Genomic DNA, 57,484 nt, shown 5'->3' with positions numbered 1-57,484 from the left:
GCCGATAGCTTGTGCCCATGACATCCGCAAACTCCTGTAAATTCGATGTGCGCATTTCCTCATGAAACATTGAACCTTTACCATCATCAGAAATTGATAATAAGTAACTTGCTAGACGTACGTCTGCCGGGTATAACATGTTCAACGTGGAAGCATGCGATTCTGTATAAAATTTATTGCTGATAACTTCGAGCAAAAACTCCAAGAACTTCGTATTTTGTCTTTCATAAGTTCTCAACTTTTGAAACGATACCCCAACCAAAAAGCCTTCTGTTACCGCTTCAACCGTATGAAATACTTCTGTTCCTTGAATATATTCTACATCACCGATGATGGCCATGGGAGTTTTGAACCTGAGGATGAGTCCCTTTCCCTCGGGAGAAATTGTATGGATTTTAATCTTTCCTGATAACAGAAAATACATGTGGTCGAGTTTATCCCCTTTGACACATATAATATCTCCCTGATTGATTTTGAAATAGCTCAATCGCCGGATTGTTTCTTTTGTAAATACTTTGTCTAAGTCGTAATCTTCTATGCCAACCGGGCAGTCTGTCACTTCTCTCATTGTTCTCCCTCTTTCTTTTTGAACATCATTAGTTTGTCTTTCACAGGAGTGGAACTTCAATGTCGATGACCATCACCATTTAAAAATAAGGACGCCGACAATCATCAGAACAATCCCCATTACTTGATGACGTTCAACCGGCAATTTGTCTTGACCGAACCACCCTCTTGATTCTACAACAAACGCTCCAAGTAATTGAGCTACCAGCAAAATTGAAATCGCTGCTGCCGGTCCTAATAATTGGATGGCGGTCAGTTCAGAGAACACAACCGGCACACCAAACGTTCCACCTATGAAGTAGACCGGATGAACAGCCCCCAACCCTTTCCTGTTTCCATCTCTAACAAAAGAGTAAATCAGAAGCGATAAGCTAAAAGCGACGGTATGCACCACGACGGTCGTGTGCCATCCACTTAACACTGTGCTCATATTTGAATTGAAGATCCCTTGTAGCGTAATACAAAGACCTGCAATGATTGAAAATAAAATCCCCTTCATAACGATGTCCCCTTCTTGATTTCTGTACTCATTGAAAACCATTTTCACATTCTAGAAAAGGACAAATGTCCGAAACTTTCCTATTATCTCCTAAAGGGTTTGAGCAAAATTCGTCGAATGAAATGATGAAGAGAGGGAATAGGAGTTTAGAGAGCTATTTTGTTAAAATAGAAAAGACGCTGATCTCGTAACGTATGGAAGACGTTTCAGCGCCTTAGCCTCAGTCAATGTTAGGAGTTTTGGAACTATGAAATTATCCACATTACTCAAATGGATTACAGGAGTATGCGAAGCTTTATTGGCCATTCCGCTTGCTGGAGGTCTTTTTGTATTAAGTGGAGGATGGGGAGCCCTTCTATTTATGTTCGTTGCCCATTTGATTACTTTAATCGTGGCCATCAATGATAACCGCACGTATGGCGGTAATATCCTAGGAATGATTACGAGCGCGGTCGCTGTGATTCCGATTGTAGGATGGATTATGCACACCGTTACGGCGATTGTATTACTTATCGACGCTGGTCGTTCGACGAGGAAGGATAAAACTGCGTAAACAGAAACTTCACCACAGGGGGAAACGATTATGTACACCGTCATTTGCTTTTTCAGGGTAAAAAGAAACAAGTTAGATGCTTTCATGAAGATGTCAAGACAGTCTGGAGAGATGTTGGAGTCTCATGGCACGTTAGAACACGACATGTATTTTTCTCACGAGCTTACAGGAAGGCAAGGCTCTATGGGCATATTGAATTTAATTGAAATGGATGAGGACGAAGAATTGATACTCGGGCAGTCCAAATTTAAAGATGAACAACACTATCATGAAGTGATGGCGTCAATAGGGTTTAATGACATCATCCATTACTTAGACGGCCACATCAAAGATATTGTAGAAATGAACCGTGTGGTGACGTCAAGTTTCAGCACGAAAGATCCAAGGGAATCACAGTCAAGTGGAGAAATGGTCTGACCATCTTCTCCCACTTCAGCTTTCACCCTAGAAAGCATATAAGTAGATAGGAGGAATCGATCAATGAAAATCGTCGTATTAGGAGCCGGTGCATTAGGAGCTTATTTTGGAGCTCGCTGGCAGGAAGCTGGACATGAAGTCATTAACCTCGTAAGAGACGGACGAGCTGAACAATTGGAAGAACAAGGGCTTCAATTACATAGTGCCATGGGGGATTATACCGTTCCTGAGCCTATCATCGCCACTAGTCCAGAACAAATCGAAGAACCGAATCTAGTCTTTTTAGCCGTCAAAGGATATCACCTTCACGGAACACTAGAGTGGCTCCACCAACTTGCACAGAAAGGCGCGAAAGTATTCCCTGTACTGAACGGTATGGAACATATCTCTATTTTACAAAAAGAGTTAGGAGAAGAAGCTGTATTAGGTGGACTCTCTTATATCATTGCCACTTTAGATGACCAGGGACATGTCGTTCATACGAGTGAATTCCATGACCTTGTCTTCGGTCCTCTTCACCCTTCACAACAACAAATTTGTGAAGAGCTTGCTTTAGCGTGTAATCAAGCGAATCTAAATGGAACGCTCAGCCCGAACATACTAGAAGATATGTGGAAGAAATATATGTTCATCTCAGCATTCTCTGGTATTACAGCCGCTGTCAATCAGCCAATCGGCGCGATAAAAAGCTATCCACAAACATTCCGTATCGCCGAGCGGGTGCTTGATGAAATGAAACAACTCGCTGTTGCACACAAGATCGAGTTGACGGACGAACATGTCGCGAACGCATTTGAACGTCTAAGAGGATTTGATTATGATATGACGTCTTCCATGCATCAAGACCGGCGCAAAGGGTTACCTCTAGAAGTGGAACATTTGCATGGTGGCGCCTTACGCCTAGGCAATGCCGTAAACCTATCGATGCCTTACACAGAAACCATTTATGGCATGATCAAACCATATGAAGCTTATGAACACTAAAAAAGCGACGATTCTATCGTTCCTTAAACCATCATAAAACCGTGCCCCTCAATATGAGGGACACGGTTTTATTCATCTGCGTATTCTTCCACTTTTGGACGCTCGCCTCGTTTCAACTCTCTAATGGATAAGCCGAAATCCATTTGTAGGTGCGGGTAATCTTTGAAGTTCCGCCAGTCACCGCCCCACTCAAAGCCCATATCTTTCGCAACAGCTACCACTTCCATCCAGTCCGCTTCACCGTTCTCATTATCGTCACGCTCCGTATCCCAAACAACGTCACCATTTGGAGTCCGCAATGCAAAGTCGATCGCCAATCCATAATTATGATAAGACTCACCGGCCTGTGCATTCGTGACGACCTGACCATCAGTCGAGCGCCCACGAGCATAAAGCTCATTTTGTCGCTCTTCCGTTCTGTGGCCTTCTGTGATGACAACATCAATTCCTTTTTTCTTTACAGAAGCAACGAGTTCATCTCGATATTTCTCAACTAAAGGATGAAGCATCGTTGGCAAAGGGACGTCTTCTTTCACTTTTTCTTCTTTATATGAATAAGACTTGAATATCGGAGATGGGTCAGCTTTCGGAAATACGACGAACAGAAGCACAGCCAAGCAACCGACAAACATGGCAAACGCTAATATATTGGAGAGGATTTTCACTGATTCAATCCTTTCTATGCGAATTCTATAATTTGAGAATACCATAGAAATAGATGGATAGAAATTGTTGTGTTTGAATACCCCTTTTTCCTAAATGTTAAATATAGTATATTGAAGAAAATGAAGAATAGTGGAGAAGATTGCCAAATTATCATCCAGTGAGGTAGATGACTATGAAATCCGTTTACATCCTATTATCCAACACAGGGTCTTTGCCAAACCGCGCGATCAAAGCCGTTACAGCCGCTCCTTATAATCATGCTTCTTTGGCTCTAGACCAAGATATGACACGTATATACAGTTTCGGCCGTAGAAAGCCGACGAACCCGTTTTGGGGAGGCTTTGTAGAAGAGGATTTTGTTCAAGGTACATTCAGTTGGTATCCCTACAGTACTTGTGCAGTCTATGAACTTCAATTGTCCAGAAGAAACTACCAAAAGCTTGAACGAATCGTTCATGCATTCAAAAGGAATCACAAAACTTTTTTATATAATTATGTGGGACTCTTAGGTGTGCCCGTCAATCAACCGATTGATGTTCCGGCCAGCTACTTTTGTTCTCAATTTGTCTCTGAAGTCCTGAAACGCTCCGGGACAACTTTGTTTCTTAAACCAAGTCCACTCGTGACACCCGATGATTTCAGACACCATGAAGACTTGACTCTAATCTACTAAGGGCCATTATATGAGTATCCATTCCTGCATTCTCACAAACTCTATCATCCGAAGAAATACCGCTCCTTCCCTTTCAGAAAATATATGAAGCAGCAAGTGAAATCGGAGGTGCTTGGAATCTATGAAGAAAATGGTCGTACTTATCAATTCAGGGACGGATTTATTAAACCGAAGAAAATCCTCGTGTCTCGCAGTTGGCATCACTTGAAACGTTGGTTCTCTTCAGATAAGTAAAGAAAGGATGGATGTAGATTGAGAATATGGCTTATGGTGATCGTTGCCTCGATTCTACTGTTCCCAGTATCTACTATAGCCAGTATGGAACCTTCAGAGATAGAAGAAATCAAACGACAAGCACCTCTACATATTATCGGAACCGTAAAGAACGATTCGCTGACCGAAGACCTGTCTGATCAAAGCACTTCCCCGGAACAGTTGAGACAGATGAAATTACGCATCTCAAAGGTTGTAAAGAAACCGGATGAAGTCGACTTATCAATCAATGATTCTTTTGATGTTATCTATACTTACATCCCTTCATGGGTCGCAATGAACGGCGGGAAAAAGGTCGATATCTATGAAGGGGACCAGATTGAGATTTGGCTGGAACGAGGTGAGCATGGTTGGGAACCAGCTTCCGGCGGCGACACGATCGATCACCTTACTTACGTCGAGAACAGATCAGAACCCATTCCAGAACCTTGGACTCATTGGATCAAGGAAACGTTCCGTGAATACATAGGAGTTGTCGTGATGAGTATGTTCGTTCTTGCGATTATTATGGTTCTATTTCTCACAAGACGTTTTTACTTACCGAAGGGTTAAGAAATCCCAATGGACAGCGTATGGCCTTCTCCCTCTTTCAATTTAGGGAAACAAATCCATATAATGTAGGAACTTATTAGAACAAGCATCATAAGGCCTTGAAGGAGCATAAACTATTTACAGCATTCGACATACAAGAAAAGTGATATACTTAGGATAGATTATTAGAAAAAGGAGCAGACTTCATGAAACGGCTCATACAAAAACCGACAAAATCAATCTATGAGCTTATGATGATTGCCCTTGCCGGTCTTTCTGTTGCAACCATCTGGAAACAAACGGGGTATGATAGCTATATCGTTTGGGGGACATGGTCGATTTTCTTCATCGATTTCTTATTCCGGCTTTACCGGAGTGACAGTAAATGGGGCTTCATAAAAAAACATCCTTTCATTGTCATTGCCGCCATCCCTTTAGATGCCATTTTTCAATTTGCAAGATTTGCACGCATCCTTCATTTGCTACGGCTGAAGTCCATGACTAAATACTACACCATGCCTTTTATTCGATTTTTGAAACGGCAACACCTGCTGCTTGTTGCTGGGATAACGTTCGGCCTCGTCTTTTTGTTGATTATCCCGTTACATCTCTTGGAAGGAGAGCCTTATGCCGATGCATGGCTAAGTGCCTTACTCTCTCTCACCTTCTTCGGGAGAAGCGGATTCGAACCTGCAACAGCGGGGGGCCAAATCATTATTGTCATTTTCACCATTTTAGGAGTCATCCTTCATGGTCTGATCATCAGTACAGCGTTCGATTACTTGATTCAATCCCCCTTAGGGCAAAAAATTAAAGAGCACTTCAGTCGATGACCACTTCTATTTAAGAAGTGGCTTTTTTTGTACCTTACTTGGCTAAGTAAAGACTTACTATAGAGCACTTATAAAGAGTTTTGTATGTGTTTACATACGTTTATCATATGACAAATAAAGGTATATCACCAAGGAGAAATGATTCTTGGAGGTGCAAACATGAGTGAAAATCACAAAAAGAAGAAAAAGGAAGATTTTGAAGAGAAGTTCGAGAAAGAAAAGCTCATTGACGGCATTCCAGACACGGAAGTGAGAAAAGAGAAGAAAGAAGAGAAGGATGGACCCCATTCTAAGAACGATTCCGTGACAGAAGAAGAGTACGATGAGGATTTGCGTCCATAACTACGATTGATGAGGTGTAACCGGTGACAACATTTCAAGCATATCAAATTCATAAAGACGAAGACTCGTACGAGGCTTCTATTCGAACATTACATGTAAAAGATTTGAAGAAGAGCGATGTTCTCATTAAAGTTCACTACTCGAGTGTGAATTACAAAGATGGAATTGTCTCTCAAGAGGGAAATCCGATGGTGGAGCAATATCCGATCATCCCTGGCATAGACCTAGCCGGAGAGGTAGTGAAGTCACAGGATGAACGCTTTAAAAAAGGCGACCGCGTTATTGCTACAAGCTATGAGATTGGTGTCAACCACCATGGCGGATTCAGTGAATATGCAAGCATACCTGCGGATTGGATCGTGCCTCTTCCCGAAGGACTGACACTTGAAGAGTCTATGATTTACGGAACCGCAGGATTCACTGCCGGGCTGTCCATTCATCGTTTGGAACAAAATGGCCTTACCTCTGATCAAGGACCTGTTCTAGTTACAGGAGCCTCTGGCGGAGTGGGAAGTATGGCCGTTGCCATGTTAGCAAAAAGAGGATATAACGTGGAGGCGAGCACAGGCAGTTCTGAGCACGAAGAATATTTAAAGCGGCTTGGCGCAGAAAAAGTAATAACTAGAGAAGAAGTGTACGACGGCACCCTCAAACCCATTCGTAGTGAGCGTTGGGCTGCCGCTGTTGACCCTGTTGGAGGAGAACAACTCGCCTCCCTATTAAGTCAACTACAATATAACGGAGGAGCTGCCGTAAGCGGTTTGACAGGTGGAACCGAAATACCTACACAAGTTTACCCGTTCATTCTAAGGGGTATCAGTCTTATTGGAATAGATTCTGTTCAATGTCCGATGGAGACAAGGAAAAAAGTATGGCACAGGTTAGCGAATGATTTAAAGACGAAAGAAACGTTCGACGATATGAAAGTCGTCATTTCATTGCAAGAGGTCCCGGAGACGCTACAGCAAATCTTAGCTGGCCAAACACGCGGCCGAACAATCATAAAATTTTAAAACACAAATGGTGGTCCGATTCAAAACGAACACTTGACTCGATATAAATTCTGATGTATCATGAATTATTGTGCCTTTCAAAGGTAAATCGGAAAAGGAAAGAGTGATTGTATGAGACTGGCATTCTGCTACGTTTTGATACGACTTAATCACACTGGATCAGCTTCGGAGCTGTAAGGATGCAATAGAGGTAGGGATTGCGTCGTTTAAGTTGAAAAACTACCATGTAGAATTTTATGAACCGCGGCAAAAATGGATCAAAGAATCCTGCACTTGTAAAAAAACAAGTTTTTCCGACATATAAAACCCTACTCTTGTGTCAGGGCTACACAAGAGCTCATGTGGATCATAAGGCACGTTTATAGACCACACAAGGTAATAAGGCCCGTTACAAAAGCGAGTTGGACACAGTCCAGCTCGCTTTTTCCAATTCATGAAGTTTAGCTTTTCTCCATCATGGTAATATAAGTCATAGAAGGAATAGAGGAGGAACTAGATATGTCCCAATACTTAGATCGAGTCGAACCGGAAGAAGTCAGGTTCCTAATGGATTTCTCAGAATTCAAGGAATATGTGACCGAGATGCTAGGTGACGCGAACGATCTCGTCACGATCGATATTCAATATGATAAAATCGAAGACCGCACGGGAGCAACCATCATTCGCCCAATGGTCAAACTCAATGAAATCAGCACGCTTAACGAAGAACAGCGTCACTTGATTTTGGATTCCGGTTTCTCCATTGACCGTGAACCTTTTGATAACGGTGATTACGCAATGGAACAAATTTTCGGACCTCAGTACACAATCGCAAACGCTACAGAGGACGCGGACGGCTCTTTCTTCACGATTGAGATGCCTTATCGCTTTTTCATTTCTCAGAAGAATTGACTCTTTGAATAAAACCAACTTTAGCTTTTCATCACATAAAAAGAACCTGACGAACGCTTTCAGTTAAGCGCTTGTCAGGTTCTTTTATTCGATAATTTGTTTCACACGGCCGACTTGACCGTCTTGTAATCGCACCTTGATACCATGTGGGTGCTGAGGGGATTTCGTTAAAATGTCTTTGACGACACCACGAGTCAACGCACCCGTACGCTGATCTTTCTTCAGCACGATGTCCACTTCTTTACCTGGTTGAATGTTACTTCTTGTTTGTCCGTTCATCGTTCACCACCTCGCAATCTTCTCCCATCATATCATAGGAAGAATGCGTGTGCTTTTATTTCTGGTAAGAGAATTGGTTCTGGATTGATCCGTCTTTCTTATGGATGATCGCTGACGTTCCTTTGTTCTCGGCGATTTCTTTAGCACGATCGATTGCATCTTGTTTATTTTCGAACACCTTCGTCGGCTGATCCGCCCCTTCTGCCTGTACTGCCCACCCATCTTCATGAGAAACAACGTGTTCAGATTGATTTCGAGTCTCCATTAATAATTCCTCCTTTTTGTATCGTTACTTATCCATTACCTTTTGGAAAATAATTCAAACCACTTATTGTTCATAGGATGTCTTTTCTTGAATGGATCCATCCTGCTTATGGATGATGACTTGTGTCCCCTTATTTTTGGCGATCTCTTTGGCACGCTTAACCGCCTCAGGCTTATTCTCGAACACATCGGATGCTTGTTTTGCATCTTCTGCTTGTACCGCCCACCCGTTTTCATGCGCGACAACGTGTTCTCCTTTATCTAGTAATTCCGGGCGGCTATCATACTCCTCTTCATCATGATCTTTCAGTTTCTGATCACTCGCCTGTTTCATTCTTCGAATTTCTTGTTGATCGGCATTGTCATACCACTCTTTCGCTTGTTCAATCGCGATTGGAATCGCCTGATCCTCTTTATAACCTTCTTCCGTCATGGCATTCGCAATATCAATTGCTTTTTTCCTCACTGGCGTATCGAGATTCTTCAGTGAGCTAGGATAATCATTGGTATCCCACGGCATATTTATCCACTCCTTTTCACCTTTGTTGATACCATTACCGCATTAGGCAAGTAAATAAACAAAATCTACCACATTTGAAAGGGGAACGTAAATCGGATAGCATAATGATATAGCGTGTTGAAAGGAGACAAAATTATGGACGTAACCTACTCCCCTTTAGGAGATCAAGCGATAACGATAAAGTTCGGTACAAGCATAGACCTTGACGTTCATCAGAAAGTGAAACAATTTGCCTCTTACATCGATCAGCATTCGATCGAATGGATGGTTGAGTATATCCCCACTTTTACAACCGTCACCATGTACTACGATCCTATGAAAATACTCAGAAAAAGCACTGATCCAGAGACTCTCCCCTATGAATGGGTGCGTCAAAGGATTGAAGAATGGCTGAAAGATCTCACATCCACAACAACTGGAACGCCACGTACGATTACAATACCCGTCTGTTATGGTGGCGAGTTCGGTCCTGATCTACATGCTGTCGCTACATACAATCAGTTAGAAGAGCAAGACGTTATCAACCTCCACTTACAAGGAGACTACCTTGTGTATATGATCGGATTCGCACCAGGGTTCCCCTACATCGGCGGAATGGACGAAACGATTTCTATGCCTAGAAAAGAAGAACCACGCCAAAGTATTCCTGAAGGATCTGTCGGCATTGCCGGCAAGCAGACGGGGGTCTACTCCATCGAGACCCCGGGAGGATGGCAATTGATCGGTCGCACACCATTACGACTATTCAGACCAGAGGAATCTCCCCCTTCCCTGTTACAAGCAGGAGACCGGATTGTATTCACGTCTATCACAGAGGAAGAATTTTATACATTAAAGGAGGATCCATCATGCTGAAGGTGATGAAGTCAGGTCTAATGACTACGATTCAAGATCTGGGTCGACATGGCTACCAGAAAGAAGGGGTTGTCGTCAGTGGCGCGATGGACGAAGTAGCTCATCGTGTGTCTAATCGTCTGGTGGGTAATCCCTCTTCTTTCCCGACTTTAGAAATCACTTTAATGGGGCCTGTCATAGAATTTGAAGAAGATGCGTTGATCGCCCTCTGTGGTGGAGACCTTGCCCCTTTGATTGATGGCCATCCCGTCGATAGTTGGCGTCCGATTTTTGTTAGAAAAGGCTGTGAGCTAAGATTCGGACGTCTACAAACAGGATTCCGCGTTTACATGGCGGTTGCGGGTGGTTACGATATCCCTCCTGTGATGCATAGCACCTCTACCTACCTGCGTGCAAAACTGGGCGGTTATAAAGGCAGGGCCCTAGAAGATGGCGATCGCCTCTCTACGCTTTCTCCTTCTGAAGAAGTCTATCGTGTAATGGAGAGATTGCGTCATGAATGTGGTGATGCTTCCTTTAAGGAAGATCGATTCCGAGTCGCTACAGACTTCACTCACCCCGTCGAATCCGGTCAGACCATTCGGGTAACCAAAGGGACGGAATATGATTCTTTCTCAACAGAGAGTGTACAAGCTTTTGAGACAGAACCCTTTACGATCAACTCCAAATCTGACCGAATGGGATGTAGATTGATTGGACCAGCTCTAACACGTCAAACGGACGAAGATTTGATTTCTGAGGCTGTCGCGTTTGGCACCATTCAAGTACCTACAGACGGAACCCCCATTCTATTGTTGGCTGATCGACAAACAACAGGCGGTTATCCAAGAATCGCCCAAGTCGCTACTGTAGACTTACCTAAAGTAGCCCAGTTAAAACCGGGAGAAGACATTCATTTTGAACTGATTACCCATGAGCAATCGCAATGGCTTTATGTAGAGAGAGAAAAACGATTGCAGCAACTTTTTGTAGGAATTCAATCCAAATTCAATTAGGAGGTCGACCAATGTCTACCATTGACTTGAACTGCGATATGGGCGAAAGTTTCGGCGCTTACCGTATGGGGAGAGACGAAGAATTATTAGACTACATTACATCTGCGAATATCGCTTGTGGGTTCCACGCGGGAGATCCATCTACGATGAGAAGAACCGTTCAAATGGCCATCGAGAAGAATGTAGCGATTGGAGCACACCCAGGTCTACCTGATCTTGAGGGTTTCGGGAGACGCAGGATGGACATTTCCTATGATGAAGCTTACGACATGGTCCTTTATCAAATCGGTTCATTGCAAGCTTTTGTAAAAGCTTCCGGAAGCTCATTGAACCACGTGAAACCGCACGGAGCCCTCTACAATATGGCGGCAAAAGATAACGATTTAGCCGATGCGATTGCACAAGCTGTACACGATGTTGATTCCTCATTGATTTTATTCGGATTATCGGGAAGTGAACTTGTGAAAGCTGGAAAAGAACGTGGATTACATACAGCAAGCGAAGTGTTCGCGGATCGAACGTACCAACAAGATGGGAGTCTCACTTCACGCAACCACTCTGAAGCCTTAATTACGGATGAAAAGGAGTCCATCAAGCAAGTCATCCGAATGGCAAAAGAGAATAAAGTCCGCACTCTACAAGGTGATGATATTCATTTAGAAGCTGATACGGTTTGTATCCACGGAGATGGACCTCACGCTGTCCCTTTTGCCACCTCTTTAATAAAGGCTTTTGAGGAATCAAATATTTTATGCAAGAGCATCGAAACCAGTAAATGATGGATTGATTGTGACCACAGCACGTTCACCTAAACTAGCTCAAGCAGGAATCTACTCTGCTTTTGTCAAAAGTGTTACGGACAGCAATCAACAAATAAGGAGGATTCACTATTGAGTTCAGCACATACGTGGAAAGCGTTTGACGAATACACTCAAGAGAAACTGTTTACGGCAGACCCTGTTTTAGATAGCGTGTTACAATCGAACGCTGAGGCTGGTTTGCCTTCTATCGACGTTTCCCCCAATGAAGGGAAGATGCTTCACTTGTTCGCAAAAATGGTAGGAGCAAAGAGAATGTTGGAGATTGGCACCCTTGGTGGATACAGTAGCATCTGGTTATCACGTGCCCTTCCGGAAGACGGAAAACTCGTCTCCTTGGAGTATTCTTCTAAACATGCCGCAGTTGCCGAAAAAAATATCCATCAGGCAGGATTAAGTGAGCAAGTCGATATCCTTGTTGGCGCAGCGCTAGATTCATTGCCAACCCTCCCTGAGAAGGGATACCATGATTTCGATTTCATCTTTATCGATGCTGATAAACGAAACAACATGCGATATGTTCAAGAAGCCATCAAGCTGTCTCATTCCGGTACCTGTATCGTCGTCGATAATGTGGTACGAAGTGGTCAAGTACTAGATAGTGAGAGTGACAATCAAGATATCAAAGGAATCCGTGATATGTTCGATTACTTAGTGGATCACCCTGACCTTGACTCAACAGCCATTCAAACGGTTGGAAGCAAAGGCTATGACGGATTTTTACTCGCCATCGTTAAATAACGAAGCACCCCTTGTCAACGTCGTCAAGGGGTGTTCATATGAATGCGTATCGCTCTTCGGTCATCAATATGTTCTCCGCACTCCTCCAAGTCCTGCGTCAATTTCTCAACGTAAGTGTGGAGACCATTCGCTTGAATTTGTTCAAAAACTTGGATAAGTTAGAGCTCGTTGTGAAAGAGTCCATCAGAGATCATCAAAATCTCCTGAACATCATGTAGCAGTAGACTACCAGATTGCAAAGCCTTTATGGCCTCTGGCATTCCGTCCGCAACTGTATAACCACCTTCTCTATTCGCCAGGGAACGATTAAATCGCAACGTTTCTAAACGATCTGAAAAGACGGACTCAGCCGGAACATCCATCCCCGCTTCTCGACGTGCTGCTCGTTTATTCTTTGCCCGTTCACTGATTCCTTTGACCGTATCCTTTCTTTTTTTGAGGGACTTTTCCATTGAAATGTTTCAATTCTCTTTATGGTCCTGCCAATCCTTTTCGAGCATCCCATAAACGACATGATCCGAAGGTTCGTCATAGAGCATAGCTGCTTCTCTGATGACGCCTTCCTTCTCAAAACCCAAGCGCTCAGGCACAGCCCAGCTTTTCGTATTCCGTACATCAGCGCGAATCTCAATCCGGTTCAGTCCGAGATCACGGAATGCATAGGTGAATAGAGCCTGACAAGAGCGAGTCAACAGACCTTTCCCTTTGTATTTCGCTCCCATCCAATAACCGATGCTTGTTTTCCTATTTTTCCAGTCGATTGCATGAAGATCGATTGTCCCGGCAATAGCGCCTTTATACAAAATACATACCGTAAGTCCGTCCGCTTCTCCATAACGCTTCATCGCTGATTGGATAAACTGTTTTGTATCCTCAGGTGACTTCGTAAAGTTGATCCAAGGAAGCCATGTCGCCAAGTGTTCTCTTGATTCGTCTGCTAAAGCAAACAATTCTTCTGCGTCTTCGAGTCCGATTAGTTTTATAGATAGTTCTTCATCAATTTTATGTACGAACATCCTCATGCCCCTTTCAAAATGGCTCTGTTATGGTTTGTTATTCATATAATATTTCTTCTAAGAGTCCCGTCACACCTTGAAGACTTATAGAAGATTAACAGAGCTTTCTATTGATTACCGAATAGATTATTTTCTAGACACATGAGATAAAACCCTTCTTATTTGTGTAATTATTCCACAAGGGAGGTAAAAACTCATTCCATACGAAAAGAGACTCCCTTTTTGGAAGTCTCTTTTACAGAGTGTTGAGAAAGCCGCTTTCGGTTCTTCAAAGGTGAGAAGGGGCCGGTGGCGTGGAAACGACTCCCTTTCCGCAGGAGGCGGTGAGCTTCCTCACTCGCTTCCCGAGCTGCGGGATCTCACCCAAGCCTCAGGATCCTGCAGGAGTGTCGCCGTTTCCACGCCACCTCAACAAAGGAAGGCTGAACCTTTAGAGATTCAACGACAATGTGGACTTCTACTGATTACAGCACCATGTTAGGTGAGGTTCTGTCCCCACTATTTATCGCATAGTGGTATGGAAAACGGGGAGACTCCCGCGGGAGAAGGGCCTAGGCGAGACCCCACAGGGAGTGTCAACGACCGAGGAGGCTGGCCGACTCCCCCGCAGGAAAGCGAGTCGTTTTCCATCCCACGGTATTCTCATACGATCTAACATAACAGTTCAACTGACTTCTGCAGGCAGCCCGGAAAATAGACTTCCTTTTTGGAAGTCTATTTTATAATCTTATGGGGTTAAGACGAGTTTGCCTTTTGTCTTTCTAGCTTGCATGATTTCGTGTACGTGTGCCGCTTCGTCGAGTTTGAAGACTCCCCCGACTGTCAGCTTCAAGTCACCGTTTCTGACAAGCATCAGCAACTCTTGTAGACTCTTTTCAAATAATATTGGCTTCTTCATCACTTGTGGTAGAAAGAATCCGATCACGGATAGGTTTCGGTTCATAAGTCCAGCTGGATATAGCTGAGGTGGTTGTCCACTAGCAACCCCGTACGTGACAACACGACCAAAGGAGCGCATACATTTTATCGTCTCATCGAACACTTCTCCGCCAGCCATCTCCAAGGCTACGTCGACTCCTTTGCCACCCGTTGCTTCGAGGACAGCTTCTCGCCAGTTCGGATCCGTGTAGTTGATTCCATAGTCTGCTCCTAGTTCTTTTGCTAATGCCAATTTCTCCTCTGAACTCGCTGTGGCAATCACCGTCCCTGCACCGTAGTATTTCGCTAACTGAACGGCTAAGGAACCGACTCCGCCTGCACCCGCATGTACAAGCACTGTCTCTCCTTTTTCCATACGTCCCATCGTCAACAAGATGTGATACGCTGTTAAACCTTGAAGCGGAAGAGCGACGGCGTCTTCATCGTCTACTCCATCAGGAATCGGAATCAGCGTTTGTTCTTTTGTGGCGACATATTCTGCGTATCCACCCGATCCTATCAGGGTTACGACACGATCCCCTTTTTGGAAACGTGTGGTTTCCTCCCCGACCTCTTCTACAACACCTGCAACTTCCGCCCCCGGAATAAACGGAAGTGGCGTTGGAACGACATACGCACCTTGTCTTCTTGCTGTGTCGGCATAATTGACTCCAATCGCCGTCACTTTAATCAACACATCATCTTTTTCAAAAGACGGTTGTGAAATGTCGACGGACTGCAAAACGTCTGGTCCACCGTACTGTTCAAATTGTATAGCTCTCATTGTACTCCTCCTTATTTCCCAACAAAATGGGGTTTACGCTTATCTTTAAAGGCTTGAACGCCTTCCTTATGATCATCTGTCGTGACCATCATCGTTTGCGTCATTCGTTCTTGCTCAAGAATGGAGGCAAGGTCCGATTTATCGGCTTGATCCACTATTTTCTTCATCATCCCCATAGCCCGTCCCGGCCCTTTGGCTAACGTCAAGGCATAGTTCATCGCCTCTTCTTCTAAATCAGCCAGTGGAATGACGCGATTGATCAGCCCCCACTCTACTGCTGTATCCACAGGAATGGGCTCTGCACGGAACAACAACTCTTTTGTACGGTAAGGACCAAGAAGCCTAGATAGGAAGTAATGACCTCCTCCGTCAGCGACCAGTCCCACTTGTGCAAAACTCAAGACAAACTGACTTTCTTCTCCTGCAAGAATTTGATCGCAGGCAAGAGCTAAGTTGAACCCAGCTCCTGCTGCATACCCATGAACGACGGCAATGACAGGTTTAGGGAGTTCCTTGATACTTAAAATCAACTCATTAAGAATGCCGACATGATCATAAATATCTTGAGACGTCGCTTTGCCCATGTTTTTGACGTCTCCTCCAGCAGAAAAGGCACGCCCAGCTCCTGATAACACGACAACCTTGATCTCCTCATTCTCTCTTGCTTCTTGTAAGGCACCTTGCAATCCAAGAATCATGTCATCAGAAAACGCATTCAAAGAATCCGGTCGGTTCAATACACACGAAAGTACAGGTCCATTCACTTGTACAGCCAGGTGATCATTTCCTAAATTCATTCGAGTCATCCCCTTTTATGATTGGTATCGTTTTTGTTCCGAATAAAAATCGGCAATTTTACGTTTTCGTTCCACAGAATCCGGCCAGTGATATGCAGCCAATAAGAGAGAGACCTGACCTAGTGTCTTCGTCCTTTCTTCTCCCACCAATAGCTCTGACAGCATCGGAATAACCGCATGTTGCACTTCTAGTGCTGTTTGTTCGACATACGTATAAGCAAGCTTTTGTTTGTGATTGCGTTCACTTGCTTTTTCCGTTCTCAAAATGACGGATTCTGTTGAATAAATGGCGATGGCTAAGTCCGCTAATTTCATCAGGGTCTCCTGCTCATTTTTAACGCTCGTCCCATACTTGAAAAAGGCTAAGCCCGCACAGACGAGGTGCAGATCTTTAAATAAAGCAAGAGCTTGTTTCAGTTCACTTAGTTCGCCCGTTTGCTTTTTGAAAACACCGTTGTGAAGAGAATGTTGGGCACGCTCTACTATAGTGCGAGTATCGAGAAAATCTTTGGCCACTTTTTTAAAGAAAGCACCTGGAATGAGAAGCCTATTAATTTCATTCGTTCCTTCGAAGATCCGGTTGATCCGAGAATCCCGATAGGCCATTTCGACCGGATATTCTTTAATGAATCCTGCTCCGCCGTGAAGTTGCAACGCTTCATCGACGACGTAGTCCAACGTCTCTGAACCAACGATTTTACAAATTGCCGATTCCAGTGCATGCTCATTCATAGCTTTTGCAACAGCTTTGAAGTCACTCGAATCTTCATGTTCACCTAAGGCGGATTCCACATGACCAGCCGTCCGATAAAGCAGTGACTCCGTTGCATAGAGACGGGCAGCCATCTGGGCCACCTTTTCCTTCGTAGCCCCGAATTCAGAGATAGACTTCTTGAATTGCTTTCTTTCTGTACTATGTTCTAAAGCAAGTTGGAAACTATATTTCGCCGCTCCCAATGTGGCAAACCCTAAGTTGAACCTGCCAAGATTGAGTACATTCAAGGCAATGAGATGCCCTTTCCCTATTTCTCCGATGACATTCTCGATCGGCACCTCGCAGTCTTCCATACTAACCGAGCACGTTGATGACCCTTTGATGCCCATTTTGGATTCTTCCGGTCCGATCGATAAACCTGGAAAGTCTTTTTCCACAATAAAAGCAGTGAAATGTCGGCTATCAACTTTGGCATAGACAATGAACGTATCGGCAAACGATGCGTTCGTAATATAAATCTTTGTTCCATTCAGAATATAGTGCGTTTCCGATTCATTTAGTACCGCAGTAGTCTGAGCCGCCAACGCATCCGACCCTGCTTCTGGCTCAGTCAAACAGTAAGCGCCAAGGTATTCTCCAGACGCGAGCTTAGGTAAATATTTTTCTTTCTGTTGTTTCGTTCCGAAATACGTAATCGGGAGAGTAGCGATACAGGTGTGGTTGGAGTGAGCCACGCTGTAGCCACTGGCATTTCCAAGTGCTTCTCCGACGATTCCCTTACTCATCTTATCGAGGCCAAGTCCACCATATTTCTCCGGTACACTGTGACCAAGCAAACCTAGCTCGCCTGCCTTCTTCATTTTCTCAGCGACAAATGGAAAATCCCCTTCTTCAAGTCGCTTCATATAGGGATGAATTTCCCGGGAAATAAATTGTCGAGCCGTGCCGGCAATCATCCGGTGTTCATCGGTACAATCCTCTGGCGTAAAAACGGACTCAGCCGTGATTTCTTCTATTAAGAAATCACCGCCCTGGACGAAATGTTTAACTGAGCTCATGCTTCCACTCCTTTATTTTTCCTTCCGCTCGGTCATAGAACGGAATCGTTTTCCATATTCCTTCTTGAGACACAAAAGCGACCTCACTCGGGTCCATTCCTGCCCCGATCAGCAAACGGCCTATCTTCGCTTTTGATAATAAATCGGCGACCGGCTCATTGTTGCCGTTATAAAACAATAAGGCTGTTTGTGCTCCATCGGATAACGTCCAATGCCCACCTTCTACCAAATAATGAATTAAACTTCCTGCCCCGAAGAAGTCTTCCAATGTATAATGTCGGCTGGATCCTGAACAGACAAGTGTCAGTGTTGCACCATCATGAATCTCATTCAAATGATCGGCCATCGCTTTATTATTCAGCAACGAACAGGCATACAGTGCATCCGCCTGGCTGGACCTTTGAAGCGCGACTGTACCATTCGTCGTTGATAAAATGACTTGCTGATCTTGAATGACGGATTTCAAATATGTCCTAAGCGGTGGGTGAAATCCCTCAATCAATTTCCCATGGTCCTCACCTGCCAAAATGTAGGGCTCTTTCAAAGACTTGGCTTTCTCTCTTGCATGGACATGATCCAGAACGGGGTAGACACCCTTCGCTCCTTCCGCGAGAGCTGCGGTAATGGTCGACGTTGCAAACAACACATCGAAAACGACCGCAACCTTTCCCTTCATAGAAGCTGGATCGATATCTTCCTTTTTGAAAATAACGTCGACCTTACCCATCAGTGAGTCCTGCTGTCTTCTCCGCATGCTCCATCAAGGCATTGACAAACACATTCATGTGAGCAAAGCGCTGGTCTTGGGTTTGCCCTTTTTTATACCTGGAATAGATTTGTTGGACGATACCGACTAACTTGAAATACGCAAATGTTACATAGAAATGGATAGCCGATAGATCGCGTCCGCTTTTCTCGGCATAGCGTTCCAAAAATTGTTCCCTCGTATAAAATCCTTCCATGACCGTTACAGGCGGTTTTCCTAATCCTGTTCGTAGCAGCTCAGGGTCATCCGCCTCCATCCAATAGCTCATCGCTGCACCTAGATCAGCCAGCGGGTCCCCTACGGTTGTCATCTCCCAGTCAAAAAGACCGACCATTTCGGTTGGGTGATCCTCATCGAACATGGCATTATTCAGTTTATAATCATAATGAATGATCGACGCCTCATCTGAATCAGGAATATGTTCGACTAACCAACGCTTTAATCGTTCTCCTGAGACGACATCATCTGTCCGCGCCTGTTCGTAACGCTTGATCCAGCCATGAACTTGCCTTTCCATAAACCCTTCTGGCTTCACCATCTCTGCAAGAGCCGTTTTTTTATAATCGATGGCATGCAATTCTACTAAACGGTCCACCATTTCTTCAGAAATCTGTTGACCAAGAGCAGCTGTTGGTGGCACGCTTTCCGGAAACTCCGTATCGTACACTAAGCCCGAACGTCGTTCCATAATAAAGAATGGTGCCCCGAGCACTTCTCCACTATTGAATAGGAGTGGTTTTGGAGCCAGTGGAAAAACCGGATGCAAAGATTGCAATACTTTGTATTCCCGTTCCATATCATGCGCTTTCGGAGCAACAGGTCCAAGCGGTGGTCTTCTGAGAACCGCTTTCCAGTTTCCGATTGATAATTCATAGGTTAAATTTGAATGCCCTGCTCCAAATTGACGGACTGAGAGTTCACCAACAGGAACGTCGAGATGCTCTCGCACATACGATTCTACGGCATTTGTGTCCAATTCCTCCCCTTTCCTTACGGGGCGGGTATCTGTCTTCTGATTCACCTTCTATCCCTCCTTAACGGTGAGCTGATGCGACTCTAATTGCATCCTCATCTTCTCTGATAAAGGGGCACTCTTTTGCTGGTGGAAATCGAACTGTACAATGACTGATTTCCCTTTTGCCACTAATTCACCCGACTGTTTTTCATACATGTCCTGTTCTAGATGAAAACTAGAGTTTCCGATTTTCAGAACGTGACTCTTGATCACCAACATCTGATTGAAATACACCTGCTTAAGAAAGTCACAGGATGTTGAGGCTAATATGAAGTTCCAATCATCGCCGACCAACCCTGTCTCATTGAAAAAACGAATACGGGAATCCTCCATATAAACAAAGTAGTTATTGTTATTGACATGGCCTAATAAATCCGTTTCACAAAAGCGGACATTCACTTCTATTTCATGCATACAGCATTCCTCCTAGTTCTTGACCTTACGTTGATACGTATAGAATCCTTTACCTGTTTTCCGTCCCAGTTCTCCGGATTCAACTTTCTCAACCAATGTCTGTGAAGGGCGGTCTTTCGGGTCCCCGGTTTCTTCATACTGTTGTTGCATGACATAATAACCGACATCAAGACCAGACAAGTCCATCAATTCGAACGGCCCAACCGGGTGATTTAGCGCTTTACGAACAATCGTATCGATATCCTCAAAGTCGGCATATCCTCCTTCATAAAGGCTCATGGCTTCCTTCTGAATGGCAAATAGAATGCGATTGGCGACAAATCCTGAAATTTCTTTCTTCAATAAGGTTGCTGTTCTTCCCATTTGCTCACAAACTTCCATGACGGTGTTTGCTGTCTCGTCTGATGTATGATCCCCTTTGACAACCTCCACACAATCCATGACGAGAGCCGGGAAGAAAAAGTGCATGTTACACACCTTGTCCGGACGGGACGTCGCGTCTGCAATCAATGAGCTGACAATTGTCGATGAATTGGTTGCTAGTATGGCGTGAGAAGGAGCGATGTTATCGAGCTCTGCAAATACCTCGCGTTTCACATCCAACTTTTCAATGACCGCTTCTATGATCAGGTCAGCGTCTCCAGCCGCTTCTTCCAAATGAGTAGTTGGGTGCAAACGTTCGAATGCCGCTTCATACTCTTCGGCTGATAGCTTCCCTTTTTCCACCCATCGATTCATGATCTCTCGAAGTTTGCTCTCTGCCGTATTCAATGAATCTTCACTGATATCCTGCAAGTACGTTTCATAACCAGCCAATGCTCCGAGCATCGCAATTTGATGTCCCATAGACCCTGCTCCAACGACAGCGATTTGTTTAATTGTCATGATTCTCCTCCTCGATTCCTTTAAAAATCATTTCCATAAAGATCGTTGTCAGTTCTTCTTCGCCTACTTCCCCGTCCGGTTCGTACCAGAAATAACTCCAGTTCGCGATTCCCAAAACAGCAAACGACAGCATATCCGCTCGCAGGTCTGAGCGAAATTCGCCTAATTGAATCCCTTGCTCAATGACCGATGCAATATTTCGTTGAAACAAATGACGCTTCGGTAAGATGTCATCTGTTTTAGCTTGACTTAGATGACGCATTTCCCGGAAAAACACCATGGCACTGTTTGCGTTTGTGCGGATATTCCCAATCAGCATCCTGACCATCGAACGTAATTGGTCGTGTGCGGTTCGCCCTTCTGCCATGATCTCGTTCTGCTGCGCGAGTAATGAGTCAATAAACTGCTCATGAATGTGGACAAGCACATCTTCCTTGTTTTTGAAGTAGTAATAGAAGGTCCCCTTCGTCAATTGATTCGATGAAACGATGTCTTGAATCGATGTTTCTTGAAACCCTCGCTTGCCGAACAATTCAGTGCTTGTATTCAATATCTTCTCTTTCATTGTGACTCACCCCTTAACACGACGCATGCATACCTCCGTCGACGACTAATACATCACCCGTTACATAGTTGGAGGCTTTCGAAGCAAGAAATAGGGCTGCTCCCTTCAAGTCTTCTTCTGTACCGAAACGACCAAGTGGCGTGCGATCCAAAATGAACTCTCCCCCTTGTTCGAGGACGACCTTGGACATCTTCGTCGGGAAAAAGCCTGGGGCTAGGGCGTTCACTTGGATATTATGGGCGCCCCATTTCACCGCTAAGTCTTTCGTCAGCGTAATCACTGCCCCTTTACTTGCATTGTATCCGACGGTTTCCATGAATCTAGGGTCCGCTCCCCCTAGTCCAGCTACTGACGATATATTGATGATTTTTCCTGACTGTTGTTTTGTCATAACAGCGCCAACCTTTTGTGACATAAGAAACGCACCTGTCACGTTGACATTCATGACTTTCTGAAAAGCTTCAACAGGCATCTCCAACGTCGGAGCCCCCCAAGTCGCTCCGCTATTATTAATCAGGATGTCTATCGTTCCGAATGCGTTGACGGTTTCTTGAACCACGGCCTCGACGTCAGCGGTGTCTGTCACATCACAGGCAAGCGCTAAAGTCTGGACCCCCAGTTCCTCTTCCAACCTCTTCGCCACTTGGTCACAGGCTTCTTTTTTTCTTGAACAAAGGACAACGTTCGCCCCTGCCTCAGCCAACCCTTCTGCCATCTGTTCACCTAGACCGCGTCCACCTCCGGTAATAATAGCTGTCTTCCCCGTTAAGTCGAACAATTGATTCACATGCATGAGCTCACTCCTTATATTTTGAAAGTTCCAATTTAGCCACTTGTCGTCGATGCACTTCATCTGGTCCATCTGCCAGCCTTAATGTCCGGCTGTTCGCCCATTGTGCTGCAAGCGTGAAATCATCGCTGACCCCTGCAGCTCCATGAGCTTGGATGGCACGATCAATCACCTTTAAGGCCATACTCGGTGCGACGACTTTGATCATCGCAATTTCCGTTTTGGCTTGTTTATTTCCTACGGTGTCCATCATATGAGCAGCTTTAAGAGTCAGTAGTCGTGCCTGTTCGATTTCGATCCGTGAATCCGCAATCCACTCTCGAATCACACCTTGATCCGCTAACGGACGATGGAACGCTTCCCGCTCTTGTACGCGCTTACATAAATCTTCAAGCGCACGCTCAGCAGCTCCGATCAAACGCATACAATGATGGATTCTTCCAGGTCCAAGTCGACCTTGCGCGATGGCGAAGCCTTTACCTTCTCCCCAAATGATGTTGTCAGCGGGTACACGAACATTATCAAAATCGATTTCTGCGTGACCGTGCGGAGCATGATCATACCCGAACACAGGAAGCATACGACGAATATGTACGCCAGGAGTATCTAGAGGTACGAGAATCATCGACTGCTGTTCATGCCTCGGTGCCTCTGGATCTGTCTTCCCCATGAAAATCGCAATTTTACAACGCGGATCTCCAGCTCCTGAAGACCACCATTTTCGTCCATTGATGATATATTCATTGCCCTCTTTTTCAATCCTTGCTTCAATATTCGTAGCGTCAGAGGAGGCAACATCCGGTTCCGTCATAGAAAAGCACGACCGGATATCCCCGTTCAGCAACGGCTCCAACCACTCTTCCTTCTGACCATCTGTTCCGTATCTCGCGAGTACCTCCATGTTCCCTGTATCGGGCGCATTACAATTGAACACTTCCGGACCAATGATCGATCGCCCCATAATTTCGCATAACGGTGCATACTCGATGTTTGTCAGACCGGCTCCATTCGTTTCATCAGGTAAGAATAAATTCCATAGCCCCTCTTCTTTTGCCTTGTTTTTCATTTCATTCATGATCGCAGGGGTATCGGACCATCTTGTTTCTTGTTGATTCAGCTGCTCTTCATAGACCGACTCATTCGGATACACATACTCATCCATAAAGTCCCGCAGCTTCTGCTCGTAGCGTTTCACTTTCTCACTCGTATCAAAATTCACTGTCTTCCCCCTCTATTACCGGCACAACATACCAACCGGTTAGTATGTGTCTCCCATTTTATACCTATATTTCAGAAAATTCAATATAAATGAACGATTATTCATAATTCATAATTATCCAGTTCACTCATAAGGATGGAGAGTAGAAACAATTTAAGGAGGAGATCAATCTTGACGAAAGACAACAGCAACAACGAATCCTCTAAGAAGAACGAGGGACTGGTTAAAGGCGTATCCAAAGAGGCCAATAATGTCGTCCACAACACGGTAGATACCTCGGGGAAAATCTTGAAGTCGATATCGGGTGAAGGAGGTCTGATCGGAAAAACGATTGATTCGTCAGGTAACATCATTAAGAAGGTTTCTGACAAAGGAAGCGAAACCATCGATAAAACGGCCGATCACTCTTCGAAAGCATTCAGGAATATCAAAGATAAAGCGTTTAATAGAAAAAGTAAGCGCTCCGAGAATAAAGATAACGAGAAGTGAAGTATGGTTGTAGCTGAGCAATAGGGTGCGATGCTCAAGTGTCCGGTTTGTTCGCGCACTTGTCCGAATCCTTAGTTCAATTGTCCGAATTACGAGTAAATGTCTGGATTCCTCAATCAAATGTCTCAATTATTGAGGTACCTGTCCCAATTCTCTGTACGCCAGTCCGAATACCGAACTCAATCCCCATAGTTTTGCATAACAAAAATAAAGCTGCCCTCCTACTAAGGGCAGCTTTATTTTCTTTGTCCGGACAGATCCGATAGGGAAAACGCCATGGTGTGGTAAGCCATGAATCTATAACGCTATAGCTATAGGTAATCTATTCTATGTACAACGAGTAGTTGATGTATCGGCGAATGTATAAGGATGACAAACTTGTGTCTATTACCTATTTTCCATAACATAGACAGATATACAGGCATCCTCCTCCTATTTCCATAGAATGATATGGAATGACCAAATAATAAAGGAGATGGAAAAATATGAGTTCCTGTCATTCTAAAGGAAAAGGAAGTAGATGCGTCAAAGATGTTCTGAAAGAGATCATCCGTGCTCAAAACGAGGTGGCTGATCGTGATCACGGCTGCAGCACGAGTTGTGAGCGCTCAATCCGTGACTTGCTATCCCCAGCTGGGGCAAACGGAAATGGTGATACAACGGTACCATTCACTCTTTACTGCAAAGATTGCAAACCGTTCTTCGCTAGTGGATTGAGAAAGAAAACGGGGCCTGGTTACTTCTGTATCGAAACACCAGTCTTCCGTGCCGTGAAGTTTGTTGATGATCACTGTGTGAAATTGGAATTGCTAAAACCAGTTCCACAGTATTCTCACTACTCTTGGAAGAAAAAATGCGATAAGAGCGTATGCGATGTACTAGACCACGTAGAATATTTCGAATCAACAGGGATCTGCACGACGGTTGACGTCAATTGCTTCTGCGGAATCACTTGTCTAGATACGATTACACCACGACCTTTCAGCAACGCTACTGGCGGTCAAGAAGAATCTTCCTCTTCTTCTTCCTCATCAAGCCACTAAAAAACACAAATAAAGCTAGCGGAATGTTCCGCTAGCTTTATTTTATGTGAAAGAAAACAGGAAAAGAAACGAATGTCTGTAAACCTTGTGAACCTCCCCAATTGGCTCGAAACGTATAATAGACTGTATGGCCTCGTTGTCCCAGAATTTTAACGGAGTCATTTTCTATGTTCCCTCCTTCTATTGTAAGAAGGTCCATCCTAGAAAACGTGAAATGTTCAGGTGATTTTGTATCAAATGTGAACCGTATTTCCTCTCCTCGATCCACATCAATCGTCGGGACACCTAATTCTTTTGCTTCCGTTTGATCGATTCTGAAGTGGCCCGATAAATCACAAGATCTTTCTTTAAGGCAAGCAATAGAAGGAATGAGACGAACCTCTTCATCTCCCACCATCATTCTACTATTCAATATTTTTTCACGTGTCATGGCTTCATATCCCTCACCCTCATCATTTCCGATATACAGAGTGAAAAGAACGACAACAATGCATGCGCAGAGAACACTCAAGTATTTCTTCACATTTCTCTCCTTTCTTCTATCCTTTCACAATGGGAGACTTACTCCACGAACCGAACTCTTTCCTGATTTGGACAATTTGGCCAATGTGGTAGCCATTGTGGAGCCATAGGAGGCCTAGTGTGTCAGACCATTTTTCCAACTTCTCATCGCTGCTTATTAGAATCACCTTCCTGAATTGTCGAAACGTGTTGTGTGATTGTTCCTCGATTTTTCTCCAATCTACTTTCCTATCAAATGTGAACGTATTATAATAACTAGGTAACTCTTCTACTTCTTCCCCACAAAAACGGCTTAAGAATCGAGCGTTATAAAAATTGAGATGATGGATGATTTCAGCAATCGTATTCGCTTGACCCACGTCCACTCTGTAGTGCGCTTCGTAATCATCGAGACCATTGATAGCCGTAGTAAAGCAAACAAAGAGTCGATCTTGATCGTAAATGGCAGCTAACTGTTGTAAAAGTAGTTGTTTCACATTTATCACCCCCTTATGATATACCCCCTTTTTCATTAGTCGACACGATTTCCTTAAAAAAGATGTTTAGTACTGAGTAAGACGGGTAAACAAGGAGCTTGAGAGGAGTTTTCCAAATGTTGAAAAATGAAGAGCTGCGAACCTTTTTGTTAAACAAAGCAGAGCAACTAACAGAAGAATGGTACGAAACCTTAGATAAGTCCGGCACGGGTGTCTATGCGTCCAAAGACCCGAATGTCATTAAGAACTTAAAAGCCCAAAACTTTGAATTCCACCAACATTTAAGTAATGTATTTACCTTAGATCAAAAAGAATTTCTAGATTCCTTTAAGGATTGGATCTATAAAATCGGTAGTGATCCTCAACACCTTGAAACACCGACTCATGACATTATGCGTGAATTCCTGAGAGTACGGGACCAGTACTTAGCTTTCATAGAAGAGTACATCCAATCATTACAGGCAAAACCTTCACGAGTAGAAATTGACAAGTGGAAAAAAGAAATCATAGATGCTATCGATTATGTTCTCATGGGTGTTGTTGAGGAGAAATCCAACTCCCTGAGTGATCGAATTGAAAAACAAAAAGATATGATCAACGAACTCAGCTCTCCACTCATTCAATTGTCAGATGGTCGAGCTCTTCTACCGCTTGTTGGAGACATCAACTCAGATCGAGCTGCGGCTATCCTGGATAATACATTGCAAGGCTGCACCGAAAAGTCAATTGACCACTTGTTCATTGATTTATCCGGTGTTTACTTAGTAGATACAATGGTCGCCCAACAAATCTTCCACCTTCTTAAAGGACTCGATTTAATTGGGGTGACGAGTACTTTATCCGGAATCAGACCTGAAATCGCTCAAATGGCCACACAATTAGGCATCGATTTCGGTAAAGTCTCGATTACAAACACATTAGCGACCGCTTTTTCATTAGATCCGATATACAACAAATAACCCCTCTATTGTGAGGGGTTTATTTGTTTGGTCACGCTCTTGAATTGACTGAGGTTGATGGGTAAACCAACAACTTTCCCATTCTCATCATAGAAAATATGATAGAATGAATAGGAAAATTATTCAATTTAGGAGTGTGATGTTTTGCATCGTATGAAGACAGATGAACTTCTGCAATTAGAAGTTTGCATAGAAAGACTCGACCCCGCTTCTCCTTCTTATTCACTCATTAAGCAGGATTTCTTAAGGAGAACTGCTGGATATGTCGGTGAAAGCACAGTAGATCGTTACCTCCAGTACCTCCCTCCCCATGCTCACTCCTTTCAAGACCTCCGGCTATTTGACGGCATCCAACACTTCCAGATGGATTTTCTTCTTTTGATTGACGGGACTTTAACGATTGTAGAAGTCAAAAACTATAAAGGGAAAATCATATTTGACTTTAATCACCAGCAACTTATTCGAGAACTGGATGGTCGTGAAGACATTTTTCCTGATCCTTTTATACAGGTCGAGCACCACACCGTGCAACTTTCGAGGTGGCTGTCCGAACGAGGATTTCCCCTCATACCTATACAATTTTTCGTCGTCATTTCAAATCCTCAAACGTTGATTGAAACCCGAGGCCATGATTCGCTTTCGTACAAAAAGAGAATCATGCGGGCTAGACGTTTTCCCCACTTGTTACAATCACTCAAAAATCCTAACGACAGCCCTGCATGGACGGATGATGACCGGGACACGTTTATAAGAATAGTCGCTAATGAGAACTCACCTTACAATGGATCCGTTATGAAAAAGTATGGAATTATGCTGAATGATCTCCAATGGGGAGTGGAGTGCCCAGCTTGTTCTAAATCGGGTATGAAGCGCCGGAGAGATCACTGGCATTGTGAATGTGGAAGGAAATCAGATGATGCTCATAAGAAACTCTTGATGGATTACGCCCTTTTGTTGGGTCCAGAAATTACGAATGCAACATTCAGACAGATTGCTTTCATTGATAGCGAATATATAGCTAGAAAACTATTAACAGAGAATTGCCGTTTCAACTTTGGCAATACAAAAAACCGAAGATATTATATAAATATGGATATTTAAGTATTCGACAGAGATATTTCAGAATTAGGAAGCGTTATTTAAGAATTCGACAACGCTACTTAAGAATTCGACAACGTTATTTTAGAATAAACATTCTTAAACTAAAAAAGGGAAACTCCGAGGAGTTTCCCTTCATCATCATCATTATTTTCATTTATCGGATTTGACCTGTACCTTTCATCAAGAACTTCACTGTCGTTAGTGCAGGAAGCCCCATTGGGCCACGTGCATGAAGTTTTTGTGTGGAAATACCGATCTCTGCTCCGAAACCTAGCGCCCCACCGTCTGTGAAACGTGTCGATGCATTGTGATATAGAGCCGCTGCATCAACGAGCGCAAGGAATGTTTTCGCTGCTTTTTCGTCTTCGGTAACGATAGCTTCTGAGTGTTTCGTGCCATACGTTTCGATATGGGCAATGGCATCCGTCAGATCGTCGACCGCTTTTACAGCAATATCTGTGCTCAAGTATTCGTTCGCCCAGTCTTCTTCGCCAGCAGGGACGGCATTCGGGATGACTTCTAAGACATGATCATCACCGTGCACTTGAATATCGTTTTCTTTCAGTGCCGTGATAAGTGCCGTGCTATTTTCAGCTAACCATTCTTTGTGGACAATCAGCGTCTCCGCTGCGTTACATACCGCCGGGCGATCTGTTTTCGCGTTCACAAGGATGTTGATCGCTTTTTCTACATCCGCCGCTTTATCAACATAAATGTGGCAGTTTCCCACACCTGTTTCAAGAACAGGAACCGTTGCATTTTCTACAACCGCTTGAATCAGCTTGCCACCACCACGTGGAATCAACACATCCACATGTTCTTTCATCGTGAATAGCTGGTTCGTCGCTTCGCGGTCTGTCGATGCGATGAATTGCACCGCTTCTTTCGGAATCTTCGTCTCTTCTAGACCTTTATGCATCACTTCAACAATGGCTTGGTTAGAGTTGATGGCATTCGATCCGCCTTTCAGTATGATTGCATTTCCTGATTTCAGAGCAAGACCTGTCGCATCAACGGTTACGTTCGGGCGGGCTTCATAAATCATACCGATGACACCGAGTGGCACCGTCACTTTTTCTACTTGAAGACCGTTCTCAAGCGTCCAGTCAGACAATACCTGACCAGTCGGATCTTCTAGCTTCGCTACGTCACGCAATCCTTGAGCGAAATCCGCAATCCGTTCTTTTGATAAGGACAGACGATCCATGAAGGCTTCTGTAAAGTCTTTCTTACGACCGTTCTCCAAATCTTTCTCATTGGCTTCTAAAATGGTTTCATAATCACGTTCAAGAACATCAGCTAGGTGTAGAAGCGCTTCGTTACGTTCTTCTTTGGAAAGGACCATCAACTGTTTGGATGCTTTCTTCGCTTCAATCGCCTGTGCTTCAACGTTCACATTACTTTTTGTTAGTGTCATCAAAGACCTCCTTGATTATTTTAAACACCTACGGGCAGGGCAACTTCTAAGTGACATACAAAGTCTTCACGTTCTATGGCTGCCTTTTCATATGATTCTAATTCTGGTTCAGTTAAGCCGATCATTTCTTTCATTTCATCAGAAGAGTAGTTAACAACTCCAAGGCCGATTTCTTCGCCGTGCAAGTCGTGGATACGGACAACCGCACCTTTTTTAAAACGTCCGTTTACGTGGTGGACGTTCATAGGAAGCAAGCTCTTCTTCATTTCAACAATGGATTCTTTTGCACGGTGATCGATGATGACGTCACCTTCTGGTCCTGAATTAAAGGCGATCCACTGTTTCTTCTGGTCGAGATTTTCTGTATCTTCTGTAGCTTCGAAGTACGTGCCTTTTGCATTGTGGTAAACCGCATCATAGACGATGTTGTCATTACCGGCTTTTCCTAAGAAGGAAGAAATACCGGATGCCATTGTGATTTTGAAGGCGTCGATTTTGGATTTCATTCCGCCTGTACCGACGTCACTTCCTGGTTCACCTGCGACAGCTTCGATTTCTGGGGTGATTTCGTGGACATTCTGAAGAAGCTGGGCATTTTCATTTTTTCTTGGATCATCATCGTACAGTCCATCGATATCGGACAAGATGATTAATTGGTCGGCGTCGACGAGACCTGCTACTTTAGCAGACAAGGTGTCATTGTCACCGAACTTCAGTCGATCGATCGTGATGGTATCATTTTCGTTCACAATTGGAATGATTCCGCGCTCGAGCAATACGTTGATCGTATTTCGTGCATTGTTATAACGATCTTCATCGGAGAAATCACTGCGTGTAATTAAGATTTGCGACCCCATATAGCCATGAGATAGGAATAAATCGGAATAGGATTCCATCAATAACCCTTGGCCGATGGATGCGGCGGCTTGTTTTTCTGGAAGAGAGCTTGGGCGTTCCAGGCAACCGAGCTTACGGTAACCTGCCGCGACAGCTCCTGAGGATACAAGTAGAACTTCGTGGCCGTCGTCTTTCAGTTGGACGACTTCATCAACTAATTTTTCCAATTTACGGCGACTGATTTCCCCGTGTAAGCTTGTTAGGGAACTACTCCCTATTTTAATAACTACCCTTTTTTTATCTGTTGTCAACATATCACTCCTGATTAGGCTTATTTGCTACGTTCGATTTATTTATTTACTTCCGACGAGGAGACCCTCGATTTCTTTACTCAATTCTTTAGAACGGCTGGCTGCACCTTTGATGGCTGCGGAAATCGCTTCTCCTCCACCACTTTGGTCTAATGCGTCAAGACCAGCAGCTGTCGTTCCATTTGGAGATGTTACATTTTCGCGCAATTCTGTCGGACTTTCATCACGTTCGAGCATCATTTTCGCTGCGCCTAGTAAGGTCTGAGCACCGATCTCTCGAAGTGTTTCGCTATCCATCCCTTCAGCGCGGCCTGTTTTTTCGATGTGTTCCATCAAGTAGTAGAAGTATGCTGGTCCGCTTCCGGCGATGCCAGTAAAGACATCCATCTTATCTTCTTCGATGACGAATACTTCACCGATAGAACGCAATAGTTCTTTTGCAACCAATACTTGGTCCATATCCGTATATTGTCCTGGAGACATCGCGGTTGCTGATTCTCTCAACATGCTTGATGTGTTCGGCATCACGCGGATGACCTGTTGATTTATATTCAAGCGATCCTCCATATAACCGGTTGAAATACCAGCTAACACAGATACGACGACTTGATTAGAATGAATTCGATCTTTGATATCGGCAAGTACCGTATCGATATCTTTCGGTTTCATTGCGAGGATGAAATGATCAACCTCGGAAAAATCGAGATCATCTTTCAATACTGTACGTACACCGTATTTTTCATGAATAAGGTTTAAGCGATCTTGATTACTTCTGTTGGTCACGATGATGTTCTCTTTTGCAATGTTGCCGGACTCGGCCATGCCTGAAATCATCGCTTCTGCCATTGAGCCTGCACCTAGAAAAGCAATCTTTTTATTGATCATGTGGGTTAATCTCTCCCATTCGGATTTTTTTGTTCGCTTTTTTTGTTCGCTCTTTGCAAGACGTGTTTCATCATAACACTGGAAAAATCTTATTCAAGGGGTTTTCCGCATGTCATGCCTATATGAGCCAATTAGTGAGTGTAAACGGTTTCATGGAGAGATATTTCTATTTCAGCGCTTCTCATCGCAAATAATCACGTCTCAGGATAGTATTTGAGGATCGAATTTTTAAGAAAAAACGGATTAAAGCCAATTCCTGAAATAAAGGGAATGTTCTGAAAACTTATTGTGGCAAGCTATACAGCAAAAAAAAACTGTTGAGGGATCTCAACAGGTTTTTGGTGTTACTCATTTAAAAAATGATTCAATTTCGCTAATTGTTGGTTCAGTTCCCCCATCGGAACGAATCGGGCCTTCCGGAACATTTCTTTCCCCTCGGCAAAAACCAAGACGGCTGGAACCGTCATGACAGAGAACCTGCCAGCGACCTCAGGAACTTCTTCGGCGTCGACATGCCTAGAAGAAATGCGGGGGTACTCCCTCAGTAACTCTTCTACTTGTGGCAAAAGGGCATGGCAAATCGAGCAGTTCGGCTGGGAAATATACACGAGCGAAAGTGTTTCGTTCTCAATAAAGGTGTTGATATCCTCTATAGAATGTAATGCATTCATGTTTCTCACCTCTACAGATATTGTACCAATAATGTCTATAAAAAATCTCCTCAGGTGCTTATTTCAGTTTCTCATCATACAGTTTAGCTTGATCTTCGTTGGAGATTTCTTTAAAAATATTTCCTTGCTCAGGTGCATTTTTCAGTACGGCTTTCAATGAAAGTAATTCATCCCTCAACTGTTCGATATCTTGTTTCGTCGCCGGTTTCTTCTTCTCTTTCAATTCAATCCCTACTTGACCGTTCGGCTCGAGCGTGGCTGATTCGATATCACTGAAAGACGTCACATTTTGTTGTCGTAATTTCATTTCTAGTTGATCGACGGTGAAACGGACTTTCTTCATTTGTTTTTCTTGTAGAACTCCATTCACAATAATCGCGACAGATCGACCTGTTAAGAACTTTTCCATAAAATCAACTTTCACCTGTAGCCATTCCATAATGAATAGTGTGAAGACGAGCACAGCCCCGACACCGAAAGTCACCCAAATGTTCTTTCCAGATACCGGCTGAATGAGTAATGACCCTATAGCAATCATGATGACTGTTTGAGATAACGTCATCTGTGAAATCGACTTTCTTCCAGCTATACGTAATATGAAGGTCCCGACAAGAATAATGAGTATAGCTTTCCATATCCAATCCATGGCTGGTCACTCCTTTTGTTTTATCATGCAACGAGCTATTGCAATTCATCCATCGATTCGCTATAATTTCTTCAATACATTAGAAATTCGTGGAAAAAGAGAGTAACGGATTGGAATCTTCAGCGAGTCAGGAACGGTGGGAGCCTGATGATCATTCAATCCGTGAAACGGACTTTGGAGAAGCCCTCTTGAAGTACAGTATGGAGGGTCGGGGCTGTTTCCCCGTTATCAACGTAGAGTGGCTGTCATAGCTATAAGAGTGGTACCGCGAGTTCAACCTCGTCTCTTTTTGGAGACGAGGTTTTTTATTTTCTATGAAAGGGTGTTTAGATGGACAAGCACATATTATCCCTACAATTAGCTCATATTCTCGGAGAATCCTATTCCCGAGAATGGGTGTATGAACAAATCGAAATTCCGAAGAAAGACCAGCTAGGTGACTTAGCTTTTCCCTGTTTTTCCTTAGCGAAAGACTTCCGCAAAAGCCCTCAATCAATAGCCGAGGAGCTGGCAAGTCGATTGGACCATCCACAAGTGAAACGAGTAGAACCGCTCGGCGGGTATGTGAATGTTTTTCTTGATCAAACTTTCTTCGCTGAACATACGTTGAAGCAAGTATTGAGCGAGAGTGAGGATTACGGTAGCCATCATTTCGGTGATGGAAAAACGATCGTACTAGACATGTCTTCACCGAATATCGCCAAACCCTTTTCGATGGGACACCTTCGTTCCACCATAATCGGGCAAGCTGTCAGCAATTTAGCCGAGAAGTGTGGATATGAAACGGTCAAGATCAACTACATCGGTGATTATGGTACCCAGTTCGGCAAACTCGTCGCAGCCTATTACCTCTGGAGTGACCCGGAGGCTATCAAGAAGGATCCGCTGACAGAACTGACCAAAATCTACGTTCGGTTCCATGAAGCTTCTCAGTCTGATCCATCGCTCATCGATCAAGGGCGCGCATACTTTAAGAAATTGGAGAATCAAGACGAAGAAGTAACAACCCTATGGCGTTGGTTCAAAGATGTTTCCTTAGTAGAATTCAACCGCATCTATGAATTGCTTGGCACTAGCTTCGATCTGACACGTGGAGAAGCGTTTTATAATGATAAGATGGATGCCGTTGTTGACCTTCTCGATCAAAAAGGGTTACTTGAACATTCACAGGGTGCACAAGTTGTGCGGTTAGATGATGAAGACCTCCCACCTTGTTTAATCCGAAAGAGTGATGGAACGACGACCTATGCCACCCGTGACCTAGCTGCCGCGATTGATCGTTTTGAGTCTTATGAATTCGAAGAATCTTTATACGTAGTCGGACATGAGCAAACCCTACACTTCCAGCAAGTGAAGCATGTATTGGAAAAACTGAAGTTATCATGGGCTTCTGATATGCACCATGTTCCTTTCGGGATGATTCTGAAAGACGGAAAGAAAATGTCCACTCGTCAAGGTAAGACGGTACTGTTAGAACAAGTACTCCAAGAGGCGATGAACCGCGCTCTTGAGAATATTGAAGAGAAGAATCCGAACCTCGCTGACCGTGAGAAAGTAGCGAGACAAGTCGGCGTCGGCGCCATCATTTTTCACGACTTGAAACAAGACCGCGCCAAGGATATAGAATTCTCATTAGAAGATATGCTTTCTTTCGAAGGACACACCGGTCCATATGTTCAATACAGCTATGTACGCGCCCGCTCCCTTCTTGAAAAAGGAAGTTTCGATCCTGAAAAGGCGAGTGCCACGTTAAAGGATGAACAGGCTTGGGGCGTGGTAAAACGAATAGGAAGCTTCCCGCAAGTCGTCGAGGATGCATTTCGCAGTTATGATCCTTCTAAAGTTGCGAAGTATGTATTGGACCTTTCCAAAGCTTTCAATCATTATTATGCACATACGAAAATCATAGGTAGTGAGCAAGCGAATGAGCGGTTGACGTTGATCTATGTCATCAGCTTGATTTTAAAGGAAGGGCTTGAGCTATTAGGTATAGAAGTGCCTGAGGAAATGTAAGCTATCATAGTTAAAACTTGTACCCAAGATGGCTTGATGACTCGAGGCTAAGGAGCTTTGGTCCTATATGTTAGAAAGACTAGGGTGTGGTGGGTATCCGTAAAAAAGTCTGTACTCTGTCCGAATAGGCCGAGCAAATGTCCGATAAAGCATTTCTCTTGTCCGAATTAACCGAGATTGTCCGAAATACTGAAGTACTTGTCCGAATAGCTCGTGTGGATGTCCGAAATCGTACACCACTCAGAATCTAGCCATTTATCCTTCATAACTTTCAGGATATAACCATGAAAAGCAAAGACTTTTCACTATCTCTTCCGTGTTTCTTCCTATATACTATATACTTGCGAATGTTTAGCGAAGAGGAGAATGATCATGAAGGAAACTCACTATGAATTCTTAGCGGATGACCCGAATTTCAAGGTCAAGCCGATTATGTTTTCACTCATTATCGGTGCATTTTTTGCCATATTGAATGAAACCTTATTAAATATTGCCTTAACGACATTGATGGGTGTCTTTGACATCCCTGCTCCTGTCGTTCAATGGATGGTAACAGGGTTTATGCTCGTAATGGGAATCTTAATTCCTATTTCTGCCTTGATGCTTCAAAGCTTCACGACCCGTCAGATGTTCATTGGAACCATGACGGTCTTTACTATCGGGACAGTGATTTGTGCCGTTGCTCCGAATTTCGGTGTCTTGCTGACAGGCCGTCTGCTGCAAGCCGTTGGAACAGGACTGTTGATTCCGATTATATTCAACACCTTCCTACTGATCTTCCCACCTGAACGTCGAGGTGGTGTCATGGGAATGGTCGGTCTCGTCATCATGTTTGCTCCTGCAATCGGACCGACGTTATCAGGCGTGATTGTCGAAAACCTAGGCTGGAGATACTTGTTCATCACCGTCATTCCGTTTGCACTCTTTTCCATTGCATTTGGGTGGAAGTACTTAGCGAACGTAGGCGAAGTGACCAAACCGAAAGTCGATGTACTGTCCATCGCTCTTTCAACCATCGGCTTTGGTGGCATCGTCCTCGGATTCAGTTTAGCTGGTGAGGGAGAGTCAAGCTTCTTAGCTCCGCAAGTACTCACTCTGATCATTGCTGGCGTTCTATCATTGGTGTTCTTCACGATCCGTCAATTACGTTTAGAAGAACCATTACTTGACGTACGCGTGTTCAAATTCCCGATGTATTCGATTGCTGTCGTCTTATTTATTATTTTGATGATCGCCATGTTCTCATCTGAGATCATCTTGCCTATGTTCATGCAAGGGCCACTGGCTTTGACACCGGAACAAGCCGGACTCATATTATTACCAGGGGCGCTATTGAATGGACTCTTATCACCAGTCATGGGAAAACTGTTTGATAAATTCGGTCCACGTGTCATGATCATCCCAGCTTCTGCTATATTGACGACAACGATGTTTACGTTGAGTCAAGCTAGTGCCAATACACCTGTATGGCAGATCGTGGTGAGCTACATGTGCATCATGCTGTCGATCTCTGCCATCATGATGCCGGCGCAAACGAATGGGCTTAACCAGTTACCGAAAAAGTTGTACCCACACGGTACAGCCATCATGAATACGCTGCAACCTGTCGCTGGTGCTGTAGGTGTTGCGGTTTTCATCAGCATTCTCACAAGCCGTCAACAATCATACTTGAATGGCGTTGCCAATCCAGACGCTCCAGGTGCCATTTCACAGGCCGTTGTTGAAGGGGTGGAACTTGTTTATTTCATCGCTTTTGCCATAACAGCTATCGGGTTCATCGTTTCTCTATTCATTAAACGAGCCCGTCCGAAAGATCAAGAAGACAATCAAGAGAATGCGGTTGCCGAAAGTATGTAACCTCTAAAGAATCGAATCCTTCCGACAGGATTCGATTCTTTTCTTATTTTTCTGTTTTACAAACGGAAGGACCGGCTACGTACTAGTAAAGACCCAACATAGGAGGAACAAAGAGTGGTAAATATTTATTATGCCATCATTGTTGTTGTCAGCTTGTTTGCTCTTATCGGTACGGTCGCAATTGCGATGAATCAGACGAAACTGCAAAGTGCCTCCTCTGCGAAAGAAGACTTCAAGGAGTTAATGGTCGAAAATCGTAAAGGCTCAAGTGTCCCGTTACTCATCGGTATTTATTCTGTGTTCGCCCTTGCTTTAGTTGTTTTAATTACTCTATTTGCTTATACGTTTTAGCTTTGACAACAAATGAAAAACGCCTTCCATCTTAGAATGTTTAGGATGGAGGGCGTTTTTCATTCTATTTAATAAATCACCTGACTTAGTCTACCAGATTCGCTCCACAAACTCCGGATGATCAATAAACGGGTTCCGGTTACCTTGATAAGTAGAATAAATCAATTCGTTCCGCTCTCTTTCAAAGTCATCGACAGGATCTGCCTCATGCCACTCCTTCAATGTCGAAAGTTTTCCTAACACTGGACCGTCTGTCTCCACCCGATCGACTAGTTCAAGATCAGGCTCTCCTTCCCTCTCCCCTTCATAACGCACAGCCATGTAGAAGACCATGCGTGCTACATCCCCTTTCACCTCATCACGAGGTTCCCACGAATCTGAATCAGAGTATGTCCCCTCCGCTTCATCGTGCGCTTCGCCTCCGTTATCAAAATCAAGATTTCCTCTTGAGGAATTAATCGTCGTGTCTGTCGGCTTCAAATGATGCAAGTCTGTACCTGGTCCCATACTTGTTCCAAAATCGCCATGAGACTGAGGCCATACGTGTTCTCTATTCCATTCATCCACGCCACCACCGTTGGCATTATTGGCCATAGACCGACCAGAATACAACAGAAGGACTTCATCAGGTTCAGCAGGATTACCATCCAACTCTATTAAAGCTTCCCATACATCATCATAGGACAATTCGTTATGGGCATCGATGATATCATTGATTTTTGATTTCAGTTCTTTCCCTTCTACCTCTTGAAGACCTTCATAATAATTGGGGGGTTCTAAAGCTTGCTCTTGTTCCTTCTCATCCTCTGTCTGCTTCACCTTCAATTGAGAGACCTGTTTTATTCCATCATGACTAAAATACTCCTGTTTGACCCCAGTGGCTACAATCAAATCCCCTACACGATCAGGATTCGATTCTAACCCGAACTGATGACGATATTCTGAATCCAACTGAACGAAAATCATCGCCTCGACATCAGTTTCCTCTGGATCATCCGCCAAAGCTAAGGCATAGTTACTCGAAAACGTTTGTCGTTCTACATGATTCACTTGGGTTGGAACGCCGACAATATACCCTTCTAACGTGACGTCTTCCCCTGTACTCTCTCTTTTCGCTTCCTCGACAGAGGAAAGTGTCGGGGAGGCCGTACACCCCATGACAAATATGAGTAGAATGCAGATCCAACAAGCTTTACGACTCATTGTGTTTCCTCCTTTATGGTACAATCAAATGACAATGTTCACCTAAACGTTTACTTCAACTATCGATCGGTTAATGACCGAAATAAGTCAAGCATATGAACTGGAGGGGATTGTTATGTATCCCGTATATTATGGAATCATCATTGCCGTCAGCCTGATCGCCCTTATTAGTACGATTTCAATTGCTCGAAACCAGTCGAAAAACGAAGCGTCCTCAACAAAAGAAGACACTGAGAACTTGATGTCCAAAAATAAAGGATCAAGCATTCCGTTGCTAACGACGATTTATTCTATATTCTTCGCTGTGACCATCATACTCATTGCTATTTTTATATTCTAAACCCCTACATCGGCTTAAAAACCAATCAAACCATATGGTTGAACATCCCCTGACAAGAGAGACGGTTTTTAAGTCGTACATAATCTTCGCAACAGATATCATCAACTACGCTAAGCACCTAGTCGATCAATCACCTTCATCTTAAGGCATGAATCTCAAACTCTCACATAAAATGTACTAGCTCACCAGTTGCCCTTTTGCATAGAAGGACAACTCAAAGGGAAAAATAAAAACATCATAGAGACGGAGAGTGAACAACATGAGATTCCTTGGTCTGAAGCTTTTCAACTTAGCAAGCTACCTATATTTATTAGTAGCTTCCTTGTTCTTAGCTGGTGATTTCTATCGCCAAAATGCAGATTCCGTTTATGTCATGCCGGCTCCTTTCGCCTTTTCAATTTGGGGACTTATTTACCTTCTGCTTTTCCTATTCATCATGAAATCCTTCTTTGCAGATGAGACGTTGAACGACATCATCAAACAAATCGGCTTATGGTTTCCGATCAGTATGATTCTTTCTGGAACATCTGTCATTTTAGGAACGACGCCATCCATTCTATTCATCTCACTCTCTTTACTTACACTCTGTGTCGTTTATACGAACCTCAGACGGGTAGGTTCACCCAGGACCTATCGCGCTCCCTTTTCCATCTATCTTGGGTGGACATCCATTGCGACGATTGTGGCAGCCTTCACTGTGTTAAAAGCGAACGGCATTGAAGAACTATTCGGAATAGAAGAGCTCGGCTGGTCCATCCTTTTACTGACGGTTGGTGGACTGATCGCGATCGCTTTCTTTTTTCTACAAAAGGACTACCTCTTCCCTCTCGTCTTTGTGTGGGGATATGGCGCGATTTTCGCCTACCAAGAGAATGAATTGATCCGATTTATCACCGCTGCTTTCGTGATCATCCTGTTGTTTATCATGGCTTACGGCTGGCTCAGAAAAAAATAGAGCGGATCCTTAAGGAGTGAGAATACGATGAGGCCTTATGAATTCCAGAACCTCTCCTACAAAAACATGGACTTTACGCAAGTCTTTTCTCATATTGTGGCTTTCATGAAGAACGAACCGAAAGGCGAGTACAAATTAATGCTCGGAACCGATTCCCAAGTACACCCACGTCACACATTGTTCATTACGGGTGTCGTGATTCAACGTGTAGGGAAAGGAGCATGGGCGTGTTTCAGAAAAGAAGTCGTCGATAGACAAATGACGACCTTGCATGAGCGGATTTCCTACGAAACATCCTTGACCGAACAAGTTGCCTCGCTGTTTACCGAACAACACAAACATCAGCTCATCGATATTGTCCTTCCTCACATTTACAAAGGGGCGACCTTTACAATGGAAGGGCATATCGACATCGGTTCCGGAGAGCGGAACCGGACACGCGTCTATGTAAATGAAATGGTCGCCAGAATCGAATCGCTCGGCATGGAACCAAAAATAAAGCCAGATTCCATCGTCGCCAGCAGTTATGCCAACCGGTACACCAAATAGTCATGCCTGATGTGCCTTTCTCAGCTGCGAGAAGGCTTTTTTTTTACGTGTGGCCAAATAGACGCCGACAAAAATACAGACTAATCCTAAAATCAGGTTCCTTGAAATCGGCTCTCCGAGAAGCGTAGCGCCCCAAATCATGGCTGTAAGAGGAATCAAATACGTAACGGACGTCGCAAACTCCGCGCTGGCTTCTTTGACCATGTAGAAAAACAACAAATGAGCAATACCTGAACCGAGACACCCGAGACCAACAATGGCAATTACGGAATAGGGATCCAGAATAAGAGCTACAGGTAGCCCTTGACCAGTAAATGACATGCCGACGAGTCCTACAACGGCTCCTATGAGCAAGGTGGCTGATGCAACAATCAGAATGCCAACGTTCTGCAAATGTTTTTTCGTATACTGAGAAGAAAAACCGTAACAAACCGTCGCAACAATCATCGTTCCCACTCCGATGAGACTATCCCCGAACAGAGACGTCACTTCAAAGTCCATAATGATCAACACACCGACGAACCCAAGCCAAACTCCCATCCACTGTTGTTTCTTGAGCACGACGGAAAAGAAGAGAACCCCGATCAGGGCGGTACAAATCGGAGTAAGAGCGTTGAGTACAGCAGCGGTACTGCTGTTGATCTGTGTTTCACTGAGTGCAATCAGCCCCCATGGAATGCCGGCATTGAAAACACCGACGATCAGAAAGGCTTTCCACGGTAAATCTTTTGTTACTTGCGTACGCTTTGACCAGAGAAACGGAAGCAATACGAGCGCCCCGGCAAAGCAGCGAAGAAATACCGTCCCCCATACTCCAGCAGGTTCCACTAAGTATTTAATAAACACGAATGATAAGCCCCAAATCAGGCTTAATCCGATTAATGCTACATATTTCTTCAACTATGAAACCTTCTTTCTTAAAAAATGAATCCTTTTCCCATTATAAAACGTATAGGGGAATAAAGGTATCTTTATACTAGAATTCGTTAGGTATGATCATAAAGACTGTAAGGTAAGGAGGACTCCCCATTGAACAACAAGGCGATGACATCGTTCATTACAGGAATCATGTCCATTTTCATTCCCCTCGTCGGCATTGTGCTCGGGATTATGGGAATCCTATATGCCCGTCGCGGATTAAAAGAAATCGAACTGACTGGCGAAGAGGGTAGAACCTATGCGGTGGCCGGGAAAGTATGTAGCAGCATCGGCCTCGCGATACAAATCGTACTCTTTATTATTGTATTGCTCAGCTATTTTGTATTTTCATCATTCCATCAGATCTTTCCTTCTTAGTTCGTTTTCTAGATACGTTTACTCATGAAGAAGACGAATAAGTAATTGTCGGCTTCAAGCACCTAAAAATAGCTCAGAGCTGTGTATGCTCTGAGCTTTATTCGAATTATAGTGTTTTCAGATAATCAAGTACTTCCGAAGGCTCGGCACGATCTTTATAATCTTCCTTCGTATATTCATAGGCTACCTTTCCATCTGTATCAACAATGAATGTAGCTGACACAGGCAATGTCCACGTTTCGTCACCGTTGTGTTCATCAACGCGTAAGCCCTTTTCTTTATACACATCCACTAAGTAATCCGGCAGCGGATATACCAGGTTGTATTCATTGGCAACATTATTCCCCACGTCACTCAACACATGGAACTGCAAGTCATTCTTTTCTGTTGTCGATAGTGAGTGATCTGGGTCTTCCGGACTGATGGCAACGAGTTCGCCACCGGCTTCATGAATATCATCCAAAATTTGTTGATACTGGCGGAGCTCCATATTGCAGTAAGGGCACCAACCGCCTCGATAAAAGGACAGAACGACAGGGCCTTGTTTGAGCTGTTCATATAACTCAACAGTCCCACCCTTGGCGTCAGGTAATGTGAAGTTCGGAGCTTGATCACCGACCGATAGACCTTTTCCATCTTCTGATTGTTCCAATTCTTCAATCGCGCTCTTCATCTTTTGTTGAATATCGTCAGGGGTTGCTTCTTTGAACTTTGCAATGTACTGATTATATTTCTCTCTCAATTCGGTTTTCATTGTCTCCACTCCTTTTCTTCATCTATTCACAAGCCATTATAACCAATCGTTTCACTCTGTTATAGAATTCTGCTCACGTGAAGGCCTGTGAAAGAAGAACACGAGGGTAACGGCAAGTATCCCTGCAGTCAACTTTCCGATCATGACAGGGAGAATCATCGATCGTTCAACCCCTGCAACAAAAGCGAAGTGACTACCTACCACGAAGGCACCACTTACGGCAAAGGCTGCGTTCATCACTTTTCCACGTTCGTCCATATCTTTCATCGTAGCAAGCATCGGTAAATGATGAGCCATGGATGCAAGCAAACCCGTCATGGATGTTGCATTCACTCCAAAGTGATTAGCTACGGACACCAACCTTCTTTCAGCTTTTTGGTTAATAAAAGCAACGAGTGGATAGGCTCCTGCGAGCGTGATTGTAATTTGACCTACTATCTGTATCCCTTCAGAAATCGGCGCCATACCAGGGATCACCGTCCAGCCCGTCAACGTTTCGATGATGATCGCAACTAACCCTGTAATGATGACAAGCTCAACGAACTTACCGAAGGAAGCGAAAAGCCTGATTGTGGCCTCTGTAAAAAGCCAAAGTCCTACGCCGATGACGACAGAGAGCAATAAAGTAGGGAGCAAATTCCTAAGCATCCACAGCAGTTCATACCCTGCAAGCCATCCACCGGTTAAACATCCTACAGGAATCGTCATGAGCCCCATTAATATCCCTTTCGCAAAATAGGGCTGATCCTTTTTCTGAATGACCGTTAACGCTACAGGTATGGTAAATACAAGGGTCGGGCCCATCATCGTCCCTAAAAATGCCCATGAGAAAATCGCCGCTTCCTCTGTCAATGCCAAGGACTGAGCAAGCGGATAGGCACCCATATCAATAGCTAGAAGAGTTGAGGCGAACATCGCAGGATCTGCCCCGAACCACTCATAAACGGGGACAACGAGTGGGGAAAGCAAACGGGATAGCACGGGAGCAAGCGAAATAATGCCGACCATCGACAAGGCGAGAGGCCCCATCATCATGAACGCTTCATAAAAACGCCACCCCAAAGAAAAACGATGGTTCAACACGTAATAATCAAGGGCTCCTAAAAACATAAATACACACATCAAAACGAGCAATACATCATTTACGGACACTAGCATTCCCCTTTGCTAAGGTAGGACGCTTGAACAACCGCACGCCTCCTACCCAATCGTCGATTCCGATTACATCCATTCGGTTCCACTCTCCTGATAACACACGAATGCCGTGCTCTGTGATCGACACAACAGGATCTGCGTCCACCTTTTTATAATCAGGTGGATCCCCTTCAAACGTAATCAGTGGTTGCAATTGCTTGAGCATGTACGCAAAACGAAGGTCTGAGAGTCCGTCCTCACTCCGCTCTTTCTTAACGGCTTCGAATAGATCGATGAACGTTTTTTCTTCCTTTTCCAAAAGCGATAACGTGAGCTCTTCCACACGACGCAGTCCTTTTTCTTTGGAAGGATGATAATCAAGATGCGTTTTCATCGCCTTACAAAGATAGGGTAATGGATGGTCTACATTCTCAATCCAGGATTCTAACGAAAACGGGTGCTTCGATGTATAAGCCCGCCACCCTTCAACGGCTTCCGATTCTTGTTCTTCTGTCACTGGCTGCCTCGTCTCCATGAGTCGGTTTAATTGCTCACTAGATAACTGCCCCATGCCGTAGAACGGTTCAATTCCTGGATAAGCATGAAGCGTCACCATCGACAAGTTATGACCCTTGCCTTTCAATTCGTTCAATAAAAACATCAGCATGGTCTGATCATACAGGTCGTGCTCAAACCAAAGTACAACCTCTTCTTCATAGGGAATCGCTCTTAGTGATGCTAACTGTTTCTTATTAGATTGAATAAATAACGGAGACGGCAGTTCGATGCGTTCTTCAAAAAACGCGGCTCTCCTCCCGATGAAGTCATCAGTGTCCCACGTATGATTCAAGGGTCCCCAGTCATACATTTCCCTCCAAATGATGATAGGGTCAGCCGTGTCCAATCGTTTTCCCACTTCTTCCCCGTTGACAATATGGATCAAAGCCATCCCTCCCGGTTTCGTTCTAATACTTTTGTCTTTCGATGCGGTTCTTTCAAATTCCTTCTTTTACAGGTCGCTTCAACAAATATTGTAAATTCAAAAAGAGCCTCCTGTAATAGGAGGCTCTTTGACAGAGTGTTGAGAAAGCCACTTTCGGTCCTTCAAAGGTGAGAAGGGGCCGGTGGCGTGGAAACGACTCCCTTTCAGCAGGAGGCGGTGAGCTTCCTCGGCCGCTCCTGAGACCTGCGGGATCTCACCCAAGCCTCAGGATCCTGCGGGAGTGTCACCGTTTCCACGCCACCTCATTCCGGAAAGGCTGAACCTCTAGAGATTCCACTACAATGTGGAGCTCTACGGATGCCCGCATCATACTGCTTGGCGAGGTTCTGTTCTACTATTTATCGCATAGTGGGATGGAAAACGGGGAGACTCCCGCGGGAGAAGGACCTAGGCGAGACCCCACAGAGAGTGTCAACGAACGAGGAGGCTTGCCAGCTCCCCCGCAGGAAAGCGAGTCGTTTTCCATCCCACGGTATTCTTATACGATCTAACAGAACCGTTCAACTGACTTCTGCAGACAGCCTGAAAAAGAGCCTCCTGTTTAGGAGGCTCTTTCATGAGATCAACCGATTCCGCATGCGACAGAACCGTTTTTATGAATGTATTTCTGGTGGTATTCTTCTGCATCGTAAAATGTGGATAGCTCGACGATTTCAGATACGATCGGACGCTTGAAGATGCCCTTTGCATCCCACTCCTTCACTTTCTCCTCTGCAATATACTTCTGACTTGCATCAGCGTAAAAGATCGCAGAGCGATACTGGTGCCCCACGTCCACTCCTTGCTTGTTCCGTGAGGTCGGATCGTGAGACTCGAAGAAAATGTTGACCAGTTCAGCATACGTAATCACACTCGGATCGTATTCCAAGCGGATCGCTTCTGCATGGCCTGTTTCCCCTGTCTTCACTTGCTCATATGTTGGGTTTTCAACGTTTCCTCCCGTATAACCTACGCGTGTCGCTGTAACTCCTTCAAATCGTTCAAAAAATGCTTCCACTCCCCAGAAACATCCTGCACCAAAAATAGCTGTTGCCATTTGTCATCTTTCCTTTCCCTTAACGCAACTTCTACCGAGAGCCTCTACGGTGCATCAATGCAACCAAAAGACCCCTTTTCTTATCCAATAAGAAAAGGGGTCGTAAAGATATCCGTACGATCCTCTCATCTCTTAGAATGTTCTCACATTCTACAGGAATTGGCACCGTTCTTATCAATCCTTAGATTGATTCGATGGTTGCCGGGCATCAAAGGGCCAGTCCCTCCGCCTCTCTGGATAAGAAGTTTCCGTTATTATTTTTGTTATGTTTCATATATTACATGGTTTTGGTAGCGAAGTAAAGGAGTGTGCTTACATTTTTTTAGTTTTCGACACATCCAGCTCTCTTGCTTCTATTATATTCAGTAATTACCTGTTCATGCCTGGACATTTCTCACTTTTTAAGACGATTCAAACAAACGGTTTTTCATCGCATAGATGGCGGCCTGCGTCCGGTCATGTACCTCCAATTTACTTAAAATATGACTCACATGGGTCTTGACCGTTTTTTCCGTAATATACAGATCATTCGAAATCTCCTTATTGCTTTTGCCTAAGGTGATCTGTTCGAGTACTTCTTTTTCTCGTTTCGTCAGGTCATGAATGAGCGCCGTCTCCTTCGAGACATCGCTCGTCATTTCTGACATGAGTAAATCAGTGGCTTTCGGATGAAGGTACTTCTCTCCCTTAGCCGCTTTTCGAATCGTTTCAACGAGTACATCAGGCTCCACATCCTTCAGCTGATAACCCGTCGCTCCAGCTTGAAGAGCCGGAATGACATGATCCTGGTCGGAGAAACTACTCAGAATGACGACTTTCACCTCTGGATGACTTTCCTTCAGACGTTTTGTCGCCTCTACACCATCCATCACAGGCATCATTAAATCCATCAGCACAATGTCGGGCTTCTGTTCTTCCACAGCCTTCATTGCTGCCTCTCCATTCTCCACTTCTCCAATGATTTCAATGTCTTCTTGAGTACTAAGAAAAAAACGCAATCCGCGTAGGACGACCAGGTGATCATCGACTAGCAATACTTTAATTCCCATCATTGTTCTCCTTTTTTCATCCAAGGAACAAAAACCGTCACAGTTGTTCCTCTACCAATTTGACTCTCCACATGAAAGGTACCACCCAATAGCTCGGCACGCTCTTTCATACTTGTTAACCCGAGGGCGCGTCCGCTATGGGGCACGGACTGGAACCCCTTGCCTCGATCGACGATGGATAGCTCGGCGCCTCCCTCTAACGCTTTCAACCTGATTGAGGCTTGATTGGTCTCTGCATGCTTGCGAACATTATTCAGTGATTCCTGACTGATTCGCCATAACGCTTCTTGTGTGGCATGAGCCAGGTGAGGGATGTCTTCAACATCGAAGCTGAGCTCCATCCCCAGGTGACGCCCGTAAGTTGTTAACGTCGACAACAACCCGTCCTCAACACCCACGGGACGAAGTTGCCAAATGAGCGACTTCATTTCTTTCATGGAGTCTTGTGACAACGTCTGCATATCTGTAAGGAGCTCTCTTAGCACCTGATCCTCTTTTGGAATGACTTCCTTCGCTCCCCTCGCTGTCAACGACAAGGAAAATAATTTCTGATTGACAGAATCATGAAGGTCCCGGGCAAGGCGGTTCCGCTCTTCATATAGCAGCACTTCCTGTCTCTTCTCTTGAAGATGAATACTTTCAAATGCGAGAGATAAATGGCTGGCTAACGCTTCCAACACTTCGACATCCGAATCTGAGAATAGAGACCGATGGCGACTTCCGACATACAACAAGCCAATGCGTTCTTCTTTTACGGTTAAGGGGAGAACGATAGACGAAACGCCATTTAGAAACGTTGAGTGGTTCTGTTTCGTTCGGATTGTCTCTTGCTTCTTGAACGCTTCGGTCACTTCACATTCGTGATCAACATGGATACGCTCGATATTTCTAAGCGCATCCGTCTGAGAATGAAGGACGAGGTCACTCCCTTTAGCAGAAAAGAATCCTATGTATGGCCAAGAATACACGTCCTCCATCTTTTTGATTGTATCGGCAATGAGGGTGGCATGGTCCTGTGCCTTCCAAATAAGACGGATGACTTCATTCAGTTTGGCAAAATTATCCGCCCGTTGTTGCTGCGCCTCGAATAACCTCGTCCGCTTGATTGCTGTACCGATCTGGTAGGCGACAGATTGAAGCAGGATCAGTTCTTCTTCATCAAAATGCGTCTTCCCTGGAGATGCCACATTCAATACTCCGAACGCTTCTTCTCCCGCAACCAAGGGAATCGTCGCATGGTGGGTGATGCCGTTGGTGCTTCCCCAGGAGTAGCGAACAGCATCATCCAGACGCTTGCATTCGATAATATTGATCGGATCCTTCAGCTCGTCGTTCCAGTATTTATTTAAACAGTAGCACGACCCACTGCACATCGGCTTCTTATTTTCCCAAGCTAAAGATTCAGGTAGTTGATAATCCGCAACCATTGTATAATGAGGCCGCTCATCTGTAAGGAACATCCAACCTGACTCCAGCTTTGTTATAGATAGCAGTTTTTCGAGAACCGTCTGCATCATCTGACGCAAATCATTCGACTGGTTGAGTGTTTCTGAGATCAGTTGTAATGTACGTAATTCGTGTTCCTCTGCCGCCATCGGTCCCCTCCTTTTCTATTATTCTAGTCAAAACCAATAACCATTTCCTCTGTTAAAAGAAGGAGGTCCTCCTCAGACTTTTGACTGAGATTATTCTGACGACACATGGCCTTCTTCAAACGGTTGGACAATGACAAACCCTTCCCCTTTGAATTCCATTTGAATGGATTCACCGCTTCCACGTCCCAAAAGCGTTTTAAAACTGATGTCCGTCCGGAATTCCGGCTCTAAATGTCCAGACCACGCAACCGTTGCATGCGGATCGGTAATCACGGATTCTCCTGGTTTGACGAGTAACGTGAGCGGTTCATAGTGAGAAGTGACAGCAACACGCCCACTCCCATTCAAGGTTACATTGAACAAACCGCCTGACACCATTCCGGCTACTTTCTTCATTAATTTGATATCCCACTCGACACTCGGTTCAAAGGCAAGCAGGTCATTTCCGTTCACCGTAATCGACTCCCCATCTAAGTCAAAAACCGTAATTTTCTTTCCTTGATCTGCTAAGTACAATCGCCCCCGTCCTGACGCTTTCATCAACGCACTTCCTTCGCCTGTCATCGCTTTTTTGAACAGGCGACCGACTCCGTGCTCGAGAATCCCCTCCCGCTCGAATTTGATTTCTCCATTATAAGAAATCATCGACCCTGCTTTGGCCCACACTTGATCCATCAAGTTCACTTCCAGAATTCTAGGGGTTTCAAGTTCGAAATAGTCATTCTCTGATTCATCCTGTTTCGTTTGTTCGATAAACTGTTGAATGGAATATTCACTCATCGTGATCGCTCCTTTTGGTTTATACTTCTATTCTATATGCTGATCGAACCAATTCAAAACCTCAGCTGAATATTCAGGAAAAGAAAAAGTGAGAAGATGCGTCCCATTTTCGATTTCCTTATATTCATGGATCGAATGGTGCTGCTTCATCCTATCGGCAAACGCACGCGCTCTCTCAACCGGAACCACTTGGTCTCTTTCTCCGTGAATCATAAGCACAGGCACATCCATATCTTGGATCCATGAATCAGGATGCAGCCGCTCATACAGTTGTGCATTCTCGTCAGGTGTTCCAAGCAATGCCTCGATCTGCTCTTTGACCGGATCCGGTTGTTCGGCGTATTGCTTTTGTAAATCGGTGATCGTACCGACTGTCGCAACGGCTCTTAAGTCCGTCTGTTGTTGGATGGACAGTAACGACACCAGCCCGCCCCTTGAATATCCGAGCATGACGGTGTTGGAAACATCCACACCGTCCCATTGTTCCATGACCTCTTTCAAATCTAGTATATCCTGTACAAACCCTTCATTCGTGGAAGGACGATATCCAGAAACCACGTGGTCACGGTAATAACTTTCAACTACGACATACCCTTGTTCCGCCCAAAAAGACAAGGCCTTCAATTCATTCTCAGGATCTCCCCCCACTTTCCCGATTCCGCCTCGATTCACGATCAATAACGGAAGATCTTTCTCCTTTTCTACCGGCTCTACAAGAAGACCCGGAATAGAATCCTTCTGACTTTTATACTGAATCTTGTACCCGGTCACTCCGTCCACACCTAATGGCACTTCTTCTTCCTTCAATAGAGTCGCCTTTCCGTTTTCGGCACCGAAAAAGAAAACAACGACCGCGGTAAAGATGATGACGACAAGCAGCACTCCCATAATCTTTTTCAAACGAACCCCTCCTCATTGCTTCCTTATATACGACGCGGATTGTAAAATGTTTCAAAAATCTACTACCCTTATGAGAAGCGTTTGACTCCCTTATTGTGGTAGACTCGAATTATACTAGATGAGGAAGGGTGTCCATCCATGTACGGTTTAGAAGAAAAAAGAAAGCAAGTGCTTGATTTTATTGAAGGAGTTTCTGACCAAGAGGCTCTGAAAAAACCAGAAGAAGATCGCTGGTCGATTCTAGAAGTATTAGAACACTTGTATTTAATGGAGCAACTTGTTGTGTACCAAATTAACAAAGCGATTAAAAACGGAGATCAACAACAAGCAAAGTTGAAGCCACTGAATCGAACGACGAATCGCGACTATAAGGTAGAAGCACCGGAAGCGGTTCAACCAAAGGGAGAATTCCAATCACTGGATGATGCGAGAGACGGATTGGCAAAAACTCGTGAAGCGACGTTGTTCCTCATCCATAACAAAGATGAAGAAACGCTTCAGAACCGTGTATTCCCTCACCCTGCATTCGGTGAGATGAACCTTGAGCAATGGATTGAATTCATTGGCTGGCACGAGCTTCGCCACTTAGATCAAATGAAAGAAGTAAAAGAATCCATCTAAAAAAATCGCCTGAGCCATATGCTCAGGCGATTTCTAGAATGCACGTGAAAGCCACTTTCGGTTCTTCCAAATTGAGAAAGGACCGGTGGCGTGGAAACGACTCCCTTTCCGCAGGAGGCGGTGAGCTTCCTCAAATCGCTTTCGCGTCCTGCGGGATCTCACCCAAGCCTCAGGATCCTGCAGGAGTGTCGCCGTTTCCACTACTTGTAGCATAGTGGGATGGAAAACGGGGAGACTCCCGCGGGAGAAGGGCCTAGGCGAGACCCCACAGAGAGTGTTAACAAACGAGGAGGCTTGCCGTCTCCCCCGCAGGAAAGCGAGTCGTTTTCCATCCCACGGTATTCTTATATAATCTAAAAGCACCGTTCCACTAACTTCTTCAACAGCCTGAAAATCCCCTGAGCCATATGCTCAGGGGATTTCTATACTTTGTTATTGATGGTACTCTTTCGGTTTGATCTCTTCGCCATTCTTACCTGAATAGCGGAGTCCCCAGCCTGTCATCGCTGCAATGAACATGACAATCAAGAGCCCCCAACCTTGGAAAACAAATGGGAAGACTTCAATCGGACTGACAACAGGCACGAAATTGTATTGTTCAGCAGCCCCTCGAATGGTCGCCCATGCAAGAAGAACACCACCACTCCATGGGAATATATAACCGAGCGAAGAGGTCACCGTATCGAGAAAGTTCGCTCGACGATACGGGTGGATATTCATCTCTTTTCCTAGTTTACGAACAAATGGAGCAGCCGCAATTTCTGCTGCTGTATTGATCGTAATGAATACGTTCAGAAACGCGACGATTCCGAACATTGATAGCTCTGCACGACGAACTACGTTGTTGATAATTCTCAGGAAGAAGTTCTTAATGACTTCCATTGTTCCAGCTACTTCTAATAAATACGCAGCAGCAAGAATGAACAAAATGAGAATCGCCATGTTGAAGTACCCACCGATTCCGCTCATCAGTGCGCCTTCAACGACCGCATCCCCTGAATCATTCGTATAGATGTGAATGACTTCTGTTAATGACGTTCCAGTCAAGAAAATAAAGACTACCGATGCGACGATTCCCCACGATAGCGAGGTCAGAAGATGCTGACCACTCAGCGCTAAATACAAGACCAAAGCAAAAGGAATCAGCATTAAGAGTCCATTCGGTGATACTTGAGATTGCAGTTGGTTAATCACCTCTTGGCTTCCTTGTTCACCGCCACCGCCGAATATAAAGAATAGCAATAGTGCAGGAATAGCAGCAGCAATCGAATATTTGAAACGTGAGCGAACTACACCAGGTACATCTGCTTCTTGAGTCGTGGCCGAAACGATCGTCGTATCGGACACTGGGGCTAAGTTATCCCCGAATACGGCACCACTTAAGATCGCCGCTAACAAAATGACAGGATCTGCACCTAAGATAATTCCTGCCGGATACATGAGAATACCGAATGTTGCAACGGTTCCGTAACCTGTACCCACTGCGGTAGCAAATAAGCCCGCAAGTAAAAAGGTGATCGCCACAAATGATCCACCTTCTAGGCCTGTTTGAAAGCCGAGCCACATCAACCCGTCTACTAGTCCACCAGCGGACAATAATTGAGCGAACATCCCTGCCCAAAACCAAGCAATGATCGCAACGACTCCGACTGGTTGCGACATACCCGAAATCAAACTTTGCGCGTAGTCCGACCATTTCGATTTAACAAAGAATAATCCTAAAATGATTCCAAGGACCATCCCGAGCACAAGAGCTTGCTCTGTCACGAGTTGCGTGACACTTAAAACAATCGCCCAAATAATGAAAAATACTAAGGGGATTGTCGCAGTGAATACTCCTCCCCGAAATTCCAACCATTCCACTGACTTCTCTCCAAGAGCTTCATCTACAACTTTATTATTATCTTGATCTGCCACAATCAACCCTCCCTCAAATTATTCTGAATATGGCATACCCCATACTCTACCACTGTAAACGATACCAAGAAAACAATAAAGTTTTTACACGTTAAAGTAAATAAGTGGAAAGGAATCCTATGACAATCCACTTTTATTCTTGTATCATAAAATCATTAGTTTGAAGGAGGATGACGATGATTCAATTGCGTTCTTTTAAGGAAATAGATTTTTATTACTTGATAAAATGGGCAGACACACCCGAAATATTGCTTCAATGGGCTGGTCCGACTTTCGATTTTCCACTAAACAACGACCAGCTCTTTTCTTATTTACATACTCCCGATCAACAAAGCTATACCGCCATTGATGATAGTACGGGGGATAGAATAGGCCATATTGTTTTAGGAAGAATCGATAAAAGAAATAATCAAGCGCGGATCGGAAAGGTGTTCGTCAGTCCTTCCTTTCGTGGTCGAGGGGTTGCTGAAGAGATGGTACGCCAGACCCTTACAATAGCTTTTGATGACTTGAATCTTCATAAAGTGACATTAGGTGTATTCGACTTTAATCATCCCGCTATCCGTTGTTACCAAAAAGTAGGCTTCAAAAAAGATGGAGTGCTTAGAGATCATAGAAGAATCGGAGATGAATATTGGAATACCATTGAGATGAGTCTTCTTCAAAAAGAATGGAGGACATGAAAAATTTGTAGAATCCTAAAGACAAATCTACCGCCCATAAAGTATGCGCTTACATCATTGATGTCACTTCACTTACCTAACATTAAGAATTAACAAAAACCGGTTAGGACCGCATGATGACAAGGCTTAGTATTTGACTATACAAATAATTCTGATAATATTATGAAAACATAAGGCTATTTTTTCAATCGACAAATTAAGACTACAGGAAGGTGAAATTGTGACAACACAACCTAAAATGAATGATCATACAACCCCATTACGACAAGATATCCGTGTACTAGGTGAAATGCTTGGTAACATTCTTGTTCACCATGGTGGAGAAGAATTACTTAACAAAGTCGAAAGCATACGAAAACTGACGAAAGACTTGCGAAGTCAGCCGGATGCCTCAACTTATGAAAAGCTGAAAGAAGAGATCAATAACCTCAAACCTCCGATGCGCTCTCAAGTCATCCGCGCATTCTCAATTTATTTCCACCTCGTGAATATCGCAGAACAAAACCACCGCATCAGACGCAGACGCGAATACCAGTTGCGCGAAGACCACGGCGCACAGCCTTTTTCCTTAGAAAGTGCGGTCAAAAACTTAAAAGCGAATGATTTCTCTAAAGATGTGATTCAAGATGTATTGAATAAACTTTCTCTAGAACTGATCATCACCGCCCATCCGACAGAAGCTACGAAGCGTACTGTACTAGAGATCCAAAAGCGGATCGCGAAGATTCTGAAGCAGTTGGACCACCCACAATTGACCAAGAGCGAACGAGAGGAATTAAAAGATAGCTTACAGAACGAAGTCACCGTTCTTTGGCAAACCGATGAGCTCAGAGAACGTAAACCGACCGTAATGGATGAAGTTCGTAATGGTCTGTACTACTTCGATCAGACGTTGTTCGATGTACTCCCTGATGTCCATCAAGAGTTGGAAGCCCGTCTTAATGAGAGCTATCCAGACGAAGATTGGTTTGTACCGAACTTCCTTCGTTTCGGCTCTTGGATTGGTGGAGACCGTGATGGTAACCCGAATGTGACACCTGAAATTACATGGCAAACGCTACAGAAACAGCGCGGCCTCATTTTAGAAAAATATGAAGAAGTTCTGATTGAATTGATGAAGCGTTTCAGCCATTCTACTGCCCAAGTGACGGTAACAGATGAGCTCGCTCAGTCTGTACAAGAGGGGGAAACCCTTATTGGGGCGGATAAGAAATGGCGTGTGGAGAAAGAAATTTACCGTCGTAAATTCGCTATCATTCTTGAGCGTCTCCGTAAGGTCGGGGAATCTGAAGTTGGGTACGAGCATTCCGAAGAGTTGCTTGAGGATTTAAAGCAAATTCAATCGAGCGCTGCCACCCACCAACCGAGTCACAAGGAATTAAAGAAGCTGCGTAAATTGATTCGTCAAGTCGAGTTGTTCGGCTTCCACCTAGCTACTCTTGATATTCGTAACCATAGTGGAGAACACGAATCAGCCGTTGCTGAACTCTTGAAAAAAGTCGGCATCGAATCCGATTACAGCGAACGTTCAGAGCGCGAGAAATTGCACATTCTACAGCAGGTCTTAAAGGATCCTCGCCCTATTTCTCTGCTTAACGAGGACTACTCGGAAGCTACGCAAGAAATGCTGAATGTTTTCCAAATGATCCGCAATGCTCATAAAGAGTTTGGGGAACGTTCGATTGAAGTCTATTTGATCAGTATGACAGAATCGGCAAGTGACTTGTTGGAAGTACTCGTCCTAGCCAAAGAGGCAGGAATCTATCGTCTACATGCCGATGGTACAGTAGAAAGCAATATCAACATTGCTCCTTTACTCGAAACCGTCGATGACCTCGTGGCTGGACCTGAAATTTTGAAAACGTTGTTTGAGATGGATGTTTACAGCAAGCACTTAGGAAAGCGCGGTAATCATCAGGAAATTATGCTTGGCTATTCAGACGGAAGTAAGGACGGCGGTACGCTGACAGCCAACTGGCGCCTTTACAAGGCACAACAGGAAATCCATGAAATGGCCCGTGAATATAGCGTCGGCCTTAAGTTCTTCCACGGCCGTGGTGGTTCACTTGGACGAGGAGGCGGTACATTGAACCGTAGCCTTCTCTCACAACCCGCAGAAACGCTGGGAGATGGTGTGAAAATCACCGAACAAGGGGAAGTTCTCTCCTCCCGCTACCTATTACGCGACATTGCTTATCGGAGCTTAGAGCAAGGGGCATCAACGTTGCTTGAAGGAGCTGCGAATGTTTCTCAGGAATCCGAGCAGGCCTACAACCGCGAACAAGCGTGGGAGAAAACGATGGAAGAGATATCAGATGTAGCTCTCGAGAAGTATCAATCCTTAGTGTTCGGAGACCAAGACTTCTTGACCTACTTCAACGAAGCGACGCCGCTTCAAGAGCTCAGTGAGTTGAATATCGGATCTCGTCCAATGAAACGTAAAGATAGTTCCAAGTTCGAAAACTTACGTGCCATTCCGTGGGTGTTTGCTTGGACGCAAAGCCGCCAACTATTACCTGCCTGGTTTGCTTCTGGTTCAGGGTTGGCAAGCTACGCCGATAAAGGATCTGAGCAATTAGAGCAGCTTCAACATATGTATAATAATTGGCCGTTCTTCCGTTCGACCATCAATAACTTGCAAATGGCTCTTACGAAGGCAGATATTCAAACGGCTAAAGAATATACAGCTCTCGTCAATGATGAAGCGATTGGCAAACGCATATTCCAAACGATTGTCGAAGAGTACAACCGTACGAAAGACATTCTATTAAAAATCACAGGTGATGAAGAGTTATTGGATCACCAACCGACCATCAAGGAATCCGTCCGCCTACGTAATCCGTATGTGGACCCGATGAACTTCTTGCAAGTCGAATTGATTAAAGAATTGCGTCAATCTGAAGATAAGAATGATGAATTGTTAACCGAAGTCTTGCTGACGATCAGTGGTATTGCTGCTGGCTTACGTAATACAGGTTGATGGTTCAATACAAAACGAAAGCCGTCCAGAAAAATCTGGACGGCTTTTTCAGGCTGTTGAAGAAGTCTGTGCAGAGATTCTGTTTGATCATATAAGAATACAGTGGGATGGAAAACGACTCGCTTTCCACCCTCCTATGTGATAAATAGTGGGAACAGAACCTCACAAAGTATTATGCTGTCATCAGTAGAGCACCACATTGTAGTGAATCTCTAGAGGTTCAACTACAATGTGGTGCGGTGGCGTGGAAACGGCGACACTCCTGCAGGATTCTGAGGCTTGGGTGAGATCCCGCAGGGCGCGAAGCGGTCGAGGAAGCTCACCGCCTCCTGCGGAAAGGGAGTCGTTTCCACGCCACCGTTCTCTTCTCAACTTGGAAGAACCGATAGTAGCTTTCTCAACTTACTGCGAAAGCCGTCCAGATGCTATTGGACGGCTTTTTTTATTAGTGAAAAGATCGAATATTTCGCTTTATGATCCTCATTTGACCGCGGTGACTGATTTCGTCCTCGAGCACATGGAACCATAAGTAATAATTATTATACGCTACATCATTAGGCCATTTGTTTTCTTCATATAACCACTCGTCATGTTTTTCCTTCAACAACGCATAGGTACGCTCCCTTACTTTAGCCAAAGCATTCACGTAGTAAGAAATCGGTTGATTGCGAACGGTCTTCCTAGCTCGATCTCCTAACTCTAAAGCTGGTCCCCACTCTCCAAATTCTTCTTCTGTTAAATCACGGTTTTCAAAAGAAATCACTTGATGGACATACTCGATAGCCGCGATATGTAATAAAAGCGCTCCGATTGAATTCGATCGATCATCTGGTAAATAGTCCAATTCTTCTTGTGATAATGCCTCAACCTCTTCTAAGGTAACGGCCCTTGCGTGATCCAACATTGAAACTAATTCCCCCACTTTTTCCGTAAACCCTTCTTTTTTTAAAACGCGATACTCAATCAATGTATCCCCTCCTTGCCAAACTAATCTTTACCCTACCAGAAAGTGGGGGAAATACTAGACTGATTATTCCGAATTAATTGTGGTACACTATAATCAAGCATAGAAAAAGAGTTAGGCAGCGGAACTCTTTTCTATGCTTTTTGGTATAATGGAAACTCATATCCGACGTAATTGAATACATTCGTAAAGCCCATGTTTTCTACTATGGCAATGCATGACTGGTTACGTTCTAAACAATTCCAATAGGGTACGGTTCCGTTAGTAAAACAGTCTTGTACAAATTTGTGCGCCACTTTTTGCGCTAACCCCTTCCCTTGATAAGGTGGCAGCGTTTCGATGTGAACCCCATGAACCCCTTCAAACACATAGGCTGAAAAACAGAGGCTGACGATTTCTTGTTGATTGATGATCATAAACCCGAAACCTTTATCAGAAAAATCATCAATCGTTTCCCAGTAGTCCAGCACCTTGCTTTCAACGAAGTCACG

General features: G+C 44.4%; 66 protein-coding genes, 1 riboswitch and 1 other annotated feature (2 of these 68 only partly in view). Of the genes, 28 read left to right on the top strand and 38 right to left on the bottom strand.

Annotation, left to right across the window (positions count from 1 at the left end; translation table 11 throughout):
- Positions 1-568 carry the 5' portion of a Crp/Fnr family transcriptional regulator gene (locus H0266_RS16155; protein ID WP_181473452.1) on the bottom strand. It extends 122 nt beyond the left edge of the window, so the window shows 568 of its 690 coding nt (coding positions 1-568); its start codon is at positions 566-568; the stop codon falls past the left edge of the window.
- 72 nt (positions 569-640) lie between these two features.
- Entirely contained in the window at positions 641-1,066 is a 426-nt protein-coding gene (locus H0266_RS16150; RefSeq protein WP_181473451.1) for a DMT family transporter, read from the bottom strand.
- A 247-nt stretch (positions 1,067-1,313) separates the two neighbouring features.
- On the opposite strand from H0266_RS16150, the gene H0266_RS16145 reads away from it, so the two are divergent.
- The 3 genes from H0266_RS16145 to H0266_RS16135 all read left to right on the top strand — a co-directional run bounded on the left by H0266_RS16145 (position 1,314) and on the right by H0266_RS16135 (position 3,020).
- Positions 1,314-1,619, top strand: coding sequence for a hypothetical protein (locus tag H0266_RS16145; RefSeq protein ID WP_181473450.1), 306 nt, complete (start codon positions 1,314-1,316; stop codon positions 1,617-1,619).
- An 84-nt stretch (positions 1,620-1,703) separates the two neighbouring features.
- Complete coding sequence (locus tag H0266_RS16140) at positions 1,704-2,036, top strand: DUF1428 domain-containing protein (protein ID WP_246364081.1); 333 nt, start codon at positions 1,704-1,706, stop codon at positions 2,034-2,036.
- Between the two features lie 63 nt (positions 2,037-2,099).
- The gene (locus H0266_RS16135; protein ID WP_181473448.1) at positions 2,100-3,020 is read left to right on the top strand and encodes a ketopantoate reductase family protein; all 921 of its coding nucleotides are present in this window, start codon (positions 2,100-2,102) and stop codon (positions 3,018-3,020) included.
- A gap of 68 nt (positions 3,021-3,088) precedes the next feature.
- Here H0266_RS16135 and H0266_RS16130 read toward each other — a convergent pair whose 3' ends face one another.
- Complete coding sequence (locus tag H0266_RS16130) at positions 3,089-3,685, bottom strand: M15 family metallopeptidase (RefSeq protein WP_343063315.1); 597 nt, start codon at positions 3,683-3,685, stop codon at positions 3,089-3,091.
- Between the two features lie 173 nt (positions 3,686-3,858).
- On the opposite strand from H0266_RS16130, the gene H0266_RS16125 reads away from it, so the two are divergent.
- The 7 genes from H0266_RS16125 to H0266_RS16095 all read left to right on the top strand — a co-directional run bounded on the left by H0266_RS16125 (position 3,859) and on the right by H0266_RS16095 (position 8,242).
- Positions 3,859-4,359, top strand: a complete 501-nt coding sequence (locus H0266_RS16125; RefSeq protein WP_343063314.1) for a hypothetical protein — start codon at positions 3,859-3,861, stop codon at positions 4,357-4,359.
- 84 nt (positions 4,360-4,443) lie between these two features.
- A complete protein-coding gene (locus H0266_RS16120) occupies positions 4,444-4,593 on the top strand; it encodes a hypothetical protein (RefSeq protein WP_181473446.1) in 150 nt (49 codons plus the stop codon).
- Between the two features lie 18 nt (positions 4,594-4,611).
- Complete coding sequence (locus H0266_RS16115; protein ID WP_181473445.1) at positions 4,612-5,184, top strand: hypothetical protein; 573 nt, start codon at positions 4,612-4,614, stop codon at positions 5,182-5,184.
- A gap of 185 nt (positions 5,185-5,369) precedes the next feature.
- Positions 5,370-5,996 carry a hypothetical protein gene (locus H0266_RS16110; protein WP_181473444.1) on the top strand — a complete coding sequence of 209 codons (627 nt, stop codon included), beginning with the start codon at positions 5,370-5,372 and terminating at the stop codon, positions 5,994-5,996.
- Positions 5,997-6,155: 159 nt separating this feature from the next.
- The gene (locus H0266_RS16105) at positions 6,156-6,338 is read left to right on the top strand and encodes a hypothetical protein (RefSeq protein WP_181473443.1); all 183 of its coding nucleotides are present in this window, start codon (positions 6,156-6,158) and stop codon (positions 6,336-6,338) included.
- Between the two features lie 23 nt (positions 6,339-6,361).
- The gene (locus H0266_RS16100; RefSeq protein WP_181473442.1) at positions 6,362-7,351 is read left to right on the top strand and encodes an acrylyl-CoA reductase family protein; all 990 of its coding nucleotides are present in this window, start codon (positions 6,362-6,364) and stop codon (positions 7,349-7,351) included.
- Between the two features lie 498 nt (positions 7,352-7,849).
- Positions 7,850-8,242 carry a hypothetical protein gene (locus H0266_RS16095; protein ID WP_181473441.1) on the top strand — a complete coding sequence of 131 codons (393 nt, stop codon included), beginning with the start codon at positions 7,850-7,852 and terminating at the stop codon, positions 8,240-8,242.
- Between the two features lie 84 nt (positions 8,243-8,326).
- On the opposite strand, the gene H0266_RS16090 is transcribed toward H0266_RS16095, so the two are convergent.
- The 3 genes from H0266_RS16090 to H0266_RS16080 form a co-directional block, all read right to left on the bottom strand.
- On the bottom strand, positions 8,327-8,521 hold the full coding sequence (locus H0266_RS16090; protein ID WP_181473440.1) for a YwbE family protein: 195 nt from the start codon (positions 8,519-8,521) through the stop codon (positions 8,327-8,329).
- Positions 8,522-8,576: 55 nt separating this feature from the next.
- Complete coding sequence (locus H0266_RS16085; RefSeq protein ID WP_181473439.1) at positions 8,577-8,786, bottom strand: DUF2188 domain-containing protein; 210 nt, start codon at positions 8,784-8,786, stop codon at positions 8,577-8,579.
- 63 nt (positions 8,787-8,849) lie between these two features.
- The gene (locus tag H0266_RS16080; RefSeq protein WP_181473438.1) at positions 8,850-9,305 is read right to left on the bottom strand and encodes a DUF2188 domain-containing protein; all 456 of its coding nucleotides are present in this window, start codon (positions 9,303-9,305) and stop codon (positions 8,850-8,852) included.
- A 135-nt stretch (positions 9,306-9,440) separates the two neighbouring features.
- Between H0266_RS16080 and pxpB the strand changes: the two genes are divergently transcribed.
- The 4 genes from pxpB to H0266_RS16060 all read left to right on the top strand — a co-directional run bounded on the left by pxpB (position 9,441) and on the right by H0266_RS16060 (position 12,714).
- On the top strand, positions 9,441-10,160 hold the full coding sequence (gene pxpB / locus H0266_RS16075; protein WP_181473437.1) for a 5-oxoprolinase subunit PxpB: 720 nt from the start codon (positions 9,441-9,443) through the stop codon (positions 10,158-10,160).
- Positions 10,154-11,155: a 5-oxoprolinase subunit C family protein gene (locus H0266_RS16070; protein ID WP_181473436.1), complete on the top strand. Its 1,002-nt coding sequence runs from the start codon at positions 10,154-10,156 to the stop codon at positions 11,153-11,155. Before pxpB ends, H0266_RS16070 begins: the two co-directional genes overlap by 7 nt.
- An 11-nt stretch (positions 11,156-11,166) precedes the next feature.
- Positions 11,167-11,934: a LamB/YcsF family protein gene (locus tag H0266_RS16065; RefSeq protein WP_181473435.1), complete on the top strand. Its 768-nt coding sequence runs from the start codon at positions 11,167-11,169 to the stop codon at positions 11,932-11,934.
- Positions 11,935-12,045: 111 nt separating this feature from the next.
- The gene (locus tag H0266_RS16060) at positions 12,046-12,714 is read left to right on the top strand and encodes an O-methyltransferase (protein ID WP_181473434.1); all 669 of its coding nucleotides are present in this window, start codon (positions 12,046-12,048) and stop codon (positions 12,712-12,714) included.
- A gap of 158 nt (positions 12,715-12,872) precedes the next feature.
- On the opposite strand, the gene H0266_RS16055 is transcribed toward H0266_RS16060, so the two are convergent.
- The 12 genes from H0266_RS16055 to H0266_RS16000 all read right to left on the bottom strand — a co-directional run bounded on the left by H0266_RS16055 (position 12,873) and on the right by H0266_RS16000 (position 23,599).
- Entirely contained in the window at positions 12,873-13,166 is a 294-nt protein-coding gene (locus tag H0266_RS16055; RefSeq protein ID WP_181473433.1) for a hypothetical protein, read from the bottom strand.
- 9 nt (positions 13,167-13,175) lie between these two features.
- Positions 13,176-13,730 carry a GNAT family N-acetyltransferase gene (locus H0266_RS16050; protein ID WP_181473432.1) on the bottom strand — a complete coding sequence of 185 codons (555 nt, stop codon included), beginning with the start codon at positions 13,728-13,730 and terminating at the stop codon, positions 13,176-13,178.
- Positions 13,731-14,457: 727 nt separating this feature from the next.
- Complete coding sequence (locus H0266_RS16045) at positions 14,458-15,432, bottom strand: quinone oxidoreductase family protein (RefSeq protein WP_181473431.1); 975 nt, start codon at positions 15,430-15,432, stop codon at positions 14,458-14,460.
- Positions 15,433-15,443: 11 nt separating this feature from the next.
- On the bottom strand, positions 15,444-16,229 hold the full coding sequence (locus H0266_RS16040) for an enoyl-CoA hydratase/isomerase family protein (RefSeq protein ID WP_181473430.1): 786 nt from the start codon (positions 16,227-16,229) through the stop codon (positions 15,444-15,446).
- 15 nt (positions 16,230-16,244) lie between these two features.
- Complete coding sequence (locus tag H0266_RS16035) at positions 16,245-18,002, bottom strand: acyl-CoA dehydrogenase family protein (protein ID WP_181473429.1); 1,758 nt, start codon at positions 18,000-18,002, stop codon at positions 16,245-16,247.
- Positions 17,989-18,729, bottom strand: coding sequence for a 2-phosphosulfolactate phosphatase (locus tag H0266_RS16030; protein WP_181473428.1), 741 nt, complete (start codon positions 18,727-18,729; stop codon positions 17,989-17,991). The genes H0266_RS16035 and H0266_RS16030 overlap by 14 nt, the downstream gene beginning before the upstream one ends.
- Entirely contained in the window at positions 18,722-19,789 is a 1,068-nt protein-coding gene (locus H0266_RS16025; protein ID WP_181473427.1) for a phosphotransferase, read from the bottom strand. Before H0266_RS16025 ends, H0266_RS16030 begins: the two co-directional genes overlap by 8 nt.
- Before the next feature lie 3 nt (positions 19,790-19,792).
- A complete protein-coding gene (locus H0266_RS16020) occupies positions 19,793-20,197 on the bottom strand; it encodes an acyl-CoA thioesterase (protein WP_181473426.1) in 405 nt (134 codons plus the stop codon).
- A gap of 12 nt (positions 20,198-20,209) precedes the next feature.
- Positions 20,210-21,082, bottom strand: coding sequence for a 3-hydroxyacyl-CoA dehydrogenase family protein (locus H0266_RS16015; protein ID WP_181473425.1), 873 nt, complete (start codon positions 21,080-21,082; stop codon positions 20,210-20,212).
- Complete coding sequence (locus H0266_RS16010) at positions 21,072-21,647, bottom strand: TetR/AcrR family transcriptional regulator (RefSeq protein ID WP_181473424.1); 576 nt, start codon at positions 21,645-21,647, stop codon at positions 21,072-21,074. The genes H0266_RS16015 and H0266_RS16010 overlap by 11 nt, the downstream gene beginning before the upstream one ends.
- Before the next feature lie 13 nt (positions 21,648-21,660).
- Complete coding sequence (locus H0266_RS16005; protein WP_181473423.1) at positions 21,661-22,440, bottom strand: SDR family oxidoreductase; 780 nt, start codon at positions 22,438-22,440, stop codon at positions 21,661-21,663.
- Positions 22,441-22,444: 4 nt separating this feature from the next.
- Positions 22,445-23,599, bottom strand: a complete 1,155-nt coding sequence (locus tag H0266_RS16000) for an acyl-CoA dehydrogenase family protein (RefSeq protein WP_220127318.1) — start codon at positions 23,597-23,599, stop codon at positions 22,445-22,447.
- A gap of 228 nt (positions 23,600-23,827) precedes the next feature.
- Here H0266_RS16000 and H0266_RS15995 point away from each other — a divergent pair, with 228 nt between their 5' ends.
- Positions 23,828-24,145, top strand: a complete 318-nt coding sequence (locus H0266_RS15995; protein WP_220127298.1) for a hypothetical protein — start codon at positions 23,828-23,830, stop codon at positions 24,143-24,145.
- Between the two features lie 485 nt (positions 24,146-24,630).
- Entirely contained in the window at positions 24,631-25,188 is a 558-nt protein-coding gene (locus H0266_RS15990; RefSeq protein WP_181473421.1) for a CotY/CotZ family spore coat protein, read from the top strand.
- A gap of 37 nt (positions 25,189-25,225) precedes the next feature.
- On the opposite strand, the gene H0266_RS15985 is transcribed toward H0266_RS15990, so the two are convergent.
- A complete protein-coding gene (locus H0266_RS15985; protein ID WP_181473420.1) occupies positions 25,226-25,711 on the bottom strand; it encodes a hypothetical protein in 486 nt (161 codons plus the stop codon).
- 16 nt (positions 25,712-25,727) lie between these two features.
- A complete protein-coding gene (locus tag H0266_RS15980) occupies positions 25,728-26,186 on the bottom strand; it encodes a hypothetical protein (RefSeq protein WP_343063313.1) in 459 nt (152 codons plus the stop codon).
- 116 nt (positions 26,187-26,302) lie between these two features.
- On the opposite strand from H0266_RS15980, the gene H0266_RS15975 reads away from it, so the two are divergent.
- Complete coding sequence (locus H0266_RS15975) at positions 26,303-27,145, top strand: STAS domain-containing protein (protein ID WP_181473419.1); 843 nt, start codon at positions 26,303-26,305, stop codon at positions 27,143-27,145.
- 153 nt (positions 27,146-27,298) lie between these two features.
- On the top strand, positions 27,299-28,246 hold the full coding sequence (locus H0266_RS15970; RefSeq protein ID WP_246364151.1) for a nuclease-related domain-containing protein: 948 nt from the start codon (positions 27,299-27,301) through the stop codon (positions 28,244-28,246).
- A gap of 154 nt (positions 28,247-28,400) precedes the next feature.
- Here the strand turns inward: H0266_RS15970 and H0266_RS15965 are convergent, their stop codons facing one another.
- From H0266_RS15965 to H0266_RS15945, 5 genes are all read right to left on the bottom strand, one after another.
- Positions 28,401-29,663: a glutamate-5-semialdehyde dehydrogenase gene (locus tag H0266_RS15965; protein WP_181473417.1), complete on the bottom strand. Its 1,263-nt coding sequence runs from the start codon at positions 29,661-29,663 to the stop codon at positions 28,401-28,403.
- 20 nt (positions 29,664-29,683) lie between these two features.
- A complete protein-coding gene (gene proB / locus H0266_RS15960) occupies positions 29,684-30,811 on the bottom strand; it encodes a glutamate 5-kinase (protein ID WP_246364076.1) in 1,128 nt (375 codons plus the stop codon).
- A 42-nt stretch (positions 30,812-30,853) separates the two neighbouring features.
- The gene (gene proC, locus H0266_RS15955; protein WP_181473415.1) at positions 30,854-31,696 is read right to left on the bottom strand and encodes a pyrroline-5-carboxylate reductase; all 843 of its coding nucleotides are present in this window, start codon (positions 31,694-31,696) and stop codon (positions 30,854-30,856) included.
- Positions 31,697-32,040: 344 nt separating this feature from the next.
- Entirely contained in the window at positions 32,041-32,367 is a 327-nt protein-coding gene (locus H0266_RS15950; protein WP_181473414.1) for a thioredoxin family protein, read from the bottom strand.
- A 58-nt stretch (positions 32,368-32,425) separates the two neighbouring features.
- Positions 32,426-33,013 (bottom strand): DUF421 domain-containing protein, encoded by a 588-nt coding sequence (locus tag H0266_RS15945; RefSeq protein WP_181473413.1) that lies wholly within the window; start codon positions 33,011-33,013, stop codon positions 32,426-32,428.
- An 81-nt stretch (positions 33,014-33,094) separates the two neighbouring features.
- Positions 33,095-33,303: a binding site (T-box leader), on the top strand.
- Between the two features lie 40 nt (positions 33,304-33,343).
- Between H0266_RS15945 and argS the strand changes: the two genes are divergently transcribed.
- The 3 genes from argS (at position 33,344) to H0266_RS15930 (ending at position 37,234) form a co-directional block, all read left to right on the top strand.
- Complete coding sequence (gene argS, locus H0266_RS15940; protein WP_181473412.1) at positions 33,344-35,026, top strand: arginine--tRNA ligase; 1,683 nt, start codon at positions 33,344-33,346, stop codon at positions 35,024-35,026.
- A 372-nt stretch (positions 35,027-35,398) separates the two neighbouring features.
- On the top strand, positions 35,399-36,883 hold the full coding sequence (locus H0266_RS15935) for an MDR family MFS transporter (protein ID WP_181473411.1): 1,485 nt from the start codon (positions 35,399-35,401) through the stop codon (positions 36,881-36,883).
- Between the two features lie 114 nt (positions 36,884-36,997).
- Positions 36,998-37,234 (top strand): hypothetical protein, encoded by a 237-nt coding sequence (locus H0266_RS15930; protein ID WP_181473410.1) that lies wholly within the window; start codon positions 36,998-37,000, stop codon positions 37,232-37,234.
- Between the two features lie 90 nt (positions 37,235-37,324).
- On the opposite strand, the gene H0266_RS15925 is transcribed toward H0266_RS15930, so the two are convergent.
- Complete coding sequence (locus H0266_RS15925; RefSeq protein WP_181473409.1) at positions 37,325-38,437, bottom strand: endonuclease; 1,113 nt, start codon at positions 38,435-38,437, stop codon at positions 37,325-37,327.
- Positions 38,438-38,552: 115 nt separating this feature from the next.
- Between H0266_RS15925 and H0266_RS15920 the strand changes: the two genes are divergently transcribed.
- The 3 genes from H0266_RS15920 to H0266_RS15910 all read left to right on the top strand — a co-directional run bounded on the left by H0266_RS15920 (position 38,553) and on the right by H0266_RS15910 (position 40,281).
- Positions 38,553-38,777: a hypothetical protein gene (locus tag H0266_RS15920; protein ID WP_181473408.1), complete on the top strand. Its 225-nt coding sequence runs from the start codon at positions 38,553-38,555 to the stop codon at positions 38,775-38,777.
- Positions 38,778-39,027: 250 nt separating this feature from the next.
- Positions 39,028-39,732 (top strand): tryptophan-rich sensory protein, encoded by a 705-nt coding sequence (locus H0266_RS15915; protein ID WP_181473407.1) that lies wholly within the window; start codon positions 39,028-39,030, stop codon positions 39,730-39,732.
- 27 nt (positions 39,733-39,759) lie between these two features.
- The gene (locus H0266_RS15910) at positions 39,760-40,281 is read left to right on the top strand and encodes a ribonuclease H-like YkuK family protein (RefSeq protein WP_181473406.1); all 522 of its coding nucleotides are present in this window, start codon (positions 39,760-39,762) and stop codon (positions 40,279-40,281) included.
- Here H0266_RS15910 and H0266_RS15905 read toward each other — a convergent pair whose 3' ends face one another.
- On the bottom strand, positions 40,282-41,181 hold the full coding sequence (locus H0266_RS15905; protein WP_181473405.1) for a DMT family transporter: 900 nt from the start codon (positions 41,179-41,181) through the stop codon (positions 40,282-40,284).
- Between the two features lie 129 nt (positions 41,182-41,310).
- Here H0266_RS15905 and H0266_RS15900 point away from each other — a divergent pair, with 129 nt between their 5' ends.
- The gene (locus H0266_RS15900; protein WP_181473404.1) at positions 41,311-41,577 is read left to right on the top strand and encodes a DUF4190 domain-containing protein; all 267 of its coding nucleotides are present in this window, start codon (positions 41,311-41,313) and stop codon (positions 41,575-41,577) included.
- A gap of 106 nt (positions 41,578-41,683) precedes the next feature.
- On the opposite strand, the gene H0266_RS15895 is transcribed toward H0266_RS15900, so the two are convergent.
- The 8 genes from H0266_RS15895 to H0266_RS15860 form a co-directional block, all read right to left on the bottom strand.
- Entirely contained in the window at positions 41,684-42,331 is a 648-nt protein-coding gene (locus H0266_RS15895) for a peroxiredoxin-like family protein (protein WP_181473403.1), read from the bottom strand.
- Between the two features lie 51 nt (positions 42,332-42,382).
- Positions 42,383-43,441, bottom strand: coding sequence for an ethanolamine utilization protein EutH (gene eutH, locus H0266_RS15890; RefSeq protein WP_246364073.1), 1,059 nt, complete (start codon positions 43,439-43,441; stop codon positions 42,383-42,385).
- A gap of 28 nt (positions 43,442-43,469) precedes the next feature.
- Positions 43,470-44,408 (bottom strand): DUF1835 domain-containing protein, encoded by a 939-nt coding sequence (locus H0266_RS15885; protein WP_181473402.1) that lies wholly within the window; start codon positions 44,406-44,408, stop codon positions 43,470-43,472.
- A gap of 622 nt (positions 44,409-45,030) precedes the next feature.
- Positions 45,031-45,504, bottom strand: coding sequence for a peptide-methionine (S)-S-oxide reductase MsrA (gene msrA / locus H0266_RS15880; RefSeq protein ID WP_181473401.1), 474 nt, complete (start codon positions 45,502-45,504; stop codon positions 45,031-45,033).
- A gap of 122 nt (positions 45,505-45,626) precedes the next feature.
- A riboswitch (SAM riboswitch) is annotated at positions 45,627-45,748 on the bottom strand.
- 157 nt (positions 45,749-45,905) lie between these two features.
- Positions 45,906-46,553, bottom strand: a complete 648-nt coding sequence (locus H0266_RS15875; RefSeq protein ID WP_220127295.1) for a response regulator — start codon at positions 46,551-46,553, stop codon at positions 45,906-45,908.
- Positions 46,553-48,148, bottom strand: a complete 1,596-nt coding sequence (locus H0266_RS15870) for a GAF domain-containing sensor histidine kinase (protein ID WP_181473400.1) — start codon at positions 48,146-48,148, stop codon at positions 46,553-46,555. The genes H0266_RS15875 and H0266_RS15870 overlap by 1 nt, the downstream gene beginning before the upstream one ends.
- A gap of 90 nt (positions 48,149-48,238) precedes the next feature.
- A complete protein-coding gene (locus tag H0266_RS15865) occupies positions 48,239-48,928 on the bottom strand; it encodes an AIM24 family protein (protein ID WP_181473399.1) in 690 nt (229 codons plus the stop codon).
- Between the two features lie 27 nt (positions 48,929-48,955).
- Positions 48,956-49,828: an alpha/beta hydrolase family protein gene (locus tag H0266_RS15860; protein ID WP_181473398.1), complete on the bottom strand. Its 873-nt coding sequence runs from the start codon at positions 49,826-49,828 to the stop codon at positions 48,956-48,958.
- Positions 49,829-49,966: 138 nt separating this feature from the next.
- Between H0266_RS15860 and H0266_RS15855 the strand changes: the two genes are divergently transcribed.
- Positions 49,967-50,449, top strand: coding sequence for a DinB family protein (locus H0266_RS15855; protein ID WP_181473397.1), 483 nt, complete (start codon positions 49,967-49,969; stop codon positions 50,447-50,449).
- Between the two features lie 432 nt (positions 50,450-50,881).
- On the opposite strand, the gene H0266_RS15850 is transcribed toward H0266_RS15855, so the two are convergent.
- The gene (locus tag H0266_RS15850) at positions 50,882-52,366 is read right to left on the bottom strand and encodes a Na+/H+ antiporter NhaC family protein (RefSeq protein ID WP_181473396.1); all 1,485 of its coding nucleotides are present in this window, start codon (positions 52,364-52,366) and stop codon (positions 50,882-50,884) included.
- Positions 52,367-52,542: 176 nt separating this feature from the next.
- On the opposite strand from H0266_RS15850, the gene H0266_RS15845 reads away from it, so the two are divergent.
- Positions 52,543-53,049: a GNAT family N-acetyltransferase gene (locus H0266_RS15845; RefSeq protein ID WP_181473395.1), complete on the top strand. Its 507-nt coding sequence runs from the start codon at positions 52,543-52,545 to the stop codon at positions 53,047-53,049.
- Positions 53,050-53,287: 238 nt separating this feature from the next.
- Positions 53,288-56,029, top strand: coding sequence for a phosphoenolpyruvate carboxylase (gene ppc / locus H0266_RS15840; RefSeq protein ID WP_181473394.1), 2,742 nt, complete (start codon positions 53,288-53,290; stop codon positions 56,027-56,029).
- 445 nt (positions 56,030-56,474) lie between these two features.
- Here the strand turns inward: ppc and H0266_RS15835 are convergent, their stop codons facing one another.
- Together H0266_RS15835 and H0266_RS15830 are read right to left on the bottom strand one after the other, a co-directional pair.
- Positions 56,475-56,996 (bottom strand): DinB family protein, encoded by a 522-nt coding sequence (locus H0266_RS15835; protein WP_181473393.1) that lies wholly within the window; start codon positions 56,994-56,996, stop codon positions 56,475-56,477.
- A gap of 131 nt (positions 56,997-57,127) precedes the next feature.
- Positions 57,128-57,484, bottom strand: the end of a protein-coding gene (locus tag H0266_RS15830) for a GNAT family N-acetyltransferase (RefSeq protein WP_181473392.1). It continues 474 nt past the right edge of the window; only the last 357 of its 831 coding nucleotides appear in the window; the start codon falls outside the window, past its right edge; its stop codon occupies positions 57,128-57,130.

Origin of the sequence: Halobacillus locisalis (genome assembly GCF_013694105.1) — a bacterium.
GTDB lineage: Bacteria > Bacillota > Bacilli > Bacillales > Halobacillaceae > Halobacillus > Halobacillus locisalis.
Note: the sequence above shows the minus strand (reverse complement) of the source record. Positions and strands in the feature narration are given on the sequence as shown.

Bases quoted from the DNA above. Each gene is read 5' to 3' on its own strand.
- H0266_RS16150 (WP_181473451.1), bottom strand. From the start codon at position 1,066: ATGAAGGGGATTTTATTTTCAATCATTGCAGGTCTTTGTATTACGCTA.
- H0266_RS16145 (WP_181473450.1), top strand. From the start codon at position 1,314: ATGAAATTATCCACATTACTCAAATGGATTACAGGAGTATGCGAAGCT.
- H0266_RS16140 (WP_246364081.1), top strand. From the start codon at position 1,704: ATGAAGATGTCAAGACAGTCTGGAGAGATGTTGGAGTCTCATGGCACG.
- H0266_RS16135 (WP_181473448.1), top strand. From the start codon at position 2,100: ATGAAAATCGTCGTATTAGGAGCCGGTGCATTAGGAGCTTATTTTGGA.
- H0266_RS16125 (WP_343063314.1), top strand. From the start codon at position 3,859: ATGAAATCCGTTTACATCCTATTATCCAACACAGGGTCTTTGCCAAAC.
- H0266_RS16120 (WP_181473446.1), top strand. From the start codon at position 4,444: ATGAAGCAGCAAGTGAAATCGGAGGTGCTTGGAATCTATGAAGAAAAT.
- H0266_RS16110 (WP_181473444.1), top strand. From the start codon at position 5,370: ATGAAACGGCTCATACAAAAACCGACAAAATCAATCTATGAGCTTATG.
- H0266_RS16105 (WP_181473443.1), top strand. From the start codon at position 6,156: ATGAGTGAAAATCACAAAAAGAAGAAAAAGGAAGATTTTGAAGAGAAG.
- H0266_RS16095 (WP_181473441.1), top strand. From the start codon at position 7,850: ATGTCCCAATACTTAGATCGAGTCGAACCGGAAGAAGTCAGGTTCCTA.
- H0266_RS16090 (WP_181473440.1), bottom strand. From the start codon at position 8,521: ATGAACGGACAAACAAGAAGTAACATTCAACCAGGTAAAGAAGTGGAC.
- H0266_RS16085 (WP_181473439.1), bottom strand. From the start codon at position 8,786: ATGGAGACTCGAAATCAATCTGAACACGTTGTTTCTCATGAAGATGGG.
- H0266_RS16080 (WP_181473438.1), bottom strand. From the start codon at position 9,305: ATGCCGTGGGATACCAATGATTATCCTAGCTCACTGAAGAATCTCGAT.
- pxpB (WP_181473437.1), top strand. From the start codon at position 9,441: ATGGACGTAACCTACTCCCCTTTAGGAGATCAAGCGATAACGATAAAG.
- H0266_RS16070 (WP_181473436.1), top strand. From the start codon at position 10,154: ATGCTGAAGGTGATGAAGTCAGGTCTAATGACTACGATTCAAGATCTG.
- H0266_RS16065 (WP_181473435.1), top strand. From the start codon at position 11,167: ATGTCTACCATTGACTTGAACTGCGATATGGGCGAAAGTTTCGGCGCT.
- H0266_RS16055 (WP_181473433.1), bottom strand. From the start codon at position 13,166: ATGGAAAAGTCCCTCAAAAAAAGAAAGGATACGGTCAAAGGAATCAGT.
- H0266_RS16050 (WP_181473432.1), bottom strand. From the start codon at position 13,730: ATGTTCGTACATAAAATTGATGAAGAACTATCTATAAAACTAATCGGA.
- H0266_RS16045 (WP_181473431.1), bottom strand. From the start codon at position 15,432: ATGAGAGCTATACAATTTGAACAGTACGGTGGACCAGACGTTTTGCAG.
- H0266_RS16040 (WP_181473430.1), bottom strand. From the start codon at position 16,229: ATGAATTTAGGAAATGATCACCTGGCTGTACAAGTGAATGGACCTGTA.
- H0266_RS16035 (WP_181473429.1), bottom strand. From the start codon at position 18,002: ATGAGCTCAGTTAAACATTTCGTCCAGGGCGGTGATTTCTTAATAGAA.
- H0266_RS16030 (WP_181473428.1), bottom strand. From the start codon at position 18,729: ATGGGTAAGGTCGACGTTATTTTCAAAAAGGAAGATATCGATCCAGCT.
- H0266_RS16020 (WP_181473426.1), bottom strand. From the start codon at position 20,197: ATGCATGAAATAGAAGTGAATGTCCGCTTTTGTGAAACGGATTTATTA.
- H0266_RS16015 (WP_181473425.1), bottom strand. From the start codon at position 21,082: ATGACAATTAAACAAATCGCTGTCGTTGGAGCAGGGTCTATGGGACAT.
- H0266_RS16010 (WP_181473424.1), bottom strand. From the start codon at position 21,647: ATGAAAGAGAAGATATTGAATACAAGCACTGAATTGTTCGGCAAGCGA.
- H0266_RS16005 (WP_181473423.1), bottom strand. From the start codon at position 22,440: ATGCATGTGAATCAATTGTTCGACTTAACGGGGAAGACAGCTATTATT.
- H0266_RS16000 (WP_220127318.1), bottom strand. From the start codon at position 23,599: ATGGATGAGTATGTGTATCCGAATGAGTCGGTCTATGAAGAGCAGCTG.
- H0266_RS15990 (WP_181473421.1), top strand. From the start codon at position 24,631: ATGAGTTCCTGTCATTCTAAAGGAAAAGGAAGTAGATGCGTCAAAGAT.
- H0266_RS15975 (WP_181473419.1), top strand. From the start codon at position 26,303: ATGTTGAAAAATGAAGAGCTGCGAACCTTTTTGTTAAACAAAGCAGAG.
- H0266_RS15970 (WP_246364151.1), top strand. From the start codon at position 27,299: ATGAAGACAGATGAACTTCTGCAATTAGAAGTTTGCATAGAAAGACTC.
- H0266_RS15965 (WP_181473417.1), bottom strand. From the start codon at position 29,663: ATGACACTAACAAAAAGTAATGTGAACGTTGAAGCACAGGCGATTGAA.
- proC (WP_181473415.1), bottom strand. From the start codon at position 31,696: ATGATCAATAAAAAGATTGCTTTTCTAGGTGCAGGCTCAATGGCAGAA.
- H0266_RS15950 (WP_181473414.1), bottom strand. From the start codon at position 32,367: ATGAATGCATTACATTCTATAGAGGATATCAACACCTTTATTGAGAAC.
- H0266_RS15945 (WP_181473413.1), bottom strand. From the start codon at position 33,013: ATGGATTGGATATGGAAAGCTATACTCATTATTCTTGTCGGGACCTTC.
- argS (WP_181473412.1), top strand. From the start codon at position 33,344: ATGGACAAGCACATATTATCCCTACAATTAGCTCATATTCTCGGAGAA.
- H0266_RS15935 (WP_181473411.1), top strand. From the start codon at position 35,399: ATGAAGGAAACTCACTATGAATTCTTAGCGGATGACCCGAATTTCAAG.
- H0266_RS15925 (WP_181473409.1), bottom strand. From the start codon at position 38,437: ATGAGTCGTAAAGCTTGTTGGATCTGCATTCTACTCATATTTGTCATG.
- H0266_RS15920 (WP_181473408.1), top strand. From the start codon at position 38,553: ATGTATCCCGTATATTATGGAATCATCATTGCCGTCAGCCTGATCGCC.
- H0266_RS15910 (WP_181473406.1), top strand. From the start codon at position 39,760: ATGAGGCCTTATGAATTCCAGAACCTCTCCTACAAAAACATGGACTTT.
- H0266_RS15895 (WP_181473403.1), bottom strand. From the start codon at position 42,331: ATGAAAACCGAATTGAGAGAGAAATATAATCAGTACATTGCAAAGTTC.
- eutH (WP_246364073.1), bottom strand. From the start codon at position 43,441: ATGTTTTTAGGAGCCCTTGATTATTACGTGTTGAACCATCGTTTTTCT.
- msrA (WP_181473401.1), bottom strand. From the start codon at position 45,504: ATGGCAACAGCTATTTTTGGTGCAGGATGTTTCTGGGGAGTGGAAGCA.
- H0266_RS15875 (WP_220127295.1), bottom strand. From the start codon at position 46,553: ATGGGAATTAAAGTATTGCTAGTCGATGATCACCTGGTCGTCCTACGC.
- H0266_RS15870 (WP_181473400.1), bottom strand. From the start codon at position 48,148: ATGGCGGCAGAGGAACACGAATTACGTACATTACAACTGATCTCAGAA.
- H0266_RS15865 (WP_181473399.1), bottom strand. From the start codon at position 48,928: ATGAGTGAATATTCCATTCAACAGTTTATCGAACAAACGAAACAGGAT.
- H0266_RS15855 (WP_181473397.1), top strand. From the start codon at position 49,967: ATGTACGGTTTAGAAGAAAAAAGAAAGCAAGTGCTTGATTTTATTGAA.
- H0266_RS15845 (WP_181473395.1), top strand. From the start codon at position 52,543: ATGATTCAATTGCGTTCTTTTAAGGAAATAGATTTTTATTACTTGATA.
- ppc (WP_181473394.1), top strand. From the start codon at position 53,288: ATGAATGATCATACAACCCCATTACGACAAGATATCCGTGTACTAGGT.